Origin of the sequence: Aeromonas sp. QDB56 (assembly GCF_027705505.1) — a bacterium.
GTDB lineage: Bacteria > Pseudomonadota > Gammaproteobacteria > Enterobacterales > Aeromonadaceae > Aeromonas > Aeromonas caviae.
The window spans coordinates 1-44139 of the sequence record NZ_JAPDBZ010000019.1 but is presented as its reverse complement, the minus strand read 5'-3'; the positions used below and the strand labels follow the sequence as shown (position 1 = coordinate 44139).

Below are 44139 nucleotides of genomic sequence, written 5' to 3'. Positions count from 1 at the left end.
ATTTTTTAGCCCTGATACTACGTGGACTGGAACTCAAATTCTCTTAAGTGAACAGCATTGCCGCATGGCGGGGCTTTTTGTTGCAATGTCAGACTGACAGAACCCGGGACTACTCGTCCAGGAAGCTGCGCAGCACTTCCGAGCGGCTCGGATGACGCAGCTTGCGCAGAGCTTTGGCTTCGATCTGACGGATACGCTCACGGGTGACGTCGAACTGCTTGCCCACTTCCTCGAGGGTGTGGTCGGTGTTCATGTCGATACCGAAGCGCATGCGCAGTACCTTGGCTTCCCGTGCGGTCAGCCCGGCCAGCACTTCGCGGGTCGCGTTGCGCAGGCTCTCGCTGGTGGCCGCATCCGCTGGCAGAGCCAGGGTGGTATCTTCGATGAAGTCGCCTAAGTGGGAGTCTTCATCATCACCGATGGGCGTCTCCATGGAGATGGGCTCCTTGGCGATTTTCAGTACCTTGCGGATCTTGTCTTCCGGCATGCCCATGCGCATGGCCAGCTCTTCCGGGTTCGGTTCACGACCCATCTCCTGCAGCATCTGGCGGGAGATACGGTTGAGCTTGTTGATGGTCTCGATCATGTGCACCGGGATACGGATGGTACGGGCCTGATCCGCGATGGAGCGGGTAATGGCCTGACGGATCCACCAGGTGGCATAGGTCGAGAACTTGTAGCCGCGACGATATTCGAACTTGTCGACCGCCTTCATCAGACCGATGTTGCCCTCCTGGATCAGATCCAGGAACTGCAGACCGCGGTTGGTGTACTTCTTGGCGATGGAGATAACCAGACGCAGGTTGGCCTCGACCATCTCTTTCTTCGCACGGCGGGCTTTGGCCTCACCGATGCTCATGCGGCGGTTGATGTCCTTGATCTGGGCGATGGACAGACCGGTCTCTTCTTCGATCTGCTGCAGCTTGCCGATGGAACGCAGTACTTCTTCGTCCATCTCGAGCAGGCGGGGAGACCACGCCTTGCCGGCCTGCTTCTGGTATTCGAACCAGGCAGTTTCGCACTCGTTGTTGGTGAAGGCCGCGACGAAGGTCTTCTTCGGCATCTTGGCCTGCTCAACGCAGAGCTTCATGATGATGCGTTCCTGCACGCGGACACGCTCCATCATCTCCCGCATGTTGTTGACCAGGCGATCGAACTGCTTGGGCATCAGGCGGAATTGACGGAAGACATCGGCCAGCTGGGCGATGGCATTCTGGGTGTCGTCGTGGGCACGGCCATTCTGCTGAATGGAGAGACGAGTCACCTCGTACTGGGCACGCAGTTCGCCGAATTTCTCGCGAGCGACTTCCGGATCCGGGCCACCGTCACCATCATCGTCGGAGTTGTCACCGTCTTCGTCTTCGTCTTCGTCCTCATCTTCGTCTTCGTCGGCAAGGTCGTCCTCGCTGAGCTCGGAGCCGATATGAGTGGCGGTCGGCGCCACGTCATCCACTTCGTTCGGATCGATGAAGCCGGAGATGATGTCGGACAGGCGAAGCTGCTCGGCTTCGTACTTGTCGTACTGTTCGAGCAGATAGGTGATGGCTTCAGGGTACTCGGCGACGGAGCTTTGTACCTGGTTGATACCGTCTTCAATCCGCTTGGCGATGTCGATCTCGCCTTCGCGGGTCAGCAGTTCGACGGTACCCATTTCCCGCATGTACATGCGGACGGGATCGGTCGTGCGACCAATTTCAGATTCAACAGATGCCAGAGCCTGGGCCGCTGCTTCGGCAGCGTCCTCATCGGCGGTACCACCTTCAGCCATGATAAGGTCATCGGCATCCGGAGCGTTTTCAACCACTTGAATGCCCATATCGTTGATCATCTGGATGATGTCTTCGATCTGGTCTGAATCGACAATGTCTTGCGGGAGGTGATCGTTCACCTCGGCATAGGTCAGGTAGCCCTGTTCTTTACCTTTGGCAACGAGGAGTTTAAGCTGAGACTGCGGGGTTTGCTCCATAGAACTCATCCGGTTGGTGTTGCTAGGTTGCGCGTACAGTGCGCTGCTGCGCAAATAGCCAATTCTAATAGAAAACCGCCAGACATGCTATGTCTGGTTGCGGCGTCGGTCATGAGAAACCCCTGCCCGCAGTGTTGTCGGGGCCAGGTGGTTATAAAGTGTTTGCTTTCAATCCCGTCGATTCGGGCAACGCTATTCATATTGGGACTGCTCACTCAAATATCAAGCCCCACTCTCATTTCTTTTCTCAATCTGCACCTCTCTGATCAGCATCATCAGCTCCTGAGTTTCCTCAGAGCTTAGCCCTTCCTGCGCCACCTTGGCCTGCAATTCTTCGATCCGTTGCTTCAGGAAAAGGTTGATGAAACCGACAAAAGTATCCTGCAATTCTCCCAGAATATCGGGCTCCTGATCGAGCTTTACCTCTTCAAACAGGTCATGCATCGCCAGCTGGGCAAGTATTTCTCCCTCTTTTGTGCCGCGCCAATGCTCCAGCAGGATACCCGTTGTCACTCCCGGCTGGATCAGGATCTGCTGGTGCAGTTGCAGCAGGAAAGGGATCCCCTGCAGGCGCAGCCCGGCCAACTCGGGCATGGCCGGCAGCTCGGCGGTGATCGCCGGATACTGCACCATCAGGGCCAGAGCCCTGCGGATCGGTGTCAGTTTGGTCGCCTTGGGTTTGTTGACTTCCACCTTGGGCTGGCTGTTGCGGGCAAACAGCTCGGCAATCCGCTGCTTGTTTTCTCCCCAACGCATCATGCTGGAAAGTCGGGTAATCAACCCCTCGCGAGTGAAACCTTCCGGTACCCGACGAATCAGCTCGGCGGCCTTGTTGGCCACTTCAAACTTGCCTGCCTCACCGGAAAGAGCCGCATCGCGCCCGAGGCGTTCGAACATGAAATCCGCAAACGACTGGGCCTTGTCGAGCAGCGCTTCGAACCCCTCCTTGCCGATCTGGCGTACCAGCGAGTCGGGATCCTCGCCATCCGGCAAAAAGACGAACTTGAGTTCACGGCCGTCCTGCAGGTGGGAGAGCGCGTTATCCAGCGCCCGCCAGGCAGCTTCCCGACCGGCGTTGTCGCCGTCGTAGCAACAGACCACCTCTGCCGTGGTACGGAACAGGGTGTGGATGTGATCGCTGGTGGTCGCAGTCCCCAGTGCCGCCACCGCATAGTCGATGTCGTACTGGCCGAGCGCCACCACATCCATGTAACCTTCCACCACCAGGATCCGGCGCGGATCCTTGTGTGCCTGCTTGACCTCATAAAGGCCGAACAGCTCTCGCCCCTTGTGGAAGATGGGGGTTTCGGGGGAGTTCAGGTACTTGGGCGTGCCATCCCCCAGCACTCGGCCACCGAAGCCGATGACCCGGCCACGTTTGTCCCGGATCGGAAACATGATGCGATCGCGGAAACGATCGTAGCTGCCCGGGCCGCTGTCACGGGGGATCAGCATACCGCCCGAAATCAGCAGTTGTTCGTGATCCCGACTGGCGCCAAAGCGGCGACGCACCTGATCCCAGTCCCCAGGGGCATAACCGATGTTGAAGCGCTTGACCACCTCGCCAGTCAGGCCCCGGCCTTTCAGATACTCCACCGCCTGAGGCGCGTTCTTGAGATTGCTCTCGTAGAAGCGCGCAATCTGGTTCATCAGCTCGAACAGATCCTTACTGACGGCTGGTTGGCTATGGCTTGATCCACCCGCCGTTTGCTCACGGGGGACCTGCATACCGTGCAGGCTTGCCAGCTCTTCGATGGCATCGGGGAATTCCAGGCCGTCGTACTCCATGACAAAGCCGATGGCATTGCCGTGGGCACCACAACCGAAACAGTGATAGAACTGCTTCTCCTGGCTGACGGTAAAGGAGGGGCTTTTTTCGTTATGAAAAGGGCAGCAAGCCTGGTAGTTCTTACCGGCTTTCTTCAACCGCACACGGGAGTCGATCAACTCGACTATGTCCGTGCGTACGAGCAGATCATCGATAAAGGATTGCGGGATCCTGCCAGCCATAACCGTCCTGTTTCATTGCATAGGAAATAAAAAAGCCGCGCATTCCAATGGGAAGCACGGCTTCTTCGACCAAACAAGAGAGTTGCCTGTTACGCCAAGCGGGTTTTCACCTGAGCACTGACGGCGCCGACATCGGCACGCCCCTGAATTTTTGGCTTCAAGACAGCCATGACTTTACCCATGTCAGCCATGACGGCAGCACCACTTTCAGCGATGGCTTGCTCGATCAGGGCGGCAATTTCGTCTGCGGTCAGCTGTTGTGGCAGGAACTCCTGCAGCACAACGATCTCGGCGGACTCTTTGTCGGCGAGATCCTGGCGACCGGCAGCTTCAAACTGGCTGATGGAATCGCGACGCTGTTTGACCATTTTGGTCACGACGGCGAGGATCTCTTCATCATTGAGCTCGACACGGGTATCGACTTCACGCTGCTTGATTTCTGCCATCAACAAGCGGATAGCACCCAACCGAGGCTTGTCTTTGGCAAGCATGGCGAGCTTTTGCTGATCCTTGAGTTGATCCTTCAGAGACACGGCATGATCCCTTGATTAGTACAGGCGGATACGACGTGCGTTTTCGCGGGACAGCTTCTTGGCGTGACGCTTGACAGCGGACGCTTTGGCGCGCTTGCGAATGGTAGTCGGCTTCTCGTAGAACTCACGGCTACGAACTTCGGACAGGATACCGGCCTTTTCGCAAGAACGCTTGAAGCGACGCAGAGCAACGTCAAACGGCTCATTTTCACGGACTTTGATTACTGGCATGTGCCTTTCACCTCAGTGATAAATTGTTAGCTGACCTTCAATCGATCAGCATGTCTTAAAATGGTGCGAAATTATACTCTGGACAGGGAATGAAAGTAAACCCGCAGAGATCGCTCTGGTTTAAAAAACCCGCGAAGGTTACCATAGCCGTCTCATTTTAGCAGTGAAATTTTTTAGCAATGCGTGTATTGGGCATAGAGACATCCTGTGACGAAACCGGGATCGCGATCTTCGATGATCAAAAAGGGATCCTTTCCCACCAGTTGTACAGCCAGGTCAAGCTGCATGCGGACTACGGCGGCGTCGTTCCCGAGCTCGCCAGCCGGGACCATGTACGCAAGACGATCCCCTTGATCCAGGCCGCCTTGAAAGAGGCTGGACTTGGCAAGGATGACATCGATGGCATCGCCTATACCGCGGGGCCAGGTCTGGTTGGTGCCATCCTGGTCGGGGCGACCATAGGCCGCTCGCTGGCGATGGCATGGGACAAGCCGGCCATCGCCGTACACCACATGGAAGGCCACCTGCTGGCCCCCATGCTGGAAGAGAAGGCCCCCGAGTTCCCCTTCGTGGCGCTCTTGGTTTCCGGCGGCCACTCCATGCTGGTTCGGGTCGACGGTATCGGCAGCTATCAGCTGCTGGGCGAATCGATCGACGATGCCGCCGGTGAGGCGTTCGACAAGACCGCCAAGCTGATGGGTCTGGACTACCCCGGTGGTCCGCTGCTCTCCCGGCTGGCAGAAAAAGGCACCACTGGACGCTTTACCTTCCCGCGTCCCATGACCGACCGTCCCGGGCTCGACATGAGCTTCTCCGGCCTCAAGACCTTTGCCGCCAATACCATAGCAGCCAATGGCGACGACGAGCAGACCCGTGCCGACATCGCCCGGGCGTTTGAGGATGCGGTGGTCGACACCCTGGCCATCAAGTGCCGCCGTGCCCTGAAAGAGACCGGTCTCAATCGTCTGGTCGTGGCAGGCGGCGTCAGTGCCAACCGTCATCTGCGCGCCCAGCTGGCCGAGCTGATGGAGAGCCTCAAAGGTGAAGTCTTCTACCCGCGCACCGAATACTGCACCGACAACGGCGCCATGATCGCCTATGCCGGCATGCAACGCCTGAAGGCGGGAGTCTTCGAACCCCTCGTCGTCAAGGCCGTGCCGCGCTGGCCGCTGGACACTCTGGATCCGGTATGATCCGGAAGATCCACGACAAAAAGAAAGGGGCCTGCGGCCCCTTTTTCATCTTGATGACGGTATTCATACCCGTTTAATTGGTGCGGAATAGCGCCTCAATGGAGAGCCCCTGCCCCAGCAGGATCTCCCGCAGACGGCGCAACCCTTCCACCTGGATCTGGCGCACCCGCTCGCGGGTCAAACCAATCTCGGCGCCCACGTCTTCCAGGGTGGCCGGTTCATAGCCGAGCAGACCGAAACGGCGGGCCAGCACTTCGCGCTGCTTGGGATTTAGCTCCTCCAGCCAGTGCACTATGCTGCTGCGCATGTCATCTTCCTGGGACTCCAGCTCGGGCCCCATGCCGCGCTCGTCGGAGAGCACGTCCAGCAGCGCCTTGTCGCGATCGCCACCAATGGGAGTATCCACCGAGGTGATCTTCTCGTTGAGCTTGAGCATGCGATTCACATCGTCCACAGAGCGATCCAGTGCAGAGGCGATATCCTCGGCGGTCGGCTCATGGTCGAGACGATGAGAAAGCTCGCGCGCAGTGCGCAGATAGACGTTCAGCTCCTTGACCACATGGATGGGCAGACGAATGGTACGGGTCTGGTTCATGATGGCCCGCTCTATGGTCTGGCGGATCCACCAGGTGGCATAGGTGGAGAAACGGAAGCCTCGCTCGGGGTCGAACTTCTCGACGGCGCGGATAAGGCCGAGGTTGCCCTCTTCGATGAGATCCAGCAGCACCAGGCCGCGGTTGTTGTAGCGCCGGGCAATCTTGACCACCAGGCGCAGGTTGGATTCGATCATGCGCTTGCGCGCCGCTTTGTCGCCACGCAGGGCACGGCGGGCGTAGTAGACTTCCTCTTCAGCCGTGAGCAAGGGGGAGAAGCCTATCTCCCCCAGATAGAGCTGGGTGGCGTCCATTACCTTGTTCAGCTCGGGCGCCATCAGTTCATCGGAAATGGTCTCTTCGGCTTCGGCCGCCACTTCCTGAACCTCTTCTTCCTCCTGAACCTCCAGCTCCTCGTCGAACTCTAACTCTGCATCCTGCATTACCAGTTGTTCTTGGCTCATGATATCTCTCCCTGACCTACACCAGAGTAAGACTCAGCTCTCTGAGTTAACGCTTTGGCAAATAGCCCATCGGGTTGATCGACTTGCCTTTGTACCGGATTTCAAAGTGCAAGCGCACATCCGGCGCATCCGTGCTACCCATATTGGCGATAACCGCTCCGCCCTTCACGGTGTCTCCCTCCTTGACCCTCAACTCATCGTTGTGAGCGTAGGCGGAGAGGTAGTCATCGCTGTGCTTGAGAATTATCAGCTTGCCATAACCTCGCAGTGCACTGCCCGCATAGACCACTTTGCCGCTGCTCGCAGCGTAAATGGGTTGGCCCTTCTGGCCGGAAATGTCGATGCCCTTGTTGCCTTGTTCCGCAACGGAGAAGCCTTCAACGATCCGCCCTTTGGTCGGCCAATGCCAGGAGAGTGTTGACGAGGAACTGACGGTTTTTTGTTCTTTCGCCTGAGCGTATGCTGTTGACGAGGCAGGAGCAATCGTTTTCTGAGCAATAAATGGTGTGGTCGTACCTGCCGGAGCCGTGGCCAGGGGTTTGGGCCCCGTGCTGGTCACCACCGGTGTGGTTGCTGCCACCATCTGACCACCCGAGGACCCCGCGCCCCCCACATTGAGCACCTGGCCCACGTGCAATGCATAAGGAGCCTGGAGGTTGTTGCGCTGGGCCAAGGCCTGGTTGGAGAGACCGAACTGGCGACCGATGCTGCTCAAAGTATCGCCACGGCGCACCTCGTAACTGCCAGACCCCGTCACGCTGCCACGACTGACAGGGCTGCCGACGGTTGCCACCGCCATGGGGGCGGAAGCGCCATCGAGCCTGAGCTGCTGGCCGGGATAAATGTTATAGGGGGGAGTGATGCCATTGATGCTGATAAGCGAAGCCACATCCATGCCAGAACGAAATGCAATGGAGTAGAGAGTGTCTCCTTTGACCACGGTGTACCCGTTGCCTGCAATGCCGGGCTTGGTCATACCTTGACGCACGGGGATGGTCGAAGCGACCTGATCATTGCCCAGGCTGTGCACCGGAGCCGCAGTCTTGCTGGAGGAACAGGCAAGCAGCAGCCATGACAACACGACGACACCGCTACCTTGCCAAACACGCGAACACATAGTGGATCCTTAACGACTAAACCAGAAATAGGCCGCAACGGCCAAACCAATACAGAGCCAGCCCAGCACATCCACATAGTGCATCAGCTTGCGCTCCATCTTCTCGCCGCCCCAGCGCATCAGACCTGCAACCAGGAAGAAGCGCATGCCACGACCGATCAGCGAGGTCAGGATGAAAGGCAACAGTGCCATGTGGAGCAAGCCAGCCGTGACGGTAAACACCTTGTAGGGGATCGGCGTGAAGCTGGCAATAAAAATAACCCAGATGCCCCACTGCGCGAACCACTGCTCGGCCAGGGCAATCTTGTCCTCATAGCCAACCGAGGTCACCAGCGGCTGCACCACTGGCTCCCACAGGGCATAGCCGAGCAGATAACCAAACAGGGCGCCCAGCACCGAAAAGAGGGTGGCCAGCGCGGCATAGTGCCAGGCGCGATGAGGTTTGCCGAGCGCCATGGGCGCCAGCATCACATCCACCGGAATGGGCCAGAAGATGGATTCAATAAAGGCGGTGATGGCCAGATACCAGGGGGCATACTTGTGGCGTGCCCACTGCATCACCAGAACATAAAGGCGGGAAAACAACTTCACTCGACATCTCCGTCAATCAGGGGAACGAAACGTACCGGCTCCAGGATCCGGCTGGTGAGCTGGGAGCCCGATCGCTCGATGAGCTGCAGGGTCTGCTGGCCATCACCCACCGGCAACACCAGACGACCACCGTCAGCCAGCTGATCGGTCAGGGCCTTGGGGACCTCACTGGCCGCCGCCGTCACCAGAATGGCGTCGAAAGGGCCCTTGTTGGGCCAACCTAGCCACCCATTGCCGTGCTTGGCCGACACATTGTGCAGATCGAGCTGGCGCAATCTGCGCCGGGCCTGAAACTGCAGCGACTTGATCCGCTCCATGGTGTAGACATGCTCCACTAGGTGGGCCAGTACCGCCGTCTGGTAGCCCGATCCCGTCCCGATCTCCAGCACATGGGCCGGATCGTTCTGGATCAGCAGCTCGGTCATGCGCGCCACGATGTAAGGCTGGGAGATGGTCTGCCCATGGCCGATGGGCAGGGCCGTATTGTCCCAGGCCTTGTGGGCCATGGCCTCGTCCACAAACAGCTGGCGCGGCACCTTCGCGATCGCCGCCAATACGCGGAAATCGCGGACATCCTGGGCAATCAGTTGATTCAACAGGCGCTGTACTATCACAACGTCATCCCTGCAGATCCAGCCACGCGCCCAGGGTCGACAGACTGCCGTAGGCCGTCATGTCGATGGTCAGGGGAGTGATGGAGACATAACCCTGCTCGATGGCGGCAAAGTCCGTTCCCTCTCCCGCATCCTGCTGGTTGCCGGGGGGACCAATCCAGTAGACCGGCTGACCACGGGGATCCTCGGTGCAGATCACCGACTCCGCCCGGTGGCGATTGCCAAGACGAGTCACCCTGATCCCCTTGATCTGCTCGAGCGGCAGGTCAGGCACATTCACGTTGAGGATCTGATCCGCAGGCAACGGATGCACCATCAGCCCCCGCACCAGCTGGGCGGCGTAGTGGGCCGCACTGGCGAAATGGGTCTTGCCCACCAGCGATACGGCGATGGAGGGGAAACCAAGATGACGCCCTTCCGTCGCGGCCGCCACCGTCCCCGAGTAAATGACGTCATCCCCCAGGTTGGCCCCGTGATTGATACCGGCCACCACCATGTCGGGCTCAGGGCGCAGCAGTTCGTTGACCGCCAGATGAACGCAGTCGGTCGGCGTCCCCTTGACCGCATAACTCTTGATGCCGTGAAAACTGGACGCATCGAGGCGGGTGACCCGCAGCGGCACTTCCAGCGTCAGGGAGTGGCTGGCACCGCTGCGGTTGCGATCCGGCGCCACCACCACGACCTCGCCACAGGCACGCAACGCCTCGCTGAGGGCGCGAATGCCCTCGGCGTGTACCCCATCGTCATTACTGACCAGAATTCGCATCGGTTGAGTTCCTGAGACCGTGATCGGCCTCTTCGGCCTGCATTAACTCTCGTACCACGCTGGTGGCAAAGGCGCCGGCAGGCAGGAAGAACGACAGGGTCAACACCTCGTCCTCCCGTTGCCAGCTCATCTGCTCCGGCTTGAGCAGCAGCGGGCGCCTGTCCTGATCCAGCCCGGCTTTCTCCAGCCCCTCGCACCAGTCGCCATAAGAGGCCAGCACTCCTTGCTCGAACTCGGCGGCTGCCCCCTGGCTCGCCAGACGGCCACGGCCCCACTGGGGAGCGGTCAGTTGCACGTCTCCGGAGGCAAGGCGCGCCTCGAGCTCGGGCGTCACGCTCTCTTCACTGAAGATGGAGTGGCTGCCCTTGAGCATCACGCAGTCGCCAGCCAGCAGCTGATGGGCCAGCCCCTGCTCGATGCGGGCGCTGACGATGGCATTGAACAGCATGCTGCGGGCGGCGGACAGATAGAGGGAGCGCTTGTTGCGATCCTTGATCCGTTTGCCGGCGAACATCGCCTTGGCGGCCTCCAGGTTGTTGCCACCGCGGCCGAAACGCTGCTCGCCGTAGTAGTTGGGCACCCCCTGGGTTGCAATCGCCTGCAGACGGGATTCCAGCCCGTCGGCCTGCTCCAGACCGGTTAGACGCAGGGTGAAGTGGTTGCCCTTGAGATAGCCGACCCGCAGCTTCTTGTTGTGGCGCTTCACCTCAAGGATCCGGATGTTGTCGTTCTCGATGACCGAGAGACCCGGCTCGCCCTTGCCCGGCAGATGGATGCCGAACCACTGTTCGGTCACCGCATGGCGATCTTTCAGACCAGCCCAGGTCACCGCATTGCGGGCAACCCCGGCCGCATCGGCCAGCAGGCCAGCCACCCAGGCGGTATTCTCGCCGGTTTTGCGTACCCGGACGAAGATGTGTTCCCCCTCGCCGCAAGGTGCAAACCCGAGATCTTCATTGACCACGAAGTCGGCGGCCTCGGCCTTGAGGATGCCGCGAGCAGTGGGCGTCCCGTGCAGATAGGCAAGTTGTTCAAGCATCATTGTTTCACCAGCAAGACGACGGCTTCGGTGGCGATCCCTTCCTTGCGCCCCGTGAATCCGAGTTGTTCGGTGGTGGTCGCCTTGACGTTCACCCGGTTCAAATCACATTGCAGATCTGCGGCCAGCACGGCGCACATGGCGTCGATATGGGGGGCCATCTTGGGGGCCTGGGCGATGATGGTCACATCCAGGTTGCCGATGGCATAACCTGCGCGCTGCACGCGGGCAAAGACATCCCGCAGCAGGATGCGGCTGTCGATGCCCTTGAATTCGGCGGCGGTATCGGGAAAGTGGCGGCCGATGTCACCGGCGCCGATGGCCCCCAGCAGGGCATCGCTCACCGCATGCAGCACCACGTCGCCATCGGAGTGGGCCAGCAGGCCCTGTTCATAGGGCACCGCCACCCCGCCCAGCATGCAGGGACCAACCCCGCCAAACTTGTGAACATCAAAACCATGTCCGATCCGCATCATGCCTGCGCCCTCCTCAATACACGGAAATCTGTCTCATCAAAACCATGTCCGGTGCGGATCATGCCTGCTCCTCTGGGGATGAATCGGGTCGTGCCGACCGGCACGCACGTTGTTGCTGTAAATAGAGCCCGGCCAGGGAGAGATCTTCCGGCCGGGTCACCTTGATGTTATCGGCCCGCCCTTCCACCATGCGCACGGGGAAACCGGCGCGCTCCATGGCGGAGGCTTCATCGGTGATGGCGGCGCCGAGCGCCAGCCCCTCCTCCAGCGCCCGCTTGAGGGGGCGGACCAAAAACATCTGGGGCGTCAGGGCATGCCAGAGCTGCTCGCGATCCACGGTGGCGAGGATATTGCCGGCCGCATCGGTGCGCTTCATGGTATCGCGCACCCGGCTGCCGAGGATGGCACCGCCAGAGGCCATGGCGGCAGTAATGAGCGCATCGAGATCCTCGTGGGTCAGACAGGGCCGGGCGGCGTCATGCACCAGTGCCCACTCCCCTTCTGCCACGTGCAACGCATTGAGCACGGAGAAGGCGCGCTCGCTTCCCCCTTCCACTCGCAGCACCCGCGGATCGGTTGCCACGGTCAGCGTCTCAAACCAGCGGTCGTGGGGCGCCAGCGCCACGATCACACGGGCGATGGCGGGATGGGAGAGCAGACGCTCCAGGGTGTGCTCCAGAATGCATTTACCTGCCAGGGAAAGGTACTGCTTGGGGCAATTGGCCCCCATGCGACTGCCAATACCGGCAGCCGGGACGATGGCGGTCAGGCCGCTCAGGCTATCAGTCATCGTAGGGGGCACCATCAGGCTCCGTCACCTGATCCTTTTCTTTAGGAATGATTCTGTAGAAGGTCTCGCCCTGCTTGATGTAGCCAAGATCGTTGCGCGACAACTCCTCGATGGCCTCAAGGCCAGAGGTAAGATCGTCGATTTCCCGGTAAATCAGACTGTTGCGATCCTTGAGTACCAGGTTGTCCTGTTGCTGCCGCTCGATGGCGGTGGAGAGTTCCCGATAGTCGGAGAGGCCGTTTTTCCCCAGCCAGAGGTCATATTGCAGCCCTCCCAACAGGAGGAGCAGGATAAGAGTGAGTAGCCGCATGCACTGAGTCTCCTTCAAGCGGCCTAGTTTCCCATATTCGCAGGCAAGACAAAAGAAAGCCTGTGTGCCGGATGGGTTGGTCGGAATAAAAAATGCAGGTCGCACATGTCCATAAGCGCAGAACGAAAAAGCCCCGCCAGATGGCGGGGCTTTGTGAAGCATGAACGCAGGCGAAAATTAAGCCTGGTTCTTCACTTCTTTCAGACCACGGAACGGAGCCTTGGCACCCAGGGCTTCTTCGATACGAATCAGCTGGTTGTACTTGGCAACACGGTCAGAACGGCTCATGGAACCGGTCTTGATCTGGCCAGCAGCGGTACCCACAGCCAGGTCGGCGATGGTCGCGTCTTCGGTCTCACCGGAGCGGTGGGAGATGACGGCAGTGTAGCCAGCGTCTTTGGCCATCTTGATGGCAGCCAGAGTTTCGGTCAGGGAACCGATCTGGTTGAACTTGATCAGGATGGAGTTGGCGATGCCGTTGTCGATACCGCGCTTCAGGATCTTGGTGTTGGTTACGAACAGGTCGTCACCCACGATCTGGATTTTCTTGCCCAGTTCGGCGGTCTGGTAGGCGAAGCCTTCCCAGTCGGATTCGTCCAGGCCATCTTCGATGGAGACGATCGGGAACTTGGTGGTCAGGTCAGCCAGGAAGTCGGAGAAACCGTTGGAGGTGAAGATACGACCTTCGCCCTTCAGGTTGTACTCTTTCTTCTCTGCGTCGTAGAACTCGGACGCAGCGCAGTCCATGGCCAGGGTAATGTCGGTGCCCAGTTTGTAACCGGCAGCGGCAACGGCTTCAGCGATCACTTCCAGCGCTTCGGCGTTGGATTTCAGGTTCGGAGCGAAACCACCTTCGTCACCGACGGCAGTGTTGTAGCCCTTGGACTTCAGCACTTTGGCCAGGTTGTGGAACACTTCTGCGCCCATGCGAACGGCTTCTTTCAGGGTCTTGGCGCCAACCGGCTGGATCATGAACTCCTGGATGTCGACGTTGTTGTCGGCGTGCTCACCACCGTTGATGATGTTCATCATGGGCAGCGGCATGGAGTAGACACCCGGGGTGCCATTCAGCTCGGCGATGTGGGCGTACAGCGGCATGCCTTTGGCAGCAGCGGCAGCTTTGGCGTTGGCCAGGGAAACAGCCAGGATGGCGTTGGCGCCGAACTTGGATTTGTTCTCGGTACCGTCGAGGTCGATCATGATCTGGTCGACAGTGGCCTGGTCCTTGGCATCTTTACCCAGCAGAGCCTGAGCGATCGGGCCGTTGACGGCTTCGATGGCTTTCAGCACGCCTTTACCCAGGAAACGGCTCTTGTCGCCGTCACGCAGTTCCAGCGCTTCGCGGGAACCGGTGGACGCGCCAGACGGAGCGGCTGCCATACCAACAAAACCACCTTCCAGGTGAACTTCGGCCTCAACGGTCGGGTTACCACGGGAGTCGATGATTTCACGACCGATCACTTTAACGATCTTGGACATGTGTATTTCCTCAGGTTTCGTAAAAAAACAACAAAAATATGCCAAAAAAAGCGGCTGTGGCACAGGGCCCCAACCGCATTTATTTTCAATTACTTCAAATTACGCTTCTGATACTCGCCCGCCGCCTTCACAAAACCGGCGAACAGGGCGTGGCCATCACGGGGAGTCGAGGTGAACTCCGGGTGGAACTGCGCGGCCACGAACCAGGGGTGATCCGGGATCTCGATGATTTCCACCAGTTTTTTGTCGGCGGAGAGACCGGTCACCTTCAGACCTGCCGCTTCAATCTGTGGCAGCAGCTTGTTGTTCACTTCATAACGGTGACGGTGGCGCTCGTAAATGGTCGGGCTGCCGTACATCTGACGCACCTTGGAATCTTCCACCAGGTGGCAGAGCTGGGAGCCAAGACGCATGGTACCGCCCAGATCGGACTTCTCGGTCCGGGTCTCGACGTTGCCTTCGTCATCCACCCACTCGGTGATGAGACCGACCACGGGGTACGGGCTGTCTTTCTTGAACTCGGAGGAGTGGGCCCCTTCCATGCCCGCCACGTTGCGGGCGTATTCGATCAAGGCGACCTGCATGCCCAGGCAGATACCGAGGTACGGGATCTTGTTCTCGCGGGCATATTTGGCGGCCAGGATCTTGCCTTCCACGCCGCGTTCGCCGAAGCCGCCCGGTACCAGGATCGCATCCAGACCTTCCAGCAGCTCGGCGCCACGGGTCTCGATGTCCTGGGAGTCGATGTACTTGATGTTGACGGAGAGACGGGTCTTCAGGCCACCGTGCTTGAGCGCTTCGTTGACGGACTTGTAGGCGTCCGGCAGGGAGACATACTTGCCCACCATGCCGATGGTGACTTCGGCAGTCGGGTTGGCCTCTTCATAGATGACCTGTTCCCACTCGGCCAGGTCGGCTTCTTTGCACTCGATGCCGAAGCGCTCGGTGATGTAGCCGTCCAGCCCCTGGGATTTCAGCAGCGCCGGGATCTTGTAGATGGAGTCGACATCCTTCATGGAGATGACGGCGCGCTCGGGCACGTTGCAGAACAGGGCGATCTTGGCACGCTCGTTGGCCGGAATGGCGCGGTCGGAGCGGCAGATCAGCACATCCGGCTGGATACCGATGGAGAGCAGCTCCTTCACGGAGTGCTGGGTCGGCTTGGTCTTCACCTCGCCGGCGGCGGCCAGGTAAGGAACCAGGGTCAGGTGCATGAACATGGCATTGTTGCGACCCACGATGGCCGCCAGCTGACGAATGGCTTCAAGGAACGGCAGGGACTCGATGTCGCCCACGGTACCGCCCACTTCGACGATGGCAACCTGATGGCCTTCGGCACCGGCAATCACCCGCTCCTTGATGGCGTTGGTGATGTGCGGGATCACCTGGATGGTGGCGCCCAGATAGTCACCACGACGCTCCTTGCGCAGCACGTCTGCATAGATGCGGCCGGTGGTGAAGTTGTTGCGGCGGGTCATCTTGGTGCGGATGAAACGCTCGTAGTGGCCCAAATCCAGATCGGTTTCGGCCCCGTCCTCGGTTACGAACACTTCACCATGCTGGGTCGGGCTCATGGTGCCCGGATCCACGTTGATGTACGGGTCCAGTTTCATGATGGTCACATCCAGACCACGGGCTTCCAGAATGGCTGCCAGAGAAGCTGCGGCAATGCCTTTGCCGAGGGATGAAACAACGCCACCAGTCACAAAAATATATTTGGTCGTCATGCTGAACCTGAAAGAAGTTTAGGGATTTTTAAGGGGTGCTTCGGGGATGAAGCAGGACGGGGAAACAGTATACCAAAACCCCCACTCCCAAACAATGAACAAAAATCTATCAGGCTCCCCGCCGCCCCGTCTTGCGCCAAATCAACTTTGCTCGGTTTCCTTGGCCTTGTTCCAGGCCTCGTCCAGCTTCTCCAGGGAGCAATCCGTCATTTTCAGACCTTCTGCGGCAATAAAGTGTTCAACTTGACGAAAACGACGCTCAAACTTGGTGTTGGCAGCCCTCAGCACCTGCTCGGGATCCTTGCCCAGATGACGCACCAAGTTGACGGTGGCAAACAAGAGATCGCCGAGCTCGTCGCTCACCCGAGCCTCGTCCACGTCAACCATCAGCACCTCTTCCATCACCTCCTCGATCTCCTCGTGGATCTTGTCCACCACGGGCCCCAGGGTCTTCCAGTCGAAACCGACGGTGGCGCAGCGCTTCTGGATCTTGGCTGCCCGGGTCAGGGCAGGCAGGGAGAGGGGGATATCGTCCAGCACGCTCTCCTTGTCGAGCGCGGCCCGCTCTTTGGCCTTTTCCGCCTCCCAGTTCGCTTTGACCGCCTGCTCGTCACCCAGGTCGGCATCGGAGAAGACATGGGGGTGGCGGCGAATGAGCTTCTCGCTCACGGTATCGACGATGTCGGCAAAGTCGAACAATCCCTGCTCCTTGCCGAGCTGGGCATAGAACACGACCTGGAACAGCAGATCACCGAGCTCCCCCTTCAGCCCTTGCCAATCTTCGCTCTCGATGGCATCCGCCACCTCGTAGGCCTCCTCCAGGGTGTGCGGCACTATGGTCTGGAAGCTCTGCTTGAGATCCCAGGGACAGCCCCCGTTCGGGTCACGCAATCTAGCCATGATGTCGAGCAGTTGGGGAAGGTCGTAGCGTTGGGACATGGGCAACTCACTTTCGATTCAGTAAATGGGTTCATGAATATCCGCTCACGCCACTGCTCCACATGATGTGGCGCCATGGCGGCCGGAGATGGGGCGCGTGATATCCGTCTTCAATGCTCTACAAGGAGGGAGAAAATGCAGACCGGCCACTGGGGCCGGTCGGTTGAGCATTACAGCCGCTTGGCGCTGATCACGTCGTTGAGCTGACTGAGCTTGGCCAACGCCCGGTTGAAGGCGTTGATGTTGTAAATCTCCAGCTCCATGTCTATTTCGGCGGTCTGCTCGCGCACGTTGGAGCGCGAACGCACTCCCATCACGTTGATCTTCTCGTTGGCGAGCACGGTGGTGATGTCGCGCAGCAGGCCGGATCTGTCGTTGGAGAGAATGCGGATGGTGAGACCGTAACCGCCGGAGTAGTTCTCCCCCCAGACCGCATCGATCAAGCGCTCCGGGTTGCGACGCGACAGCTCCTTGAGCTGCTCGCAATCTTCCCGGTGGATGGAAACCCCCCGTCCCATGGTGATGAAGCCCTGGATGGCGTCCCCCGGGATGGGCTGGCAGCAGCGGGCGATGTGAGTCATCAGGTTGCCCACCCCTTCCACCACGATGTGATCCTTGGGTTTGGGGCGGAAGGGCACATTGGCCTTCTGCTCCAGCTTCTCCAGCAGACGGCGATCTTCTTCTTCCGCCGTCGGCTTGTTGTAGCGGGTGTCCAGATAATTGAGCAGCTGGTTGATGCGGATGTCGCCGCTGCCGATACCGGCCAGCAAATCCTCCAGCTCCTCCGCATGGAAACGCTCCAGCACCACCTTGTCCACCTTGGAGAGGGTGAGGTTGTGCCTGTCCAGTTCTTTCTCCAGCAACTCCTTGCCGGCGGCGATGTTCTTGTCCCGGTCCAGCTTTCTGAACCAGGTGGCCACCTTGGCCCGCGCCCGGCTGGAGCGCAGGAAGCCGGCGTTCGGGTTCATCCAGTCGCGGCTCGGGTTCGGCTCCTTCTGGGTGATCACCTCCACCTGGTCGCCGGTCTGCAGCGTATAGGTGAAGGGCACGATACGGCCGTCGATCTTGGTGCCGATGCAGCGGTGACCGATCATGCTGTGCACGTGATAGGCGAAGTCGAGCGGCGTCGCCCCTGCCGGCAGGTCGATGACATCGCCCTTGGGAGTGAAGACATAAACCCTGTCCTCGAACACCTGACTGCGCAGATCGTCCAGCAAGGAGCCGCTCTCCGAGAGATCCTCCTGCCAGGCGAGGAGTTTGCGCAGCCATTCGATCTTGTCTTCGAAGGTGCTGGTCTTGGCAGCGGCCTGTGCACCTTCCTTGTAGCGCCAGTGCGCAGCCACACCGAGCTCCGCATCCTGATGCATCTGCTCGGTACGGATCTGGATCTCCACTGTCTTGCCCTCCTCCCCCACCACCACGGTGTGGATGGACTGGTAGCCATTGGGCTTGGGGTTGGCGACATAGTCGTCAAATTCGCGGGGAATATGGTGGAAATGGGTGTGAACGATACCGAGCGCCGCGTAGCAATCCTGCAGCCGCTTGGTGATCACCCGCACCGCGCGCACATCGAACAGCTCGTTGAATTCGAGGTGCTTCTTCTGCATCTTGCGCCAGATGCTGTAGATGTGTTTCGGTCGGCCATAGACCTCGGCCTCGACGCCGGCCTCGGCCAGGGCATCGCGCAGAGACTGCACGAATTCACGGATGTAGCGCTCGCGGTCGAGCCGTTTCTCGTCCAGCTGTTTGGCGATCTGCTTGTAGGTGTCCGGGTGCAGGTAGCGGAAGGCGAGATCCTCGAGCTCCCACTTGAGCTGACCGATACCGAGGCGGTTCGCAAGGGGGGCATAGATGTTGGTGATCTCCTGGGCCATCAGCACCCGGGTCTCCTCATCCGCCTTCTTCGCCTCACGCAGGCAGGCGATGCGCTCCGCCAGCTTGATGACCACGGCGCGCACGTCCTCGACCATGGCGAGCAGCATGCGGCGCACGTTGTCCACCTGCTCCGGCGAGGTTTCGCTGCGGTGAAGGGTTTGCAGGGAGCGGATGGCCTCCATCTCCAGCACCCCTTCCACCAGCTTGGCGATCTTGGGGCCGAAGTCCTCGTTCACCTTTTCCTGGCTGATGAGACCGGCTTCGACGAAGGGATAGAGAATGGCGGCCTTGAGGGTGGCGAGATCCATGCTGAGCATCAGCAGGATGCCCACCATCTCGACCCCGCGCACCAGCAGGCGGTTGGTGAGCGCTTCGTCACCCAGGGTCAGGCAATACTGGTAGACGGTTCGCAGCTGATTCTTGTCACTTTCACTCAGGGTAAGGGAACTGACCCACTCATCCAGAGTGAAATTGTCTTTCAAATGAATATCGCGCACCGCAACCATGGTATCAATCCTTAAAAGTGTGGGGTCGAAAGCCGATGCTCTCCTCATCCCCTCATCAACTGATGACTGCCTCAAATGGGGATGCATGAAAGAGTTTTCAAGGCATGTCACCGCGCAAGGTGACAGGGCTCTTCCCCGCATCCGATCCACTATCGACGACCTAGATTACCCTAATCACTCCCGCTCAAACAGCGCTGCCGCCGCTGGAAAACCAAGATAACCGCATTCTGCCCTGCCCGTTGAAGGCAGCGAAAAACACCTGTTTTACCTCACTCTGGCAGCATCATGCACATCGAAAAATCATCACGACCGCATCTTGATTCATCCAGAATAATGCGGTCGCCTCGACTCAGCCCCGTTCGAACAGCGCCATGGACTCCAGATGACCGGTGTGGGGGAACATGTCCAGCATCCCCAGACGGGTCAGCTTGTAGCCCCCCTGCACCAGCACCTGACTGTCACGGGCCAGGGTGACCGGGTTACAGGAAACATAGACCACCCGTTTGGGGGAAAGTGCCACCACGTGGCTCATCACCTCCAGCGCCCCGGGTCTGGCCGGATCCAGAAGTACCAGATCGAACCCTTCCCGGGCCCAGGACATGCCCACGATGTCGCCGCTCAAGTCCGCCTTGTAGAAGCGGGCGTTGTCGATGCCGTTGCGGCGGGCATTCTCCTGTGCACGCGTCACCATGGCGAACTCCCCTTCCACCCCCACCACTTCGCGGGCCTGACGGGCCAGCGGCAGGGTGAAGTTGCCGATGCCGCAGAAGAGGTCCAGCACCTTGTCATCCTTGCCTGCGTCGAGCCAGCTCAATGCCTGCTCCACCATGCGCTGGTTGACGGGCCCGTTGACCTGGATGAAGTCGCCGGGAGCGAATGCAAGAGACAGGCCATCCAGCGTGTAACTTGGCTGAGACTGTTGACGCAGAGGTTCGATCTGCTCGTCCGCCGCCTGCAGATAGAGGTCTATCCCCTGGGCGGTGGCAAACTCGGTCAAGTGCGCCCGATCCGCCTCGGTGGGGCGACCGATGTGGCGCAGCAGCATCAGAATGCCCTGCTCCCCCTGAATGAGTTCCGCATGGCCCAGTTCGCGCTGGCTCTTCAGCCGGTTGAGACATTCGCGCAGAGGGGCAATAAGGGCGGAGAGGGGCTCGGCCAGCACAGGACAGCCGGCAATCTCTACCAGATCGTTCGACTGGCGACGACGAAAGCCCACCCGGGTGCAGCGACCGTTCTTGTCAAACTTGATGGCCAGACGGCAGACCCGGCGGTAGGCGCGGGACTCCCCCGTCAGCGCAGGTGCCAGCGTAGGCGCCTGGATGTTGCCAAGGCGCTCGAACAGGCTGACCAGTCCCGCCTCCTTGGCCGCCAGTTGATCTCCCTCTCCCAGGTGCTGGGCACTGCAACCGCCACACTCGCGATAGTGGTCGCAGAAGGGGGCGACCCGGTTGGCCGCCGGGGTCACCACCTGTTGCAGGGCGGCGTGAGCATAGTGCTTCTTGTCGTCGATGATGCGGGCCTTGATGGCCTCGCCGGGCAGCGCCCCTTCGATGAAGATGGCCTTGCCCTGATGACGGCCGACGCCGACACAGTGGTGATCCAGACTGTCTACCGTAAATTCAATACGTTGGGGCTGGGTGGATTTCTTTTGGGGCTTGAAAAACTGGGCCATAAAACTTGGTGCCTATAGGTGGCTATGTCATGATTGTGGAATCTGCGGCAGACCATTGTCCCACAAGAATAATCGTATGACCAAATACGGCCTGAGGGCCCCAGCCGCGGCATCCGCCCCATCGTCCATTCTGACCAAAAGTGGCCCATTGATATGACCGGATACGGCCTGAGACCCCGTACAGCGACAGTGACTGTATTGCCTGCCCGACCCCGGTGCCTGCATGCGCCCCGGGTCATGGCTTCTCTTGCGAAAGGCGGGTCGGCGGCATGACCAAGTACGGTCTCAGGGCCCGGGTGCTGGCCTTCACCATCTTGCCGACCCTCATCATCGGCGGCCTCATCGCCGGCTATTTCACCTTCCACCGCTATCAGCAGCTGGAAAACAACCTCATCGATCAGGGCATCAACATCATCGAGCCCCTGGCCATCGCCAGCGAATACGGCATGACACAGCACAGCCGCGAATCCCTCAAGCGGCTGATCGGGCTCACCCATCGCAAGAACTCGCCCTTCATCAAGTCCATCGCCGTCTTCACCCAGGAGAACCAGCTGTTCGTGACGTCCAACTACCACAGGGACTTCAGCCAGCTTCGTCTGCCGGACGGCAGCGTCATCCCGGCCCTGACCAGCGTCTCCGTCAACGGCGATGACATCATACTGCGCACCCCCATCCAGGCAGAGACCAGCCTGGACGGCTTCCCGCTGCCAAGCGATCTGGAGCCGCCGGTCATCGGCTACATCTCCATGCAACTCGCCACGGACAGGGCCATCGTCCTGCAGTACCGCGACGCCTTCTTCGCGGTCATCATCGTGCTCATCGGGCTGGCCATCAGCACCCTGTTCGGCTTCCGTCTGGTCAAGAGCGTGACCCAGCCCATCACCGACATGGTGCAGGCGGTGCACCGGATCAGGGAGGGGCGACTCGATACCCGGGTCAGCGGCCAGCTCACCGGCGAGCTGGACATGCTCAAGAACGGCATCAACGCCATGGCCAAGGCGCTCTCCGAATATCACGAGGAGATGCAGCAGAACATCGATCAGGCGACGTCGGATCTGCGGGAGACCCTCGAGCAGATCGAGATCCAGAACGTCGAGCTCGATATGGCGAAGAAGCGTGCCCAGGAGGCGGCCAGGGTCAAGTCCGAGTTCCTCGCCAACATGTCCCACGAGCTGCGCACGCCTCTCAACGGGGTCATCGGCTTCACCCGCCAGCTGCTCAAGACCAGCCTGACCCCGAGCCAGACCGACTACATGCAGACCATCGAGAAGTCGGCGCGCAACCTCCTTGGGATCATCAACGACATCCTCGACTTCTCCAAGCTGGAGGCGGGCAAGCTGCAGCTCGAGCACATCCCCTTCAGCCTGCGGGACACCCTCAACGAGACCATGCACCTGCTGGGGCCGAGCGCCCACGACAAGCAGCTCGAACTCTCCCTCCAGGTGGATGCCGCCGTGCCGGACTACCTCACCGGCGACCCCATGCGTCTGCAGCAGGTGCTCACCAACCTCACCGGCAACGCCATCAAGTTCACCGAGCGAGGCAACGTGGACGTGCGTGTCGAGCAGACCGGGGAATCGAACGGCAACAAGGTGCGCCTGCGGGTGCTGATTCGCGATACCGGCATCGGCATCTCCGAAGAGCAGCAGCGCCAGTTGTTCCAGGCCTTCAACCAGGCAGACTCCTCCATCTCCCGCCGCTATGGGGGCACCGGGCTCGGGCTCGTCATCACCCAGAAGCTGGTGCAGCAGATGGGGGGCCAGATCCGCTTCGAATCCGAACTCGGCAAGGGGTCGGTCTTCTCGTTCCACCTGGATCTGGATGTCTCGCCCCTGCCCCAGAGCGAGCGGCTTCCGCTGGATCGCATCCAGGGCAAGCGGGTCTGGCTGCTGGAGCCGGATCCCTTCACTCACGCCTCCCTGCTCGCCCTGCTAGGAGAGTGGCACCTAGATGTGCACTCCCTGACGGTGGACGAGGAGTGGCCCCCGATGAGCAGCCAGGACATGGTGCTCATCGGCAGCAGCACCCTGCACAGCCCACAGCAGGTGATTGCCCGTCTCGACGGACTGGACGGCCAGCAGAACACCATAGTGCTGCTCAGCAGCCACGAGCCGGCCCTCTACGACGCCATGCTGGCCCACGGCGCCGTCCACTGCCTCTCCAAGCCCATCAACCATCGCAAGTTGCTGCACGCCCTGCTCTCCCCCGAGGCGGTACGCCGTGCCCCCCTGCCCGCGCCGACGCCGCGCAGCGTGCAGGCGGTCAAGGTGCTGGCGGTGGATGACAACGCCGCCAACCTCAAGCTCATCGCCGCCATGCTCAAGGAGATGGTGACCGAGGTGGTTGTGTGCAAGAACGGCAAGGAGGCGGTCAACCTGGCCCAGAGCCAGCCGTTCGACATCATCTTCATGGATATCCAGATGCCCGTCATGGACGGCATCAGCGCCACCCAGGCGATCCGCCACCACTCCCTCAACACCGAGACCCCCATCGTCGCGGTCACCGCCCATGCCATTCCCGGTGAGCGGGAGCGCCTCATTCGCCAGGGCATGGACGACTACCTGGCCAAACCCATCGACGAGGGGATGCTGGCGCAGCTCATCACCGACTTCGCCCACCGGCGGCACCAGAATCACGGGGATCAGCAGATAGACTGGCCCCTTGCCGTGCGTCAGGCCGCCGGCAAGCCAGCCCTCGCCCGGGAGATGCTGACCATGCTGCTGGCCAGCTTCGACGAGGTGGAGCCCATCCTGGCGGCGGCGCTGGAAGGGAGTGCCGACGATGCAGACGTGCTGGCCCAGCTCCACCGCCTCAACGGTGGCTGCGCCTACTCCGGGGTGCCGGGTCTGCAACGCCTGCTCTCCCAGCTCGAGCAGCAGCTGCGCGACGGGGTCGCCGTGAGCGATCTGGAACCCGAGTTGCTGGAGCTGCAGGATGCCCTGGAGCAGGTGAGGCAGGAGGCCCCCCGCTACCTGGCCCTGACCGACTGAGGCGCTTTTTCTGACTGGACAGGCGGCAGGTGGTAACATCTGCGCCGTTTCCACAGGAGTCAACATGACCAACAACGATATTCTGCGCCGCCTGCGCTATGCCCTCAGCATCAGCAACGACCAGATGGTCGAGATCTTTGCCAAGGGCAATCTGGCCATCACCCATGCCCAGTTGCACGGCTGGCTGATGAAAGAGGCCGAAGAGGGCGAGGCACAGGAAGCGGGCTTCGCCGCCTGCCCGGACTCGGCACTGAGTCAGTTCCTCGACGGCTTCATCGCCCTGCGCCGCGGTGTGCGGGAAGATGCCCCGCCCCAGGTCATCCCGAACCGGATCAACAACAACCTGATCCTGCGCAAGCTGCGCATCGGCCTCAACTACAAGGAAGAGGAGATGCTGGGCACCCTCAAGCTCGCGAACTTCAACCTCTCCAAGTCCGAGCTGAGCGCCCTGTTCCGCGCCAGGGATCACAAGCACTATCAGGATTGCGGGGATCAGATCCTGCGCAACTTCCTGATTGGCCTCACCGCCAAATACAGGCCCGGGCCCTGATGACCGCCTCCGGCCAGGTGCGAGGCTAAACCATGGGCTGGCGCCGCCGGCTGACTCCACGCCCGTCGGCGAGCGGCGGTGCGTGCCGGTTCGCGGCGCGCTGGTTCTGGTCACTGCCCCTCATCCTGCTGCTCGGCGCCTGCCAGCCTGCGCCCTATCGTCTCAATCAGGAGCATCAGAGCGCCAGCCAGAACGAGCGCATCGCCTTTCTCATCCTGCACTACACGGATGAAGAGGATGCCCGCTCCCTGCGCCTGCTGACCGAGCCGGAGCACAAGGTGAGCGCCCACTACCTGATCCCCCGCGACACCGACGAGCAACCGTTCCCGGTCTACCAGCTGGTGCCCGACAGCCAGCGGGCCTGGCACGCCGGACGCAGTCGCTGGCATCACTACGCCGGGCTCAACGCCAGTTCGCTCGGCATCGAGATAGTGAATCTCGGGTATGACGAGAAAGACGCGGCCCTGCCCGCCCATCTGAGACACTGGCAACCCTATCCCTCTGCCCAGATCGCCGCCCTCGGCGCCCTCGCCCGGGATCTGGTCGAACGCTACCAGATCCCCCCCACCCAGGTGCTGGCCCACAGCGACGTCGCCCCCGAGCGCAAGCAGGATCCCGGCCCCCGGTTCCCCTGGCGCGAGCTAGCCCTGCGCTACGGTGTCGGCGCCTGGCCCGACGAGGCCCGGGTGGCCGAGCTGCGCCAGACGCAGCTCATCCCCTGGGATGCGCTGCAATGGCAGCAGCAGCTTGCCCGTTACGGCTACGGCCTATCCCAGCACGGCGCCTGGGATGAGCAGAGCCGCGCCGTCCTGCGCGCCTTCCAGCTTCACTTTCGCCCCGCCCTGGTCACCGGCGAGCCGGATGCCGAGTGCCAGGCCATCCTCACCGCCCTGCTGGAGCGCTACTTCCGGAACCAGGCTGAGACGCCCCTTCCCTTTCGCCCTCTGCACACGGATGCCCGGCCCCATGCCAGATGAGCACGGGGTTCACCCCGCCTTCCACTCCTGAAAACCACAAGGGACGCCGAAGCGTCCCTTGTGGTTTTCATACCTGCGAAGCGGCATCAGATCCCCTGACGGGCTTCCTGCATCAGCGCACGCATGTCGCTGACCGCCTTGGCCAGACCGTCGAAGGCGGCGCGACCGATGATGGCGTGACCGATGTTGAGCTCATAGAGCTCGGGGATGGCGGCGATAGCCTTGACGTTGTGGTAGTGCAGACCGTGGCCCGCATTGACCTTCAGGCCCTTGCCTGCGGCGTAGGAAGCACCGGCGGCGATGCGCTTGAACTCGGCGTTGCGCTCGGCATCCGTGGTGGCATCGGCGTAGCGGCCGGTGTGGATCTCGATGAAGGGAGCACCGCTCGCGGCGGCCGCATCGATTTGCAACGGATCCGCATCGATAAAGAGCGACACCTGGGCGCCGACGGCCGCAAGACGGGTCACCGCATCGGTCACCTTGTCCAGCTGGCCCGCCACGTCCAGACCACCCTCGGTGGTCACCTCGGTGCGCTTCTCCGGCACCAGGCAGACGAAGTGGGGCTTGATGCGGCAGGCGATGCCGATCATCTCCTCGGTCACCGCCATCTCCAGGTTCATCCTGGTCTGGATGGTCTGGCGCAGGATCTCCACGTCCCGGTCGGTGATGTGGCGGCGATCTTCCCGCAGGTGGACCGTGATGCCATCGGCACCGGCCTGCTCGGCCACGAAGGCGGCCTGTACCGGATCCGGATACTGGGTGCCGCGGGCGTTGCGCAGGGTGGCGATATGGTCGATGTTCACACCCAGGTAGATCTCGCTCATTGCTTACTCCTTGATACAGGTCATCTGTGAATGCCGGAGCGGGTGGAGCCCGCTCCTCTGTCCATGTGCCGCCGCAGCCCGGTTCTGGCCACGGCGACAGCATTATTGTTCATGAAAGGCGATGTCATAAACATAAAACATCACCAGATAATAAAAATCAGCTTGAAACACTGCCTTTTCGCTTCAAAAAGAGCTCCCTGCTCTTCAGTTGACGCTTGCCGAGATAGGGCTGCAGCGCCAGCCGACTGAAACGCTTGGCCGCCTGCAGCAAGGGGGGCGTGTCGAAACGCCCCTCGGCGAAGGCCAGCAGGTGGGCGCCGAGGAACAGGGTACGGGGATCCGGCGCCCGCTCGCAAGCGACAAAGCCGAGCTCCCGCTCGAAGCCGTAGAGCAGGGTGGGGTCGATGGGGGAGTCGTCGTCCGCGGCATATTCGAAGTCCACCGCGTAGCCCAGGGCCTGCAGCAGCAGGAACTCGAAGCGGCGCAGGGACAGCTCCGGGGTCTCGCCGTCCGCCAGGGCCATGATGGCACGGGCATAGGCGTCGAACACCTCGGGGAAGGGGGTGTGCGCTTCCAGCAGGTAGTAGACCAGCTCGTTGAGATAGAGGCCGTAGAAGAGACGATCCCCGCCGAGGCGCAACGAGTGATCCGGGCACTCCACCTGGGTGAGGTTCTTGAGATCCCCCTTGCCGCGCCAGGCAATGGTGAGCAGGGTGAAGGGCTGAAGCAGCCCCTTCAGAGAGGAGCGTGGCCCGCGGGAACCGCGAGCCACCAGGGTGAATCGACCGCTATCCTGGGTGAAGACCTCGACCAGCTGGCTGGTCTCCCGATAGGGCCGACTGTGGATGACGAAAGCCGGGGTCAGCAATCAGTCGTCGCCATACCCGAGGCTGCGCAGGGCCCGCTCGTCGTCGGCCCAGCCGGACTTGACCTTGACCCACAGCTCGAGATGCACCTTGTTCTGGAACAGCCGTTCCATGTCGATGCGCGCCTCTGTGCCGATGGTCTTGATCTTCTCGCCCTTGTTGCCGATGACCATCTTCTTCTGGCCTTCGCGCTCCACCAGGATGAGCCCGTGGATGTGGTAGAGACCGGTCTCCTCCACCTTGAAGCGCTCGATCTCCACCGTCACCGAATAGGGCAGCTCCTCGCCGGTGAAGCGCATCAGCTTCTCGCGGATGATCTCGGAGGCCATGAAGCGGGAAGAGCGGTCGGTCACGTAATCTTCCGGGAAGAAGTGGACGTTCTCCGGCAGCAGATCCTTGGCCCACTCGCGGATCTTCTCCACGTTGGTGCCCTTCTCGGCGCTGATGGGCAGGATGTGGGCAAAGTTCATCTGCTGTCCCAGCCACTCGAGGTGCGGCAGCAGATCCTCTTTCTCCTTGACGTTGTCGATCTTGTTGACCGCCAGCACCACGGGGCACTTGAGGTGGCGCAGCTTGCCCAGCACCATCTCGTCATCCTTGGTCCAGTGGGTGCCGTCCACCACGAACACCACCATGGCCACGTCCCCCAGGGAACTGGTGGCGGCGCGGTTCATCAGGCGGTTGATGGCCCGCTTCTCCTCGATGTGCAGACCCGGGGTATCCACATAGATGGTCTGATGGTTCTCCTCGGTGTCGATCCCCAGGATCCGGTGACGGGTAGTCTGGGGCTTCTTCGAGGTGATGCTGACCTTCTGGCCGAGCAACTTGTTGAGCAGGGTGGACTTGCCCACGTTGGGGCGGCCCACGATGGCGACAAAGCCGCAATAGGTGGTATCTGTCATGACCGCGTTCCCAATGCTGATGGAGTGAAAAGAGCGCACAGTGCCGGATCCGTCATGGTGCTCATGACAGCCGTTCCAGTGCTTGCTGCGCCGCGGCCTGTTCGGCCTTGCGGCGGCTGGAGCCGATCCCGACCAGGGGGCCATCCAGCCCATCCACTTCGCACTGGACGGTGAACTCCTGGTTGTGGGCCTCGCCCTTGACGTTGGTCACCGTGTAGGTAGGCAGGGATTTGCGGCTTCCCTGCAGGATCTCTTGCAGACGGGTCTTGGGATCCTTCTGTTCGATCCCGGGCTTGATCTCGCCAAGGCGGCTGGCATACCAGCCGAGCAGGAGGCTGCGCACCCGCTCCAGATCCGTGTCCAGATAGATGGCGCCGATCACCGCCTCGACGGTGTCGGCCAGGATGGACTCGCGGCGAAAACCGCCGCTTTTCAGCTCCCCCGGCCCCAGGATCAGGTGATCCCCGAGGTCGAATTCCCGGCCCAGCTCGGCCAGCGTCTTCTCGCGCACCAGGGTGGCGCGCATCCGGCTGAGATCCCCTTCCGCCGCCTGCGGGAAGCGGTGGAAGAGGTCATCGGCAATCACCAGACTCAGGATGGAGTCCCCCAGAAATTCCAGGCGCTCGTTGTGACGGGACCCTGCGCTGCGATGGGTCAGTGCTCGGGTCAGCAGCTCAGGATCCTGAAAGACATGCCCGAGACGGGACTGCAGTCTGTTCATCTTGATATTCATTTACTTGATTCCGCCAATGCGGTTGAAGCGCACACCGGTCGGCACCCAGCTCGGCAAGCTGGACCCTTCCTCGCGCTCGAATTCGAAACTGATCCAGATGGCGACCGCCTTGCCCACCAGGTTCTGCTCGGGCACGAAACCCCAGAAACGGCTGTCGGTGCTGTTGTCGCGGTTGTCACCCATCACGAAATAGTGGCCTTCCGGCACTACCCACTCGTCGGGGTAGGTGCCGGGCTGGCGATAGTAGCGGTCCACCAAGTCCGGCATCAGCGGGTTGCGCAAGGTCTCGTGGGAGACATCGCCCAGCTGTTCGGTGTAGCGATCCAGCGGGATCCCCATCTGGCTGAACTCGCCGCGCTGCTCGAACTTGACGTCCAGCTTCTGGAAGCCAGGGCACGTTTTCCCTTCCTGCTCATCGCACTTGGGCCGGATCATCAGCTCCTTGTTGCGATAGATGACCCGATCGCCGGGCATGCCGACCACCCGCTTGATGTAGTCCACCCGGGTATCCAGCGGATACTTGAAGACCACCACATCACCGCGCTTCGGCTCACCGGTCTCGAGGAACTTGGTGTTGGTCACCGGGTCCTTGAGGCCGTAGGCAAACTTCTCAACCAGGATGAAGTCGCCCACCAGCAGGGTCGGCATCATGGAGCCGGACGGGATCTGGAACGGCTCGAAGATGAAGGAGCGCAGGATCAGCACCAGCGCGATCACCGGGAAAACCCCGCCGGTCTGTTCGATCCAGACCGGCATGGGGGCCACCTTGGCCAGTGTCTTCTCGTCCACATCCGGACCGGCATTGGCACGGGCGGCGGCAATCTTGGCCGCCCGCTGCTTGGCCCAGACCAGCTTGTCGAGCGTCCAGATGATGCCGGTCAGCAGGGTGACGACGACGAGGATCAGGGAAAAGGTGCTTGCCATCGATTAATCCTTTCCGACGTGGAGAATGGCGAGGAAGGCCTCTTGCGGCACGTCCACACGGCCCAGGGACTTCATCCGCTTTTTGCCTTCTTTCTGCTTGTTCAGCAGTTTCTTCTTCCGGCTCACGTCACCACCGTAGCACTTGGCGGTGACGTCTTTACGCAATGCCTTGACAGTGCTGCGGGCGATGATCTGGTTGCCGATGGCGGCCTGAATGGCGATGTCGAACATCTGGCGCGGGATCAGCTCGCGCATCTTCTCCACCACCTGGCGACCACGATACTGGGCGTTCTCCTTGTGGGTGATGATGGCCAGGGCGTCGACCCGCTCGCCGTTGATCATGATGTCCAGACGGACCATGTCGGAGGTTTCGAAGCGCTTGAAGCCGTAGTCCAGGGAGGCGTAGCCGCGACTGGTGGACTTCAGACGGTCGAAGAAGTCGAGCACCACTTCCGCCATCGGGATCTCGTAGGTCAGCGCCACCTGCTTACCGTGGTAGACCATGTTGGTCTGTACGCCGCGCTTCTCGATGCAGAGGGTGATGACGTTGCCCATGTACTCCTGCGGCAGCAGGATGTGACACTCGGCGATGGGCTCGCGCATCTCCTTGATGTTGTTGATGGCGGGCATCTGGGCCGGGCTGTCGATGTGGATGGTGGAGCCATCGTTCAGCTCGATCTCGTAGACCACGGTCGGCGCTGTGGTGATGAGATCCAGATCGTATTCACGCTCCAGACGCTCCTGGATGATCTCCATGTGCAGCATCCCGAGGAAGCCGCAGCGGAAGCCGAAGCCCAGCGCCGTGGAGCTCTCCGGTTCGTAGAACAGGGAGGCATCGTTGAGGGAGAGCTTCTCCAGCGCATCACGGAAGGACTCGTAGTCATCGCTGGAGATGGGGAACAGGCCCGCATAGACCTGGGGCTTCACCTTCTTGAAGCCGGCCAGCGCCTTCTCGGCACCGTGCTTGGCCAGGGTCAGGGTATCCCCCACCGGCGCACCGTGGATGTCCTTGATGCCGCAGACGACCCAACCTACCTCGCCACAACCCAGGCCGTCGGTGTCCACCTGCTTCGGCGTGAAGATACCGATGCGATCCACACCCCATACCTGACCGGTGCTCATCACCTTGATCTTGTCGTTCTTTTTCAGGGAACCGTTCTTGATCCGCACGAGCGACACGACCCCGAGGTAGGAGTCGAACCAGGAGTCGATGATCAGCGCCTGCAGCGGCGCCTCCGGATCCCCTTCCGGGGACGGGATCTTGGCGACGATCTCTTCCAGCACCAGATCGACACCGAGGCCGGTCTTGGCGGAGCAGCGCACCGCGTCCACCGCATCGATGCCGACGATGTCCTCGATCTCCTCGGCAACCCGCTCGGGCTCTGCGGCCGGCAGGTCAATCTTGTTCAGCACCGGCACCACTTCCAGATCCATTTCCATGGCGGTGTAGCAGTTGGCCAGAGTCTGTGCCTCAACCCCCTGACCGGCATCCACCACCAGCAGTGCCCCTTCACAGGCAGCCAGGGAGCGAGAAACCTCGTAGGAGAAATCCACGTGGCCCGGGGTGTCGATAAAGTTCAGCTGATAGGTGTTACCGTCTTGTGCCTGGTAGTTCAGGGTCACACTCTGTGCCTTGATGGTAATGCCGCGCTCCCGCTCCAGATCCATGGAGTCCAGCACCTGGGCCTGCATCTCGCGATCGGACAGGCCGCCGCAAGTCTGGATCAGACGGTCCGACAGGGTCGACTTACCGTGGTCGATGTGCGCAATAATCGAAAAGTTACGAATGTGTTTCATCGAGCAAGAATCACTCAAAATTAAGTTAGGGTCGGATATGAGGGCAGGATTTTACTGGATAACCCGGTCGACGGCCAATCTTTAGTCGGCGGGCCCCACAAATAGCGCCTTGTCTGGCGGGCGTTGGGCACCTGGATGCCCTCCGCCAGACCCGGCCCCTCAAGAGAGATGACGGGTATTGAGCACCACCCCGAGCATGCGGGGACCGTATTCCCCCTGCTCGAGCCGGTCAGAAAAGTAACGAACCAGTAAAAATCCGATGGCGCCGCCCAGCAGACAGCAGAGGATGGTCACCCCCTCTCCCGCCGACAAGAGCGGCACCAGCCAGAGCTGGCCGAGCAGGGCGCCCAGCAGCAGACAGAAGAGCGGCAGCACGTACACCAGAGCCGCACCGCGCAGGATGCTGGCCTGAGGGATGCCCAGGCGGATCTGCTGGCCCACCGCCACATCGCCGGTGAGGGCGACCCGCAGCCGCTGCGCCTTCATGGGAAAGGCCTTGGCGACGGTGCCGGTCCCGCAGCTGGATTGTTGGTGGCAACCGCTGCAGGCGGATCGCCGCTCACACTCCACCCAGGCGTGATTGCCGTCGATGGCCACTACTGTGGCCAGCTCTTCACTCATGTTACTCACCTGATGACTCCTCACAGGGGGCGGTGGATGCTCCGGATCTCAGCACGGCGGCACCCTCAGGGCAAGTCTCACGGCAAAGACTCACTGCACCGCCTCGTTGCGGGCCAATGGCTGCACTGCCTCGGCGATGCGCTTGGCGGTTTCGGCGGGCACCTCGCCCACCACGGTGATCTCCACCCCGACCTCGTTGACGAAGCTCACCAGCGAGGTGGCCCCCTGGCGAATCAACTGCTGGCGCACCGCCTGCTTGGGATCGACCCGTGAGACGTAGACGGAGAGATCCACCAGCCCATCGGAGAGCATCATGTAATCCACCGGCAGACTGGTGCTGACCAGCTGATGCCGATCCTGAGAGAGCACCTTGAAGCCATCGGGCAACCAGGTCAGGTGCCAGTTGAGGGTCTGCTGGGGAGCGGGATAGGCATCTTCCAGCGCCAGCGCATCCGGCAGCTTGCTGCGTGCCAGGGTGACCAGCCAGGGGGCCGGCGCAGATTGCCTGTCCAGATCCACCCCCAGCACCTGCTCCACCAGATTGCCTTCCCGATCCACCATGTCCACCCGCAGCAGCAGATGGCTCTGTTCATCAATCCAGAGCACGAAGCCGTACTTGTCCGCCTCCTTGGGCACCAGCCGCACCACTTGTGCCACCAGGCCGGCCACCCGGCTGCGGCCCGCCAGCACGGGGTCATAACTCTCCATCACCCGGGGCAGCGGCATCCTCACCAGGCTCGACCAGACCCCGGGGAAACGCGCCCCCTTGAGGGTGTAGGGTTCATGGGTGTTTTCGAAGAAGGTGTATTCGTTCTGGCGTTGCAGGAACTCCACGGCCTTGCCGTCGAGATAGCTCAGGTGAGCCACCTCCTTGCCATCGATGATCCCGTGGCTGAAACGGATAGGCTCGAGGCGCCCCTGGCGGGCCTTGACCATGGACAATTCGAAGTTCTGTTGCGAAACGGCACTCTGCATCTGCTGCAACAAGGCCTCGGCCGACAGATCGTCGGCCGAGGCCTTGGCACAAATCAACAGGAGAGAGGCCAGCAGGATACGGCTGGACTGGCGCACGATCTGATCCCTAAAAATGCGTTATTCCTGAATCTGCTTGTCTTGCAGCAGACGCTGTTGCAGTTGATGGTCGCGCAGGAAGGCATTGATGCGCTCGCGCTGCTCCTGCATCTGCTGCTCGCTCAGACCTTGCTGACGCACACCGGTCCGGCTGCCATCCTGGGGATAGTGCACGCTCACCGGCGCAGCACTGCCACCCACGGGTATGGTATTGAGCACCGGGCTGGTCGGCACACCATCCTTGCCCTGGTACTGCTGCACGCCGAAGATGACGGCGGCAGCCACGGAGGCGGCAATGGCATACTGCCCCACTTGCTGGCCAAAGCGGCGAACAAAGGGGATCACCTTGCCGGCGGGCTGCACCTGGGGCGCAGCAGGCTGTGCCGGCTTGGGCGCCAGTATGGCGGGTTCATCCTCCAGCGCCAGCATGATGCTGTCGCTGAGATCCAGTTGCAGATTGACCGGCAGGTCACCCCGCATGGCATCACCGATCAGATGGTAACGCGACCAGGTATCCTGCAGAGCGGGATCCGTTCCCAGCTCGTTCAGTACCTCGATTTCGCTAAGGTCGCCATCCATCAGGGCTGAAAGTTGCTCTTTATTTGCCATAAGTTTGCCTGTCTTTCCCCAGTTAATGCTCGATCAAAGGTTGCAGCTTTTTATCGATTGCTTCCCTCGCCCGGAAGATGCGGGATCTCACCGTACCCACCGGACAATCCATGATCTCCGCAATCTCCTCGTAGCTCAGCCCTTCCATTTCACGAAGGGTGATCGCCGTTCTCAAATCTTCTGGCAAAGCTTCTATGGCGGTAAACACGGTACGCTTGATCTCGTCGGTCAGCGCCAGGTTTTCCGGGGTGGCCACCTCTTGCAGGGCTTCACCACCACCATAATATTCAGCCTCGTCCGCTTCGACATCACTGCTGGGCGGTCTGCGCCCCTGTGACGTCAGGTAGTTTTTGGCCGTGTTGACGGCAATCCGGTACAACCAGGTGTAAAACGCGCTCTCGCCACGGAATGTCGGTAACGCACGGTAGGCCTTGATGAATGCCTCCTGCGCCACATCCGGTACATCGCCCGGATTGTTGACATACCTGGCCACCAGGTTGACCACCTTGTGCTGGTACTTGCGTACCAACAGGTTGAATGCATTTTTATCGCCACGCTGGACCCGTTCAACCAGCTGTTCGTCCAGTAGATTCTGGTCGCTCATCAGAGCCGTAAAACCCCCATCAGGTTATCGTTTTTCTTTTCCGGCCCCTTCTAAGCGCACAAGTTCAGACAGGAGGAATCAGGGAAAGTTCGCTTGCATTGAAAAAAATGTGATGCGGGCTGCATCACAACCCCCCTTGGGCTACCATGGGGCCAGTTCTTAATCCAGGCCAATGATACTTATGAAAGCAAGTGTTGAATACCTTTGCGATGTACTCATCATTGGCAGCGGTGCCGCCGGTCTGTCCCTCGCGTTGCGATTGGCAGACCAGGCCAAAGTCCTGGTTCTGAGCAAGGGGCCCATCAGTGAGGGGGCCACTCTCTATGCGCAAGGAGGCATCGCTGCCGTGTTCGACGAGACCGACAGCATCGAATCCCACGTGAGCGACACGCTCAACGCCGGCGCCGGGTTGTGCGACCCGGCAGTGGTGGAGTTCACCGCCCGCAACGCCCGCGACTCCATCCAGTGGCTCATTCAGCAGGGAGTCCCCTTCGATCAGGAAGAGGATGCCGAGGGGGAATCCCACTATCACCTGACCCGGGAAGGGGGCCACAGCCATCGCCGCATCTTCCACGCGGCCGACGCCACCGGCAAGGCGGTGCAGCTCACCCTGATCGACCAGGTGCGCGCCCACCCCAACATCCAGCTGATGGAGCGCTTCAACGCGGTCGATCTCATCACCACCCGCAAGCTGGGTCTGCCGGGCAACAAGGTACTGGGAGCCTATGTCTGGAATCGCAACGCCGAGCAGGTCGAGGTGATCCGCGCCCGCTTCGTGGCGCTGGCCACCGGTGGTGCCTCCAAGGTGTACCAGTACACCTCCAACCCCGATGTAAGCTCTGGCGACGGAATCGCCATGGCATGGCGCGCCGGCTGCCGGGTGGCGAACCTGGAGTTCAACCAGTTCCACCCCACCAGCCTGTTCCACCCGGACGACCCCAACTTCCTGCTGACCGAGGCCCTGCGTGGCGAGGGGGCCTATCTGCGCCGCCCGGACGGCAGCCGCTTCATGCCGGAGTTTGACGAGCGGGCCGAGCTGGCCCCGCGGGACATCGTCGCCCGCGCCATCGACCACGAGATGAAGCGCCTCGGGGCGGATTGCATGTATCTGGACATCAGCCACAAGCCGGCGGATTTCATCATCAAGCACTTCCCGACCATTTATGAGCGCTGCCTCGCGGTCGGTATCGACATCACCAAGGAGGCGATGCCCATCGTCCCGGCGGCCCACTACACCTGTGGCGGCGTGATGATCGACAACAACGGCCAGACCGACATCCCCGGCCTCTATGCCATCGGCGAGGTGACCTATACCGGGTTGCACGGCGCCAATCGCATGGCCTCCAACTCCCTGCTCGAATGCGTGGTCTATGCCCATCAGGCGGGAGCTGACATCCTGGCCAAGCTGCCCACCAGCGTGGCGCCCCCCAGTCTGCCGGCCTGGGACGAGAGCCAGGTGGATGACTCGGACGAGCAGGTGGTGATCCAGCACAACTGGCACGAACTGCGACTGATGATGTGGGACTACGTGGGCATAGTGCGCACCAACAAGCGCCTGGCCCGGGCCAAGCGTCGCATCGATCTGCTCAAGCAGGAGGTGCAGGAGTACTACGCCAACTTCCGGGTCTCCAACAACCTGCTGGAGCTGCGCAACCTGTTGCAGGTGGCCGAGCTCATCGTCAACTGCGCCCTGGAGCGCAAGGAGTCTCGCGGTCTGCACTACAACCTGGATTATCCGGACATGCAGCCGGACTCCAAGCCGACCGTGCTGACCCCGGATCGGGAATGACGCCGGATCAGGAATAAGGTCGTTGCGTTCGATTCGGGCGTATGCCCTCCCCCAGATGACCCCGCCCAGGCGGGGTCATCTGCTATGAGCGGCAGATGTGGCAGGTAGAGAGAGACGCCCCTAGCGGACAGCGAGGTGGATGGCGCGGGCCAGGGCGCGGTAGTGTGCAGGGGCCAGGGCATCGGAGAAGAGCCAGAGCTGCCCCTCGGAGCCCTCCACCGTCTTCAGCCGCAACCAGAGCACCCCGGGCAGGATGCGGCTGCGGGGATCCAGCCGATGGCGCGCCCCTTGCCACTCGAGCCACTCCCCATCCCAGACGAGCACGCCGCTCGCCGCCGGATGGCGGCGCAACGCGCGCCACAGACTCAGCCCCCAGACAGGGAGGAACAGCCCCCATTGCCAGCCCTGGATCAGGCTGGCGACGGGCAAGAGCAGCAACAGAAACAGGATGCACAGCAGCAGACGCTGCTGGCGGGAGGCGATCACGGGCATCACTACCCGCTGGGGAGACGCGAGGCTGGCCATGAGGGGTGGCGGTCGCGAGTCGGGCTCAGCGCAGGCTGTCGTGGCGGGCCTGGTTGCGCTCGAGGATCAGGGGGATCATGGCGGCAAAATCGGGATCCTCGGGCACGCCGTGACCCATGCACCAGCGGAACAGCTCGGGATCCTCGCACTCCAGCAGGCGGATGAAGGTGCGCTGTTCGGCCTCGCCGAGGCCATCGAACTCGTGCTCAAAGAAGGGCATAAAGATCACATCCAGCTCGAGCATGCCGCGACGGCAGGCCCACTTCAGGCGGGACTTCTCACTTGGGTTCAACATGGAACTCTCCTTACAAAGACCGGGGAATGGTAGCAGCAGGATTTTCCGGCTGACAAACATTCCTTACGTCTTTACCATGCAGGTCACATACTTTCTGTCTCTGGAATCCCATCGTGAGCCTGCCGACCCCTCTTCTTCCTGCCGAGCCGACCCTGTTTTCCCTGACCAACCTGGCCATCACCCGCCTCGGCGGCCCGGATCGCGCCAAGTATCTGCAAGGTCAGGTCACCTGCGACGTCAACGCCCTGCAACCGGGCCAGAGCACCCTCGGCGGCCACTGCGATCCCAAGGGCAAGCTGTGGAGCGATTTTCGCCTGCTCTGCCTGGAAGACAGCCTGCTGATGCTGACCAAGCCCTCGGTGCTGGCCCGCCAGCTGCCGGAACTCAAGAAGTTTGCGATCTTTGCCAAGGTCGAGATCGGCGAGTTTCAGGGCAGCCTGACCGGACTGGCCGGTCAGGGGACGGACGACTGGATGGCACAGCACTTCGCGCTGACCGGCACCGGCCTGGTGGAGGGCGGCATGGCAGTCAGGGTGGAGGCGGACCGCTGGCTGCTGGCGAGCACATCTTCGCTGGCCCTGAACCTGCCGGTGGGCGACGAAGGACTCTGGTGGGGGCTGGAAATCAAAGCCGGTCTCCCCCATCTGGAAGCGGTCCATCAGGGGGAATACATCCCCCAGATGCTGAACCTGCAAGCCCTTGATGGCATCAGCTTCAACAAGGGCTGCTACATGGGGCAGGAGACGGTGGCGCGCGCCAAGTATCGCGGCGCCAACAACCGCGCCCTCTTCGTGCTGAGCGGCACTGCCGCAACGCAGGTAGCCAGCGGTGACACCCTGGAGATCCAGCTCGGTGACAACTGGCGCCGCAGCGGTCTGGTGCTCAACGCCTGGCAGCAGCAGGGTCAGGTGTGGCTCACCGCCGTGCTGCCCAAGGATACCGAGGCCGACGCCCGCTTCCGCCTCAAGCTGGAAGAGGGCTCCAGCCTCGGTCTGCAACCCCTGCCCTATGCGTTGATCGACTGAAGCCCCCCTAGCGAGGCACCCGCGCCAGCAGTGCCTCCTGCAGCCAGCGCCCCGCCTGCCCGAGCGGGCGGGCGCGATACCACTGCAACTCCAGCGCCAGTTCCGCCTCGGCGATGAAGTCCGGCTTGAGCACCACCAGCTCCCCCCGCGCCAGGGGCCGGTGCAGCAGAAACTCGGGCACCGCCGCCCATCCCAGCCCCAGTTTCACCAGCTCCAGGATCCCGAGATCCCCCTCCACCCACCACACTTGCGCCGAGAGGCGGAAGCGATGGCGCTCCGTCCCCTCCCGCCGTCCGGTCACCATCAACTGGCGAGCTCCTTGCAGGTCGCTCTCCTTCAACGGTGTCTTGTGGGCCAGGGGGTGATCCGGAGAGACCACCAGGGGCATGGTGACCGTCCCCAGGGAGCGGGAGACCAGCTCCCGCTCGGGGTGCGCCTTCTGATAGCTGATGCCGAGCTGGGCACGGCCGCTCTTGAGCAGCTCGGTCACGTCCTCCATCAGCGGGAACAACAGCTCCAGCTCCACCGCCGGGTAGCGGCTGGCGAACTCCTCCAGCAGGGAACCAAGCCAGGGCAGGTGGGAGTCATCGTCGATGGCCAGGGTGAGGCGCGACTCGACGCCGTTGGCCAGTTCTCCTGCGATGGCCTGCAGTCGCTCGCTCTGGGCCAGCAGCACCCCCGCCTCCTGACAGATGCGGGCCCCCGCCTCGGTCAGCACGGGATAGCGGCCGCTGCGATCGAACAGCGCAAGGCCGAGATCGATCTCCAGGTTGGCGATGGCGGCACTCACCACCGACTGAGCCTTGCCCTGCCTGCGCGCCGCCGCCGAGAACGACCCGGTCTCGGCCGTCGCCAGCAATGCCTTGAAGTGTTCCAGTGAAGGGGTCATGAGTCTGCTCCGCCGTGCTGTTGTGTCGTCACATCTATCTATTTTAGCGATAGATACCAACGTGAATCTATCCGGTTTTGGCGATACATTGCCGCCATTCCCTGACCAAAGAGAGAGACAGACCATGCGTACGACCCGTGACCGCCTGCGCCACGCCATCGGCTTCGAATTGATTGGCCTGCTGATCGCCGCCCCGCTGGCCAGCTGGGTGACCGGCGTCGGGCTCAACCACATGGGCCCCCTGGCCCTGTTCTTCTCGGTGGTCGCCACCGTCTGGAACTATGTCTACAACATCGGGGTGGACAAGCTGCTGCTGCGCTATCAGGGCCACACCCACAAGGCGCTGTGGCAGCGTGTGCTGCACACCCTGGGGTTCGAGGGGGGCCTGCTGATCGTGGCCCTGCCGGTGATGTCCTGGTGGCTCGATATCGGCCTGCTGGAGGCGCTGGTGCTGGATATGGGCTTCGTGCTCTTCTACCTGGTCTATGCCTTCGTCTACAACTGGAGCTACGACAAGGTGTTCCCCATTCCCATGGGACAGGTGCAGAAGGCGCTGGGATAAGCGATTCGAGGGGTAAGGGCGAGGCACCATCATGCGATGGCATGATGGTGCTGAAGAGGGCCTCGCGGGGTCAGGCCTGGGCCTTGACCTCTTCCGGCGGGGTGTCGTCCTGCCTAGTTTCCTGGCGCATCATGGCTTCGAGGTCGCTCTGGTACTGGTTCAGCATGCGCTGGGCCGCCACCATGTCCCCCTTGTGCAGGCGCTCGAACAGATGATGCTGCACCACGCCGTTGAGGTACTCCACCGTGATGGGTTGCTCCAACGCCGACAACAGCTCCTCTTTTTCCAGCTCCGCATTGATCTCGTCGACACTGGTACGCAGCAGACCGGCCAGTTGTACCAGCATGCGGCGCTCCCCTTCACGCAACAGGCTCAACATGCGGTTTCTCTGCTGCTCATTCTGTTGGGTCATACATTTCCTTACGTAGAATTGGAACAAGCCCGCTCATTCTGCCCTGTCCTTTTCACAGCGTCCATCTCGGGCGCATGACTTATTCCGGGTGCGGGGGGCCGGGTGCTATTTGCCCCCCGGCCCGGTATAGTAACGGCTGATCCAGGGGGCCCATGCGCCCCGTTGCCGAGACCGTCCATCCCTATGACCGATGCCATTCTGGTGCTCTGCACCTGCCCCGACGAGACCAGTGCAGACCGCCTCTGCGAGCAGCTGCTCGACCAGCGCCTCGCCGCCTGCATCAACCAGCTGCCCGGGGTCACCTCCGTCTATCGCTGGCAGGGCAAGACGGAGCGAACCCGGGAGATCCAGCTCGTCATCAAGAGTCGGGCCGCTCTGTTCGAACCCCTGCGCCAGTGCATTCTCGCCCACCATCCCTACGAGGTACCGGAGATCCTGGCGCTCCCGGCAAGCCAGGGCCACCCTGCCTATCTCGACTGGTTGACACAGGAGACCTCATGACCGCCTCTCGCCCCCTCTCCTTCCTGCTGATGCTGCTGGGCCTGCTCTGCGTCCTGACGACGGCCCCCGCCCGGGCCAGCAGCCAGGATCTGCTCGGCAGCCTCGGCATCGAGACCCAGCCCAGATTCCTCAAGGTGGATCAGGCCTTCGCCCTCGAGAGCGAACAACAGGGTGATCGGCTGCTGCTCCGGATACGCATCGCCGACGGCTACTACCTCTATCGCCACAGCATCCGTGTGAAGGGAGAGAACCTCGCCTTTGACGAGCCCGTCCTGCCCCCCGGCACCGAGCACGAGGATGACTTCTTCGGCAAGAGCCGGGTCTATTACCAGGAGGTGCAGATCCCCGTGGCGCTGACCCGGGTCGGGGACGCGGCCAGCCTCACCCTGAGTTACCAGGGCTGCACCGAGGGACTCTGCTACCCACCGACCGACAAGCGGATCGCCGTCGAGCCCCTCGCCGCCCCCGCCCGGGCGGAAGCGGCGGCCCCCCTTCAGGGCACCGACGTGCCGGGCAGCCAGCAGGACAGGCTGGCGGCCGCCCTCGGCAGCCAGGGGTTCTGGATCAGCGTCGCCGCCTTCTTCGCCCTGGGTCTCGGCCTCGCCTTCACCCCCTGCGTCTTCCCCATGTATCCCATCCTGACCGGGATCATCGCCGGGGCCGGGCATCGCCTCTCCACCCGTCGCGCCTTCCTGCTCTCCTCTGTCTATGTGCAGGGGATGGCGGTCACCTATACCCTGCTCGGGCTCGTCGTCGCCTCGGCGGGCCTGCAATTCCAGGCGGCCCTTCAACACCCCTATGTGCTCATCGGCCTCTCGGTGATGTTCGTGCTGCTCGCCCTCTCCATGTTCGGGCTCTACACCCTGCAACTGCCGAGCAGCCTGCAAACCCGTCTCTCGGGCTTCTCCAACCGCCAGCAGGGCGGATCCGTGGCCGGCGTCGCCATCATGGGCATGATCTCGGGACTGGTCTGCTCCCCCTGCACCACGGCGCCGCTCTCCGGGGCCCTTATCTACGTGGCCCAGAGTGGCGATCTCTGGCTCGGCGGTGCGGCCCTCTATGCCCTCTCCCTGGGCATGGGGCTGCCGCTGCTCTTGCTCGGCACCTCTGGCGGCAAGCTGCTGCCCAGGGCCGGCGCCTGGATGGATGTGATCAAGCAACTCTTCGGTTTTGCGCTGCTGGCGGTACCCATCCTGCTGCTCTCAAGGCTCCTGAGCGACCAGATGTCCACCCTGCTCTGGCTCGGCTGGGGGCTGGTGCTGTGCGGTTATCTCTATCACCACAACCAGCATCGCGCCCATTCGGTGGGCAAGAGCCTCGGCGGCTTCGTCCTGCTGCTGGGGATGATGGGCCTTGTGGTGGTGGGCAAGGATCTGCTGCTGCCACCCGAGGGGGCCAATGCCGCCGCCCAGACCCAGGCCCCCCGATTCATCCGCATCAAGACCCTGGACGATCTCAAGGTGCAGCTTGCCGCCGCCCGCGGCAAGCCGGTACTGCTGGATCTCTACGCCGACTGGTGCGTGGCCTGCAAGGAGTTCGAGCACAAGACCTTCAGCGACCCCGATGTGCAGGCGCGCTTCGGCGAGATGGTGCTGCTGCAGGCGGACGTCACCGCCAACGACGACGCCGACGTGGATCTGCTCAACGGCCTCAACGTGCTGGGATTGCCGACCCTCCTCTTCTTCGATCGCGATGGCAACGAGGTGAACGGCCAGCGGGTGACCGGCTTCATGGGGCCTGCCGAATTTCTCGGCCAGCTGGACAAGCTGCGCTGATACCGGGTGGCCCGTGCAACCGTGTGGGCCCCCGGTTTGACCGCCATTTTTCCGGCAATCCCTTGTATATGACCGACGCCGTGGCAGAATTTGCCCTTTCCCGTCTCGTTCGTCCGGAGTTTTGATGAAAAAGTGGTTCATCCCCCTGCTGGCCCTCTGGCTTTATGGCTGCAACGCAGGTCCCGGTGAAGAGACCATCCAGAGCCAGGTCACCGCCAGGTTGCAGGCGGGCACAGATGCTGACCTGTTCGACATCCGCGACTTCGCCGTGCTCGGCAAGAAGGAGCGGATGGAGGGGGTCTATCTGGTCAAGGTGAGCTACCAGCTCCACTTCAAGCAGGGACTGGATCAGTTGCAGGTGCTGCACGACGAGGATCTCGTCTATGACAGGGTCGGCCCCTTCCAGCAGGAGATGGGACTGATGGAGCTCGAGCGCAAATATGGCGACTTCGAGGCAGGCCAGGCCCTGGCGCAGGAGACCCAGGTCTGGATGATGAAGACGGAGCAGGGCTGGCGCCTGGCCGAGCCAGACGCGACGCAGCAGGGATAATCCCGAGCCCCCCTCCCCCTAGAGCAGATCCTTCAGCCGATACCAGAGCATCCCTAGCGCCAGCAACGGAGAGCGCAGCGCCGGGCCACCCGGGAAGGTCATGTGAGGGACGCGGCTGAAGAGATCGAAGCCCCGGCTCTCCCCCTTGATCGCCTCCGCCACCAGCTTGCCCGCCATGTGGGTGGCATTGAGGCCATGGCCCGAATAGGCCTGGGCATAGAAGACGTTGGGATGCTGCTCGAGGCGGCCTATCTGGGGCAGCCGGTTGGCGCCTATGCCTATCATGCCCCCCCACTGGAACTCGATGGCGGTACCCGCGAGCTCGGGAAAGACCCGCAGCAGCTTGGGCAGCATGAAGGCCTTGATATCGCGGGGGTCACGGCCCGAGTAGTTGCAGGCCCCGCCGAACAGCAGGCGACCGTCCGCCGACAGCCGATAGTAGTCGAGCGCCACATTCTGATCGCACACCGCCATGTTCTGTGGCAGCAAGCGCTGGCGCAGGCGCTTCTCCAGTACCTGGGTGGCGAGAATGTAGGAACCCGCCGGCAGCACCTTGCCCCCGAGATCGGGCTGGAGGTCGCCCAGATAAGCGTTGCAGCCGATCACCAGGTAGTCCGCGCTGACCCGGCCGTGGGCCGTGGTCACCTCGACCCGCTCGCCGTAATCGATGTGGGTCACCCTTGAGTGTTCGAACAGGGAGACCCCGAGACTGGCTGCCGCACGCGCTTCGCCGAGGGCCAGGTTGAGAGGATGCAGGTGACCGGAGCCCATGTCGATCATCCCGCCGATATAGCGATCCGACCCGACCACGGTGTGCATCTCCTCCCGTGCCACCATTTTCAGTGCGTGCCGGTAACCCAGGCTAGCCAGGTGCTCGGCATCCTCCTCGAACCCCTTCAGGTGGCGCGCCTTGGTGGCGAGATCGCAATAGCCCCAGGTGAGATCGCACTCGATATTGAAACGCTCGACCCGCTCGCGCACCAGCTGCACCGCTTCGATCCCCATGAGATCCAGCTCCCGCACGCCCGCCTCACCAATCCAGCGGGCAAACTGGCTGGTATCGTGGCCGATGCCGCGGATCAGCTGGCCGCCGTTGCGCCCCGACGCTCCCCAGCCAATGCGGTTCGCCTCCAGCAGCACCACCTTGTAGCCGGCATCGGCCAGGTTGATGGCGGTGTTGAGGCCGGTGAAACCGCCACCGATGACGCAGACGTCCGCATCCAGCTCACCACTGAGCTCGGGCCACTGCCGATGGTCGTTGCGAGTGGCCGCGTAATAGGAGGCCGTGTGTTCCTGATGTCCCTGTCTTCCTGTCTGCATGCTCAGCATCCTGCCTGGTTGCATTCGTTTACTAAATTAAACGGGTGTCATCGATAATACTCATACCAATCAGATTAAAGATGTGATCTAATTGCTCTATTCTGGTTTCACTGTACTCAGTATGTCCGATCCAATCG

Annotated in this window: 43 protein-coding genes; 10 read left to right on the top strand and 33 right to left on the bottom strand. The window is 61.6% G+C overall.

The genetic code is table 11. The features are described from left to right. Nucleotides 1-109: 109 nt before the first annotated feature. The 4 genes from rpoD to rpsU form a co-directional block, all read right to left on the bottom strand. Nucleotides 110-2005 (bottom strand): RNA polymerase sigma factor RpoD, encoded by a 1896-nt coding sequence (gene rpoD / locus OKB81_RS05215; protein WP_263639565.1) that lies wholly within the window; start codon nt 2003-2005, stop codon nt 110-112. 183 nt (nt 2006-2188) lie between these two features. Next, nucleotides 2189-3976 (bottom strand): DNA primase, encoded by a 1788-nt coding sequence (gene dnaG, locus OKB81_RS05210; protein ID WP_069784226.1) that lies wholly within the window; start codon nt 3974-3976, stop codon nt 2189-2191. 89 nt (nt 3977-4065) lie between these two features. Beyond that, a complete protein-coding gene (locus OKB81_RS05205; RefSeq protein ID WP_160837269.1) occupies nt 4066-4509 on the bottom strand; it encodes a GatB/YqeY domain-containing protein in 444 nt (147 codons plus the stop codon). Nucleotides 4510-4524: 15 nt separating this feature from the next. Continuing rightward, nucleotides 4525-4740 carry a 30S ribosomal protein S21 gene (gene rpsU / locus OKB81_RS05200; RefSeq protein WP_005309452.1) on the bottom strand — a complete coding sequence of 72 codons (216 nt, stop codon included), beginning with the start codon at nt 4738-4740 and terminating at the stop codon, nt 4525-4527. 179 nt (nt 4741-4919) lie between these two features. On the opposite strand from rpsU, the gene tsaD reads away from it, so the two are divergent. Further along, nucleotides 4920-5933: a tRNA (adenosine(37)-N6)-threonylcarbamoyltransferase complex transferase subunit TsaD gene (gene tsaD / locus OKB81_RS05195; protein WP_041213897.1), complete on the top strand. Its 1014-nt coding sequence runs from the start codon at nt 4920-4922 to the stop codon at nt 5931-5933. A gap of 73 nt (nt 5934-6006) precedes the next feature. Here the strand turns inward: tsaD and rpoS are convergent, their stop codons facing one another. From rpoS to rlmD, 14 genes are all read right to left on the bottom strand, one after another. After that, the gene (rpoS, locus tag OKB81_RS05190; RefSeq protein WP_010675620.1) at nt 6007-6990 is read right to left on the bottom strand and encodes an RNA polymerase sigma factor RpoS; all 984 of its coding nucleotides are present in this window, start codon (nt 6988-6990) and stop codon (nt 6007-6009) included. 46 nt (nt 6991-7036) lie between these two features. Next, a complete protein-coding gene (locus tag OKB81_RS05185; protein WP_160837271.1) occupies nt 7037-8107 on the bottom strand; it encodes a LysM peptidoglycan-binding domain-containing protein in 1071 nt (356 codons plus the stop codon). A gap of 9 nt (nt 8108-8116) precedes the next feature. Then, nucleotides 8117-8698: a YqaA family protein gene (locus OKB81_RS05180; protein WP_010675622.1), complete on the bottom strand. Its 582-nt coding sequence runs from the start codon at nt 8696-8698 to the stop codon at nt 8117-8119. Then, entirely contained in the window at nt 8695-9312 is a 618-nt protein-coding gene (locus OKB81_RS05175) for a protein-L-isoaspartate(D-aspartate) O-methyltransferase (RefSeq protein WP_010675623.1), read from the bottom strand. The genes OKB81_RS05180 and OKB81_RS05175 overlap by 4 nt, the downstream gene beginning before the upstream one ends. Nucleotides 9313-9316: 4 nt before the next feature. Next, nucleotides 9317-10078, bottom strand: a complete 762-nt coding sequence (gene surE, locus OKB81_RS05170) for a 5'/3'-nucleotidase SurE (RefSeq protein WP_128342491.1) — start codon at nt 10076-10078, stop codon at nt 9317-9319. Continuing rightward, nucleotides 10059-11117 carry a tRNA pseudouridine(13) synthase TruD gene (gene truD, locus OKB81_RS05165; protein ID WP_160837289.1) on the bottom strand — a complete coding sequence of 353 codons (1059 nt, stop codon included), beginning with the start codon at nt 11115-11117 and terminating at the stop codon, nt 10059-10061. The genes surE and truD overlap by 20 nt, the downstream gene beginning before the upstream one ends. Continuing rightward, nucleotides 11117-11593 (bottom strand): 2-C-methyl-D-erythritol 2,4-cyclodiphosphate synthase, encoded by a 477-nt coding sequence (ispF, locus tag OKB81_RS05160; RefSeq protein WP_052814805.1) that lies wholly within the window; start codon nt 11591-11593, stop codon nt 11117-11119. The genes truD and ispF overlap by 1 nt, the downstream gene beginning before the upstream one ends. 58 nt (nt 11594-11651) lie before the next feature. Further along, a complete protein-coding gene (gene ispD / locus OKB81_RS05155) occupies nt 11652-12383 on the bottom strand; it encodes a 2-C-methyl-D-erythritol 4-phosphate cytidylyltransferase (protein ID WP_160837273.1) in 732 nt (243 codons plus the stop codon). Next, nucleotides 12376-12693 carry a cell division protein FtsB gene (gene ftsB / locus OKB81_RS05150; protein WP_010675628.1) on the bottom strand — a complete coding sequence of 106 codons (318 nt, stop codon included), beginning with the start codon at nt 12691-12693 and terminating at the stop codon, nt 12376-12378. Before ftsB ends, ispD begins: the two co-directional genes overlap by 8 nt. Nucleotides 12694-12870: 177 nt before the next feature. Continuing rightward, nucleotides 12871-14172, bottom strand: coding sequence for a phosphopyruvate hydratase (gene eno / locus OKB81_RS05145; protein WP_043154803.1), 1302 nt, complete (start codon nt 14170-14172; stop codon nt 12871-12873). Between the two features lie 89 nt (nt 14173-14261). Continuing rightward, nucleotides 14262-15899 carry a glutamine hydrolyzing CTP synthase gene (pyrG, locus tag OKB81_RS05140; protein ID WP_039041042.1) on the bottom strand — a complete coding sequence of 546 codons (1638 nt, stop codon included), beginning with the start codon at nt 15897-15899 and terminating at the stop codon, nt 14262-14264. Between the two features lie 141 nt (nt 15900-16040). Next, nucleotides 16041-16838 carry a nucleoside triphosphate pyrophosphohydrolase gene (mazG, locus tag OKB81_RS05135; RefSeq protein ID WP_104454748.1) on the bottom strand — a complete coding sequence of 266 codons (798 nt, stop codon included), beginning with the start codon at nt 16836-16838 and terminating at the stop codon, nt 16041-16043. A 170-nt stretch (nt 16839-17008) separates the two neighbouring features. Beyond that, nucleotides 17009-19219, bottom strand: a complete 2211-nt coding sequence (relA, locus tag OKB81_RS05130; protein ID WP_010675631.1) for a GTP diphosphokinase — start codon at nt 19217-19219, stop codon at nt 17009-17011. A 349-nt stretch (nt 19220-19568) separates the two neighbouring features. Then, a complete protein-coding gene (gene rlmD / locus OKB81_RS05125; protein WP_270662361.1) occupies nt 19569-20891 on the bottom strand; it encodes a 23S rRNA (uracil(1939)-C(5))-methyltransferase RlmD in 1323 nt (440 codons plus the stop codon). 269 nt (nt 20892-21160) lie between these two features. Here rlmD and barA point away from each other — a divergent pair, with 269 nt between their 5' ends. From barA to OKB81_RS05110, 3 genes are all read left to right on the top strand, one after another. Then, nucleotides 21161-23881, top strand: coding sequence for a two-component sensor histidine kinase BarA (gene barA, locus OKB81_RS05120; RefSeq protein ID WP_160837277.1), 2721 nt, complete (start codon nt 21161-21163; stop codon nt 23879-23881). A gap of 64 nt (nt 23882-23945) precedes the next feature. Further along, on the top strand, nt 23946-24431 hold the full coding sequence (locus tag OKB81_RS05115; RefSeq protein ID WP_010675634.1) for a DUF1456 family protein: 486 nt from the start codon (nt 23946-23948) through the stop codon (nt 24429-24431). Nucleotides 24432-24463: 32 nt separating this feature from the next. Continuing rightward, the gene (locus OKB81_RS05110) at nt 24464-25408 is read left to right on the top strand and encodes an N-acetylmuramoyl-L-alanine amidase (RefSeq protein WP_234888574.1); all 945 of its coding nucleotides are present in this window, start codon (nt 24464-24466) and stop codon (nt 25406-25408) included. An 86-nt stretch (nt 25409-25494) separates the two neighbouring features. Here OKB81_RS05110 and pdxJ read toward each other — a convergent pair whose 3' ends face one another. The 10 genes from pdxJ to rpoE form a co-directional block, all read right to left on the bottom strand. Further along, entirely contained in the window at nt 25495-26232 is a 738-nt protein-coding gene (pdxJ, locus tag OKB81_RS05105; protein WP_010675636.1) for a pyridoxine 5'-phosphate synthase, read from the bottom strand. A gap of 157 nt (nt 26233-26389) precedes the next feature. Further along, entirely contained in the window at nt 26390-27100 is a 711-nt protein-coding gene (gene recO, locus OKB81_RS05100; protein WP_111896575.1) for a DNA repair protein RecO, read from the bottom strand. Beyond that, on the bottom strand, nt 27101-28000 hold the full coding sequence (gene era / locus OKB81_RS05095) for a GTPase Era (RefSeq protein WP_041211854.1): 900 nt from the start codon (nt 27998-28000) through the stop codon (nt 27101-27103). It lies immediately after the preceding gene. Nucleotides 28001-28061: 61 nt separating this feature from the next. Next, entirely contained in the window at nt 28062-28733 is a 672-nt protein-coding gene (rnc, locus tag OKB81_RS05090) for a ribonuclease III (RefSeq protein ID WP_010675639.1), read from the bottom strand. Beyond that, a complete protein-coding gene (lepB, locus tag OKB81_RS05085) occupies nt 28734-29657 on the bottom strand; it encodes a signal peptidase I (RefSeq protein ID WP_010675640.1) in 924 nt (307 codons plus the stop codon). It lies immediately after the preceding gene. A 3-nt stretch (nt 29658-29660) separates the two neighbouring features. Beyond that, nucleotides 29661-31454: a translation elongation factor 4 gene (gene lepA / locus OKB81_RS05080; RefSeq protein ID WP_010675641.1), complete on the bottom strand. Its 1794-nt coding sequence runs from the start codon at nt 31452-31454 to the stop codon at nt 29661-29663. A gap of 159 nt (nt 31455-31613) precedes the next feature. Beyond that, nucleotides 31614-32075 carry a SoxR reducing system RseC family protein gene (locus OKB81_RS05075; RefSeq protein WP_039040538.1) on the bottom strand — a complete coding sequence of 154 codons (462 nt, stop codon included), beginning with the start codon at nt 32073-32075 and terminating at the stop codon, nt 31614-31616. A gap of 90 nt (nt 32076-32165) precedes the next feature. Then, the gene (locus OKB81_RS05070; RefSeq protein WP_010675643.1) at nt 32166-33146 is read right to left on the bottom strand and encodes a MucB/RseB C-terminal domain-containing protein; all 981 of its coding nucleotides are present in this window, start codon (nt 33144-33146) and stop codon (nt 32166-32168) included. A 21-nt stretch (nt 33147-33167) separates the two neighbouring features. Further along, nucleotides 33168-33755: a sigma-E factor negative regulatory protein gene (locus OKB81_RS05065; RefSeq protein ID WP_041211670.1), complete on the bottom strand. Its 588-nt coding sequence runs from the start codon at nt 33753-33755 to the stop codon at nt 33168-33170. Between the two features lie 22 nt (nt 33756-33777). Beyond that, on the bottom strand, nt 33778-34359 hold the full coding sequence (gene rpoE, locus OKB81_RS05060; protein ID WP_010675645.1) for an RNA polymerase sigma factor RpoE: 582 nt from the start codon (nt 34357-34359) through the stop codon (nt 33778-33780). 181 nt (nt 34360-34540) lie between these two features. On the opposite strand from rpoE, the gene nadB reads away from it, so the two are divergent. After that, nucleotides 34541-36148 carry an L-aspartate oxidase gene (gene nadB / locus OKB81_RS05055; protein WP_048208412.1) on the top strand — a complete coding sequence of 536 codons (1608 nt, stop codon included), beginning with the start codon at nt 34541-34543 and terminating at the stop codon, nt 36146-36148. Nucleotides 36149-36268: 120 nt separating this feature from the next. Here the strand turns inward: nadB and OKB81_RS05050 are convergent, their stop codons facing one another. After that, nucleotides 36269-36640 carry a protein YgfX gene (locus OKB81_RS05050; protein WP_043154867.1) on the bottom strand — a complete coding sequence of 124 codons (372 nt, stop codon included), beginning with the start codon at nt 36638-36640 and terminating at the stop codon, nt 36269-36271. Nucleotides 36641-36698: 58 nt separating this feature from the next. Further along, the gene (locus OKB81_RS05045) at nt 36699-36968 is read right to left on the bottom strand and encodes an FAD assembly factor SdhE (protein ID WP_041213909.1); all 270 of its coding nucleotides are present in this window, start codon (nt 36966-36968) and stop codon (nt 36699-36701) included. A 113-nt stretch (nt 36969-37081) separates the two neighbouring features. On the opposite strand from OKB81_RS05045, the gene ygfZ reads away from it, so the two are divergent. After that, the gene (gene ygfZ / locus OKB81_RS05040; RefSeq protein ID WP_052815669.1) at nt 37082-37993 is read left to right on the top strand and encodes a tRNA-modifying protein YgfZ; all 912 of its coding nucleotides are present in this window, start codon (nt 37082-37084) and stop codon (nt 37991-37993) included. A gap of 7 nt (nt 37994-38000) precedes the next feature. Here ygfZ and OKB81_RS05035 read toward each other — a convergent pair whose 3' ends face one another. Continuing rightward, nucleotides 38001-38882, bottom strand: coding sequence for a LysR family transcriptional regulator (locus OKB81_RS05035; RefSeq protein ID WP_160837281.1), 882 nt, complete (start codon nt 38880-38882; stop codon nt 38001-38003). 124 nt (nt 38883-39006) lie between these two features. On the opposite strand from OKB81_RS05035, the gene OKB81_RS05030 reads away from it, so the two are divergent. Further along, on the top strand, nt 39007-39444 hold the full coding sequence (locus OKB81_RS05030) for a PACE efflux transporter (RefSeq protein WP_039040541.1): 438 nt from the start codon (nt 39007-39009) through the stop codon (nt 39442-39444). Between the two features lie 70 nt (nt 39445-39514). Here OKB81_RS05030 and OKB81_RS05025 read toward each other — a convergent pair whose 3' ends face one another. Next, nucleotides 39515-39856, bottom strand: a complete 342-nt coding sequence (locus OKB81_RS05025) for a hypothetical protein (protein ID WP_010675652.1) — start codon at nt 39854-39856, stop codon at nt 39515-39517. Between the two features lie 183 nt (nt 39857-40039). Here OKB81_RS05025 and cutA point away from each other — a divergent pair, with 183 nt between their 5' ends. From cutA to OKB81_RS05010, 3 genes are all read left to right on the top strand, one after another. Beyond that, complete coding sequence (gene cutA / locus OKB81_RS05020) at nt 40040-40357, top strand: divalent-cation tolerance protein CutA (RefSeq protein ID WP_010675653.1); 318 nt, start codon at nt 40040-40042, stop codon at nt 40355-40357. Further along, the gene (locus tag OKB81_RS05015) at nt 40354-42132 is read left to right on the top strand and encodes a protein-disulfide reductase DsbD (RefSeq protein ID WP_160837283.1); all 1779 of its coding nucleotides are present in this window, start codon (nt 40354-40356) and stop codon (nt 42130-42132) included. The genes cutA and OKB81_RS05015 overlap by 4 nt, the downstream gene beginning before the upstream one ends. Nucleotides 42133-42256: 124 nt before the next feature. Beyond that, on the top strand, nt 42257-42682 hold the full coding sequence (locus OKB81_RS05010) for a hypothetical protein (RefSeq protein ID WP_160837285.1): 426 nt from the start codon (nt 42257-42259) through the stop codon (nt 42680-42682). Nucleotides 42683-42700: 18 nt separating this feature from the next. On the opposite strand, the gene OKB81_RS05005 is transcribed toward OKB81_RS05010, so the two are convergent. Beyond that, on the bottom strand, nt 42701-44002 hold the full coding sequence (locus OKB81_RS05005) for an NAD(P)/FAD-dependent oxidoreductase (RefSeq protein ID WP_041213912.1): 1302 nt from the start codon (nt 44000-44002) through the stop codon (nt 42701-42703). Nucleotides 44003-44139: the final 137 nt, after the last annotated feature.

What these genes read in the sequence shown, in the direction of transcription:
- eno (WP_043154803.1), bottom strand. Translation starts at nt 14,172, where the DNA reads ATGTCCAAGATCGTTAAAGTGATCGGTCGTGAAATCATCGACTCCCGT.
- rpoS (WP_010675620.1), bottom strand. Translation starts at nt 6,990, where the DNA reads ATGAGCCAAGAACAACTGGTAATGCAGGATGCAGAGTTAGAGTTCGAC.
- OKB81_RS05030 (WP_039040541.1), top strand. Translation starts at nt 39,007, where the DNA reads ATGCGTACGACCCGTGACCGCCTGCGCCACGCCATCGGCTTCGAATTG.
- ispF (WP_052814805.1), bottom strand. Translation starts at nt 11,593, where the DNA reads ATGATGCGGATCGGACATGGTTTTGATGTTCACAAGTTTGGCGGGGTT.
- OKB81_RS05110 (WP_234888574.1), top strand. Translation starts at nt 24,464, where the DNA reads ATGGGCTGGCGCCGCCGGCTGACTCCACGCCCGTCGGCGAGCGGCGGT.
- lepB (WP_010675640.1), bottom strand. Translation starts at nt 29,657, where the DNA reads ATGGCAAGCACCTTTTCCCTGATCCTCGTCGTCGTCACCCTGCTGACC.
- ispD (WP_160837273.1), bottom strand. Translation starts at nt 12,383, where the DNA reads ATGACTGATAGCCTGAGCGGCCTGACCGCCATCGTCCCGGCTGCCGGT.
- OKB81_RS05075 (WP_039040538.1), bottom strand. Translation starts at nt 32,075, where the DNA reads ATGAGTGAAGAGCTGGCCACAGTAGTGGCCATCGACGGCAATCACGCC.
- mazG (WP_104454748.1), bottom strand. Translation starts at nt 16,838, where the DNA reads ATGTCCCAACGCTACGACCTTCCCCAACTGCTCGACATCATGGCTAGA.
- OKB81_RS05185 (WP_160837271.1), bottom strand. Translation starts at nt 8,107, where the DNA reads ATGTGTTCGCGTGTTTGGCAAGGTAGCGGTGTCGTCGTGTTGTCATGG.
- OKB81_RS05025 (WP_010675652.1), bottom strand. Translation starts at nt 39,856, where the DNA reads ATGACCCAACAGAATGAGCAGCAGAGAAACCGCATGTTGAGCCTGTTG.
- rnc (WP_010675639.1), bottom strand. Translation starts at nt 28,733, where the DNA reads ATGAATATCAAGATGAACAGACTGCAGTCCCGTCTCGGGCATGTCTTT.
- OKB81_RS05050 (WP_043154867.1), bottom strand. Translation starts at nt 36,640, where the DNA reads ATGCCCGTGATCGCCTCCCGCCAGCAGCGTCTGCTGCTGTGCATCCTG.
- OKB81_RS05045 (WP_041213909.1), bottom strand. Translation starts at nt 36,968, where the DNA reads ATGTTGAACCCAAGTGAGAAGTCCCGCCTGAAGTGGGCCTGCCGTCGC.
- rpoE (WP_010675645.1), bottom strand. Translation starts at nt 34,359, where the DNA reads ATGAGCGACCAGAATCTACTGGACGAACAGCTGGTTGAACGGGTCCAG.
- lepA (WP_010675641.1), bottom strand. Translation starts at nt 31,454, where the DNA reads ATGAAACACATTCGTAACTTTTCGATTATTGCGCACATCGACCACGGT.
- truD (WP_160837289.1), bottom strand. Translation starts at nt 11,117, where the DNA reads ATGCTTGAACAACTTGCCTATCTGCACGGGACGCCCACTGCTCGCGGC.
- dnaG (WP_069784226.1), bottom strand. Translation starts at nt 3,976, where the DNA reads ATGGCTGGCAGGATCCCGCAATCCTTTATCGATGATCTGCTCGTACGC.
- barA (WP_160837277.1), top strand. Translation starts at nt 21,161, where the DNA reads ATGACCAAGTACGGTCTCAGGGCCCGGGTGCTGGCCTTCACCATCTTG.
- OKB81_RS05035 (WP_160837281.1), bottom strand. Translation starts at nt 38,882, where the DNA reads ATGACCCCTTCACTGGAACACTTCAAGGCATTGCTGGCGACGGCCGAG.
- OKB81_RS05065 (WP_041211670.1), bottom strand. Translation starts at nt 33,755, where the DNA reads ATGGCAAATAAAGAGCAACTTTCAGCCCTGATGGATGGCGACCTTAGC.
- rpsU (WP_005309452.1), bottom strand. Translation starts at nt 4,740, where the DNA reads ATGCCAGTAATCAAAGTCCGTGAAAATGAGCCGTTTGACGTTGCTCTG.
- OKB81_RS05005 (WP_041213912.1), bottom strand. Translation starts at nt 44,002, where the DNA reads ATGCAGACAGGAAGACAGGGACATCAGGAACACACGGCCTCCTATTAC.
- pyrG (WP_039041042.1), bottom strand. Translation starts at nt 15,899, where the DNA reads ATGACGACCAAATATATTTTTGTGACTGGTGGCGTTGTTTCATCCCTC.
- rlmD (WP_270662361.1), bottom strand. Translation starts at nt 20,891, where the DNA reads ATGGCCCAGTTTTTCAAGCCCCAAAAGAAATCCACCCAGCCCCAACGT.
- OKB81_RS05015 (WP_160837283.1), top strand. Translation starts at nt 40,354, where the DNA reads ATGACCGCCTCTCGCCCCCTCTCCTTCCTGCTGATGCTGCTGGGCCTG.
- surE (WP_128342491.1), bottom strand. Translation starts at nt 10,078, where the DNA reads ATGCGAATTCTGGTCAGTAATGACGATGGGGTACACGCCGAGGGCATT.
- cutA (WP_010675653.1), top strand. Translation starts at nt 40,040, where the DNA reads ATGACCGATGCCATTCTGGTGCTCTGCACCTGCCCCGACGAGACCAGT.
- nadB (WP_048208412.1), top strand. Translation starts at nt 34,541, where the DNA reads ATGAAAGCAAGTGTTGAATACCTTTGCGATGTACTCATCATTGGCAGC.
- OKB81_RS05010 (WP_160837285.1), top strand. Translation starts at nt 42,257, where the DNA reads ATGAAAAAGTGGTTCATCCCCCTGCTGGCCCTCTGGCTTTATGGCTGC.
- era (WP_041211854.1), bottom strand. Translation starts at nt 28,000, where the DNA reads ATGACAGATACCACCTATTGCGGCTTTGTCGCCATCGTGGGCCGCCCC.
- tsaD (WP_041213897.1), top strand. Translation starts at nt 4,920, where the DNA reads ATGCGTGTATTGGGCATAGAGACATCCTGTGACGAAACCGGGATCGCG.
- OKB81_RS05115 (WP_010675634.1), top strand. Translation starts at nt 23,946, where the DNA reads ATGACCAACAACGATATTCTGCGCCGCCTGCGCTATGCCCTCAGCATC.
- relA (WP_010675631.1), bottom strand. Translation starts at nt 19,219, where the DNA reads ATGGTTGCGGTGCGCGATATTCATTTGAAAGACAATTTCACTCTGGAT.
- ftsB (WP_010675628.1), bottom strand. Translation starts at nt 12,693, where the DNA reads ATGCGGCTACTCACTCTTATCCTGCTCCTCCTGTTGGGAGGGCTGCAA.
- pdxJ (WP_010675636.1), bottom strand. Translation starts at nt 26,232, where the DNA reads ATGAGCGAGATCTACCTGGGTGTGAACATCGACCATATCGCCACCCTG.